Annotated in this window: 47 protein-coding genes and 2 pseudogenes (1 of these 49 running past the window's edge); 16 read left to right on the top strand and 33 right to left on the bottom strand. The window is 62.4% G+C overall.

The annotated features are described in order from the left end of the window. Window positions 1-23: 23 nt before the first annotated feature. The 5 genes from hslU to M2397_RS29165 all read right to left on the bottom strand — a co-directional run bounded on the left by hslU (window position 24) and on the right by M2397_RS29165 (window position 6956). Window positions 24-1361, bottom strand: coding sequence for an ATP-dependent protease ATPase subunit HslU (gene hslU, locus M2397_RS29145; protein ID WP_131696866.1), 1338 nt, complete (start codon window positions 1359-1361; stop codon window positions 24-26). A gap of 37 nt (window positions 1362-1398) precedes the next feature. Then, window positions 1399-1929 carry an ATP-dependent protease subunit HslV gene (hslV, locus tag M2397_RS29150; RefSeq protein WP_010563201.1) on the bottom strand — a complete coding sequence of 177 codons (531 nt, stop codon included), beginning with the start codon at window positions 1927-1929 and terminating at the stop codon, window positions 1399-1401. A gap of 257 nt (window positions 1930-2186) precedes the next feature. After that, window positions 2187-2888, bottom strand: a complete 702-nt coding sequence (locus tag M2397_RS29155) for an SPOR domain-containing protein (protein ID WP_027605014.1) — start codon at window positions 2886-2888, stop codon at window positions 2187-2189. A 1-nt stretch (window position 2889) separates the two neighbouring features. Beyond that, window positions 2890-4626 carry an arginine--tRNA ligase gene (argS, locus tag M2397_RS29160; protein ID WP_027605013.1) on the bottom strand — a complete coding sequence of 579 codons (1737 nt, stop codon included), beginning with the start codon at window positions 4624-4626 and terminating at the stop codon, window positions 2890-2892. Window positions 4627-4736: 110 nt separating this feature from the next. After that, on the bottom strand, window positions 4737-6956 hold the full coding sequence (locus M2397_RS29165; protein WP_259244929.1) for a primosomal protein N': 2220 nt from the start codon (window positions 6954-6956) through the stop codon (window positions 4737-4739). Window positions 6957-7184: 228 nt separating this feature from the next. Here M2397_RS29165 and rpmE point away from each other — a divergent pair, with 228 nt between their 5' ends. From rpmE to M2397_RS29180, 3 genes are all read left to right on the top strand, one after another. Next, complete coding sequence (gene rpmE, locus M2397_RS29170; protein ID WP_005784030.1) at window positions 7185-7418, top strand: 50S ribosomal protein L31; 234 nt, start codon at window positions 7185-7187, stop codon at window positions 7416-7418. Window positions 7419-7432: 14 nt separating this feature from the next. Continuing rightward, a complete protein-coding gene (locus M2397_RS29175) occupies window positions 7433-8239 on the top strand; it encodes a thermonuclease family protein (RefSeq protein ID WP_145335917.1) in 807 nt (268 codons plus the stop codon). A 180-nt stretch (window positions 8240-8419) separates the two neighbouring features. Next, a complete protein-coding gene (locus M2397_RS29180; protein WP_027605010.1) occupies window positions 8420-9688 on the top strand; it encodes a malic enzyme-like NAD(P)-binding protein in 1269 nt (422 codons plus the stop codon). Window positions 9689-9897: 209 nt separating this feature from the next. Here M2397_RS29180 and M2397_RS29185 read toward each other — a convergent pair whose 3' ends face one another. After that, complete coding sequence (locus M2397_RS29185) at window positions 9898-12357, bottom strand: penicillin-binding protein 1A (protein ID WP_405046502.1); 2460 nt, start codon at window positions 12355-12357, stop codon at window positions 9898-9900. Window positions 12358-12578: 221 nt separating this feature from the next. On the opposite strand from M2397_RS29185, the gene pilM reads away from it, so the two are divergent. The 10 genes and pseudogenes from pilM (at window position 12579) to hemE (ending at window position 27023) form a co-directional block, all read left to right on the top strand. Next, on the top strand, window positions 12579-13235 hold the full coding sequence (gene pilM / locus M2397_RS29190; protein WP_131697042.1) for a type IV pilus biogenesis protein PilM: 657 nt from the start codon (window positions 12579-12581) through the stop codon (window positions 13233-13235). Beyond that, on the top strand, window positions 13232-13783 hold the full coding sequence (locus M2397_RS29195; RefSeq protein ID WP_131696862.1) for a PilN domain-containing protein: 552 nt from the start codon (window positions 13232-13234) through the stop codon (window positions 13781-13783). The genes pilM and M2397_RS29195 overlap by 4 nt, the downstream gene beginning before the upstream one ends. Further along, entirely contained in the window at window positions 13780-14751 is a 972-nt protein-coding gene (locus M2397_RS29200; RefSeq protein ID WP_259244930.1) for a pilus assembly protein PilP, read from the top strand. The genes M2397_RS29195 and M2397_RS29200 overlap by 4 nt, the downstream gene beginning before the upstream one ends. Window positions 14752-14889: 138 nt before the next feature. Next, window positions 14890-16146: pseudogene (locus tag M2397_RS29205) on the top strand (type IV pilus secretin PilQ); the annotation flags it as partial. A 4-nt stretch (window positions 16147-16150) separates the two neighbouring features. Then, a complete protein-coding gene (gene aroK, locus M2397_RS29210) occupies window positions 16151-16669 on the top strand; it encodes a shikimate kinase AroK (RefSeq protein ID WP_003171222.1) in 519 nt (172 codons plus the stop codon). Window positions 16670-16794: 125 nt separating this feature from the next. Continuing rightward, the gene (gene aroB, locus M2397_RS29215; RefSeq protein ID WP_122673881.1) at window positions 16795-17895 is read left to right on the top strand and encodes a 3-dehydroquinate synthase; all 1101 of its coding nucleotides are present in this window, start codon (window positions 16795-16797) and stop codon (window positions 17893-17895) included. A 10-nt stretch (window positions 17896-17905) separates the two neighbouring features. After that, window positions 17906-19465 (top strand): SPOR domain-containing protein, encoded by a 1560-nt coding sequence (locus tag M2397_RS29220; protein WP_259244932.1) that lies wholly within the window; start codon window positions 17906-17908, stop codon window positions 19463-19465. A gap of 351 nt (window positions 19466-19816) precedes the next feature. Then, window positions 19817-24262: a glutamate synthase large subunit gene (gltB, locus tag M2397_RS29225; protein ID WP_145335923.1), complete on the top strand. Its 4446-nt coding sequence runs from the start codon at window positions 19817-19819 to the stop codon at window positions 24260-24262. Window positions 24263-24294: 32 nt separating this feature from the next. Next, window positions 24295-25713 (top strand): FAD-dependent oxidoreductase, encoded by a 1419-nt coding sequence (locus M2397_RS29230; protein WP_092489391.1) that lies wholly within the window; start codon window positions 24295-24297, stop codon window positions 25711-25713. A 242-nt stretch (window positions 25714-25955) separates the two neighbouring features. After that, a complete protein-coding gene (hemE, locus tag M2397_RS29235) occupies window positions 25956-27023 on the top strand; it encodes a uroporphyrinogen decarboxylase (protein WP_131696858.1) in 1068 nt (355 codons plus the stop codon). 115 nt (window positions 27024-27138) lie between these two features. On the opposite strand, the gene M2397_RS29240 is transcribed toward hemE, so the two are convergent. Beyond that, window positions 27139-28365, bottom strand: coding sequence for an MFS transporter (locus tag M2397_RS29240; protein WP_205885663.1), 1227 nt, complete (start codon window positions 28363-28365; stop codon window positions 27139-27141). A 172-nt stretch (window positions 28366-28537) separates the two neighbouring features. Here M2397_RS29240 and M2397_RS29245 point away from each other — a divergent pair, with 172 nt between their 5' ends. After that, window positions 28538-29461 (top strand): LysR family transcriptional regulator, encoded by a 924-nt coding sequence (locus tag M2397_RS29245; RefSeq protein ID WP_131696856.1) that lies wholly within the window; start codon window positions 28538-28540, stop codon window positions 29459-29461. 118 nt (window positions 29462-29579) lie between these two features. Here the strand turns inward: M2397_RS29245 and M2397_RS29250 are convergent, their stop codons facing one another. The 20 genes from M2397_RS29250 to M2397_RS29345 are packed head-to-tail and all read right to left on the bottom strand — an operon-like array spanning window position 29580 to window position 46833. Continuing rightward, window positions 29580-30026 (bottom strand): hypothetical protein, encoded by a 447-nt coding sequence (locus tag M2397_RS29250; protein WP_131696855.1) that lies wholly within the window; start codon window positions 30024-30026, stop codon window positions 29580-29582. A gap of 25 nt (window positions 30027-30051) precedes the next feature. Next, a complete protein-coding gene (locus M2397_RS29255) occupies window positions 30052-31278 on the bottom strand; it encodes a beta-ketoacyl-ACP synthase (protein WP_167655590.1) in 1227 nt (408 codons plus the stop codon). After that, entirely contained in the window at window positions 31278-32006 is a 729-nt protein-coding gene (gene fabG / locus M2397_RS29260; protein ID WP_145335929.1) for a 3-oxoacyl-ACP reductase FabG, read from the bottom strand. The genes M2397_RS29255 and fabG overlap by 1 nt, the downstream gene beginning before the upstream one ends. Then, a complete protein-coding gene (locus M2397_RS29265; protein ID WP_131696852.1) occupies window positions 32003-32464 on the bottom strand; it encodes a hotdog family protein in 462 nt (153 codons plus the stop codon). The genes fabG and M2397_RS29265 overlap by 4 nt, the downstream gene beginning before the upstream one ends. Next, on the bottom strand, window positions 32461-33627 hold the full coding sequence (locus M2397_RS29270; RefSeq protein WP_131696851.1) for a beta-ketoacyl-[acyl-carrier-protein] synthase family protein: 1167 nt from the start codon (window positions 33625-33627) through the stop codon (window positions 32461-32463). Before M2397_RS29270 ends, M2397_RS29265 begins: the two co-directional genes overlap by 4 nt. Beyond that, a complete protein-coding gene (locus tag M2397_RS29275) occupies window positions 33624-34106 on the bottom strand; it encodes a hypothetical protein (RefSeq protein ID WP_259244934.1) in 483 nt (160 codons plus the stop codon). Before M2397_RS29275 ends, M2397_RS29270 begins: the two co-directional genes overlap by 4 nt. Next, window positions 34103-34837, bottom strand: coding sequence for a class I SAM-dependent methyltransferase (locus M2397_RS29280; protein WP_259244935.1), 735 nt, complete (start codon window positions 34835-34837; stop codon window positions 34103-34105). The genes M2397_RS29275 and M2397_RS29280 overlap by 4 nt, the downstream gene beginning before the upstream one ends. After that, entirely contained in the window at window positions 34834-36081 is a 1248-nt protein-coding gene (locus M2397_RS29285) for an NAD(P)/FAD-dependent oxidoreductase (protein WP_256663414.1), read from the bottom strand. Before M2397_RS29285 ends, M2397_RS29280 begins: the two co-directional genes overlap by 4 nt. A gap of 33 nt (window positions 36082-36114) precedes the next feature. Then, the gene (locus M2397_RS29290; RefSeq protein ID WP_184745458.1) at window positions 36115-38427 is read right to left on the bottom strand and encodes an MMPL family transporter; all 2313 of its coding nucleotides are present in this window, start codon (window positions 38425-38427) and stop codon (window positions 36115-36117) included. Continuing rightward, complete coding sequence (locus M2397_RS29295) at window positions 38417-39007, bottom strand: outer membrane lipoprotein carrier protein LolA (protein WP_145335936.1); 591 nt, start codon at window positions 39005-39007, stop codon at window positions 38417-38419. The genes M2397_RS29290 and M2397_RS29295 overlap by 11 nt, the downstream gene beginning before the upstream one ends. Beyond that, complete coding sequence (locus M2397_RS29300) at window positions 39004-39429, bottom strand: thioesterase family protein (protein ID WP_131696846.1); 426 nt, start codon at window positions 39427-39429, stop codon at window positions 39004-39006. The genes M2397_RS29295 and M2397_RS29300 overlap by 4 nt, the downstream gene beginning before the upstream one ends. Further along, window positions 39422-40963: a histidine ammonia-lyase gene (hutH, locus tag M2397_RS29305; RefSeq protein ID WP_131696845.1), complete on the bottom strand. Its 1542-nt coding sequence runs from the start codon at window positions 40961-40963 to the stop codon at window positions 39422-39424. The genes M2397_RS29300 and hutH overlap by 8 nt, the downstream gene beginning before the upstream one ends. Beyond that, complete coding sequence (locus tag M2397_RS29310; protein ID WP_131696844.1) at window positions 40947-41882, bottom strand: glycosyl transferase; 936 nt, start codon at window positions 41880-41882, stop codon at window positions 40947-40949. The genes hutH and M2397_RS29310 overlap by 17 nt, the downstream gene beginning before the upstream one ends. Then, window positions 41879-42613, bottom strand: coding sequence for a glycosyltransferase family 2 protein (locus M2397_RS29315; protein WP_131696843.1), 735 nt, complete (start codon window positions 42611-42613; stop codon window positions 41879-41881). Before M2397_RS29315 ends, M2397_RS29310 begins: the two co-directional genes overlap by 4 nt. After that, window positions 42606-44276 carry an acyl-CoA synthetase family protein gene (locus tag M2397_RS29320; protein ID WP_259244936.1) on the bottom strand — a complete coding sequence of 557 codons (1671 nt, stop codon included), beginning with the start codon at window positions 44274-44276 and terminating at the stop codon, window positions 42606-42608. Before M2397_RS29320 ends, M2397_RS29315 begins: the two co-directional genes overlap by 8 nt. After that, the gene (locus tag M2397_RS29325; RefSeq protein ID WP_259244938.1) at window positions 44273-44818 is read right to left on the bottom strand and encodes a hypothetical protein; all 546 of its coding nucleotides are present in this window, start codon (window positions 44816-44818) and stop codon (window positions 44273-44275) included. Before M2397_RS29325 ends, M2397_RS29320 begins: the two co-directional genes overlap by 4 nt. Next, window positions 44815-45069, bottom strand: a complete 255-nt coding sequence (locus M2397_RS29330; RefSeq protein ID WP_003187949.1) for an acyl carrier protein — start codon at window positions 45067-45069, stop codon at window positions 44815-44817. The genes M2397_RS29325 and M2397_RS29330 overlap by 4 nt, the downstream gene beginning before the upstream one ends. Window positions 45070-45078: 9 nt before the next feature. After that, window positions 45079-45348, bottom strand: coding sequence for a phosphopantetheine-binding protein (locus M2397_RS29335; protein WP_145335942.1), 270 nt, complete (start codon window positions 45346-45348; stop codon window positions 45079-45081). Next, on the bottom strand, window positions 45326-46138 hold the full coding sequence (locus M2397_RS29340; protein ID WP_167655581.1) for a 1-acyl-sn-glycerol-3-phosphate acyltransferase: 813 nt from the start codon (window positions 46136-46138) through the stop codon (window positions 45326-45328). Before M2397_RS29340 ends, M2397_RS29335 begins: the two co-directional genes overlap by 23 nt. After that, the gene (locus tag M2397_RS29345; protein WP_131696838.1) at window positions 46114-46833 is read right to left on the bottom strand and encodes a beta-ketoacyl synthase chain length factor; all 720 of its coding nucleotides are present in this window, start codon (window positions 46831-46833) and stop codon (window positions 46114-46116) included. The genes M2397_RS29340 and M2397_RS29345 overlap by 25 nt, the downstream gene beginning before the upstream one ends. Before the next feature lie 336 nt (window positions 46834-47169). On the opposite strand from M2397_RS29345, the gene M2397_RS29350 reads away from it, so the two are divergent. After that, complete coding sequence (locus M2397_RS29350; protein ID WP_053139210.1) at window positions 47170-47940, top strand: ParA family protein; 771 nt, start codon at window positions 47170-47172, stop codon at window positions 47938-47940. Between the two features lie 470 nt (window positions 47941-48410). Further along, entirely contained in the window at window positions 48411-48626 is a 216-nt protein-coding gene (locus M2397_RS29355) for a DUF6124 family protein (RefSeq protein WP_145335944.1), read from the top strand. Between the two features lie 88 nt (window positions 48627-48714). Here M2397_RS29355 and trxC read toward each other — a convergent pair whose 3' ends face one another. From trxC to M2397_RS30645, 6 genes and pseudogenes are all read right to left on the bottom strand, one after another. Beyond that, window positions 48715-49149 carry a thioredoxin TrxC gene (gene trxC, locus M2397_RS29360; RefSeq protein WP_259244940.1) on the bottom strand — a complete coding sequence of 145 codons (435 nt, stop codon included), beginning with the start codon at window positions 49147-49149 and terminating at the stop codon, window positions 48715-48717. A gap of 152 nt (window positions 49150-49301) precedes the next feature. Continuing rightward, window positions 49302-50765 carry a protein adenylyltransferase SelO gene (selO, locus tag M2397_RS29365; protein ID WP_259244941.1) on the bottom strand — a complete coding sequence of 488 codons (1464 nt, stop codon included), beginning with the start codon at window positions 50763-50765 and terminating at the stop codon, window positions 49302-49304. 48 nt (window positions 50766-50813) lie between these two features. Further along, entirely contained in the window at window positions 50814-54197 is a 3384-nt protein-coding gene (mscK, locus tag M2397_RS29370) for a mechanosensitive channel MscK (protein WP_167655578.1), read from the bottom strand. A 52-nt stretch (window positions 54198-54249) separates the two neighbouring features. Beyond that, complete coding sequence (locus M2397_RS29375; protein WP_259244942.1) at window positions 54250-55992, bottom strand: potassium/proton antiporter; 1743 nt, start codon at window positions 55990-55992, stop codon at window positions 54250-54252. A 233-nt stretch (window positions 55993-56225) separates the two neighbouring features. Further along, a complete protein-coding gene (locus M2397_RS30640) occupies window positions 56226-57098 on the bottom strand; it encodes a methyl-accepting chemotaxis protein (protein ID WP_405046503.1) in 873 nt (290 codons plus the stop codon). Then, window positions 57081-57671: pseudogene (locus tag M2397_RS30645) on the bottom strand (MCP four helix bundle domain-containing protein); its annotated part runs 180 nt beyond the window's last position; the annotation flags it as partial. The gene M2397_RS30640 and the pseudogene M2397_RS30645, both read right to left, overlap by 18 nt.

Here is a 57671-nt window from a genome sequence, read left to right on the forward strand (position 1 = left end):
AGCAAAGCAGTTCTGTGTGAGGCTTACAGAATATACCGCGACAAGTCCTCGTTCTGCGCCAATTCGCCCAAGTGGCTGTTGACGTAGTCGGCATCGATCTTGATCGCTACGCCATTCTGCAAGCCTGCCATGTCGCCGGCGCTGAAGGACACTTCCTCGAGCAGGCGCTCAAGCAGCGTGTGCAGGCGACGCGCACCGATGTTCTCGGTCTTCTCGTTGACCTGCCAGGCAATCTCCGCCAGGCGCTTGATACCGTCCGGCAGGAACTCGATGCCCAGCCCTTCGGTTTTCAGCAGCTCGCGGTATTGCTCGGTGAGCGACGCATGCGGTTCGCTGAGGATGCGCTCGAAGTCGCCCGGGGTCAGCGCCTTGAGCTCTACGCGAATCGGCAGGCGGCCTTGCAGCTCGGGCACCAGGTCGCTTGGCTTGCTCAGGTGGAACGCCCCCGAAGCGATAAACAGGATGTGGTCGGTCTTGACCATGCCCAGCTTGGTATTGACGGTGCAGCCTTCGATCAGCGGCAGCAGGTCGCGCTGCACACCTTCGCGGGATACATCGACGCCGCCGGAGTTGCCGCGCTTGGCCACTTTGTCGATCTCGTCGATAAACACGATGCCGTGCTGTTCAACCGCTTCCAGGGCCTTGGCCTTGAGTTCTTCCTCATTCACCAGGCGCCCGGCTTCTTCGTCGCGCACCAGCTTCAGCGCTTCCTTCACCTTGAGCTTGCGGCTTTTCTTCTTGCCCTTGCCCATGTTGGCGAACAGGTTCTGCAGCTGGCTGGTCATCTCTTCCATGCCAGGCGGTGCGGAGATGTCGACGCCCGAGACTTCAGCGACTTCGATCTCGATTTCCTTGTCGTCCAGCTGGCCTTCACGCAGACGCTTGCGGAACAGCTGGCGGGTGTTGGAATCCGAGGCCGGTGCTGCGTCTTCGTTGAAGCCCATGCGCGCCGGTGGCAGCAGGGCGTCGAGGATGCGTTCTTCGGCTGCGTCTTCGGCGCGGTGGCTGACTTTGGTCATTTCCTGTTCGCGCAGCAGCTTGAGGGCAGCGTCGGCCAGGTCACGAATGATCGACTCGACATCGCGGCCCACATAGCCGACTTCGGTGAACTTGGTGGCTTCGACCTTGATGAACGGCGCGTTGGCCAGCTTGGCCAGGCGTCGCGCGATCTCGGTTTTACCGACGCCGGTCGGGCCGATCATCAGGATGTTCTTCGGCGTTACTTCAACGCGCAATTCTTCGGGCAGTTGCATCCGGCGCCAGCGGTTACGCAGCGCGATGGCAACGGCGCGCTTGGCATCGTCCTGGCCGATGATATGGCGATTGAGTTCATGGACGATTTCGCGGGGAGTCATGGACATAGTGTTTGGCGGCCTCAAGCGGGAATAAGCCTACGGCTTACTCGGCGAGGTCCTGCTCCTCAATGGTGAAGTTGTGGTTGGTGAACACGCAGATGTCGCCGGCGATGCCCAGGGCAGTCTCGACGATTTCGCGGGCCGACAGGTCGGTCTTCTTCAACAGTGCGCTGGCTGCGGCTTGTGCATAACCACCGCCGGAGCCCATGGCGATCAGGCCATGTTCAGGCTCAACCACATCGCCGTTACCGGTGATGATCAGGGACGCATCTTTGTTGGCGACGGCCAGCATGGCTTCCAGGCGGCTGAGGGAGCGGTCGGTGCGCCATTCTTTGGCGAGTTCGACAGCGGCGCGTACGAGGTGGCCCTGGTGTTTTTCCAGCTGGCCTTCGAAACGCTCGAAGAGGGTGAATGCGTCGGCGGTGGCACCGGCAAACCCGGCGAGGACCTGGCCGTGGTACAGGCGACGCACTTTTTTCGCGTTGCCTTTCATCACGGTATTGCCCAGGGAAACCTGGCCGTCGCCGCCCATGACGACTTTGCCGTGGCGACGTACTGAAACGATGGTGGTCAAGGGGAGAGTCTCCACGCAGCGGGGCGAAAATGCCCTGATGGAAACTCATATGGGGGTGGCGGGGGGGATTTCAACCATAGGGGTTTATGGCGGACGAGTGGTGTTTATCGGTCTGACACACATTTCAGAGCGCTGCAGAACCAAATGTGGGAGGGGCTTGCCCCCGATAGCGGAGTGGCAGTCAATGAATCTGGTGACTGATACACCGCCATCGGGGGCAAGCCCCCTCCCGCATTTTGATCGAAGTTGAGCCCGAATCAGCGGCTCTGGCGCTGTTGTAACAACAGGTTGCTAAACCCGGCCCCGGCCAATTGTTTCTGCGCCACGGTCAGCTGTTCGCGGTTGCTGAACGGCCCCACCAGTACGCGATACCAGGTCGCGTCCTTCACCGTGCCGGACTCCACCGTCACCGTCTGGCCCAGCAGAATGATTTGCGCACGCACGCGATCCGCGTCCGCCTGTTTCGGGAAGGAGCCCGCTTGCAGGAAGAACTTGGTCACAGGGGCGGCTTTGGTCTCCGCCACCGGTGGTGCTGGCGGCGGAGTAATCCCGGCCAGTGCTGCCTGGGCCCGCGCGGTGTCGATTTTCGCTGCTTCTGCCGGGGTTACCGGGGTGGTCGGCACTTGCGGCGTCGGCAGGGTTTTCTCCGGCACGGCGTCAGGTGGCACGATCACTTCCGATTCCGGCAGCAGCGTATAGAAGTCGTACTTCGGCTTTACGGGTGCCGTTGGGCTCGGCGCAGTCTTGTTGGCTTCAGCCATTTTCGTGGCCTTCTGCTGTTCCTGCTTGACGCGTTTGACGTCATCGCCTTGGCCTGGGTCCAGCTTCATCAGGAACACGATAAACGCGCCAACCGTGAGGCCGATGGCCATCCACAACCAGCCTGGAATAGGTTTCTTCGCCGGGGCCTGGTAGCGGCTGGCGCCGCGCTTGGGTGCAGGTTTTTTCTTGGCAGCCAACTTACATACGCTCCAGAGTTTCCAGGCCCAACAGTTCCAGGCCTTGCTTGAGGGTCCGTCCAGCCAGTGCGGCGAGGCGCAGGCGACTTTGCTTCTGGGCTTCGTCGTCGGCGGTGAGGATCGGGCAGTTCTCGTAGAAGCTGGAGAACAACCCGGCGACTTCGTACAGGTAGGTGCAGAGGATATGCGGCGTGCCTTTTTCGCCGACGCTGTTCAGCACTTCGCCGAATTGCGCCAGCTTGGCGGCCAGTTCCTGTTCATGGGGCGCGTCCAGCACGATCCGGCCTTCGACTTCGCTGAAGTCCTTGCCCAGCTTGCGGAACACACCGGCCACGCGGGTGTAGGCGTACAGCAGGTACGGCGCGGTGTTGCCCTCGAAGTTGAGCATCAGTTCGAAGTTGAAGCTGTAGTCGCTGGTGCGGTGCTTGGACAGGTCGGCGTATTTCACCGCGCCAATCCCCACCACGCGGGCGATGTTGCGCAGGTCGGCTTCGGCCAGCTCCGGGTTCTTTTCCTTCACCAGGTTGTAGGCACGGTCCTGGGCTTCGTTGAGCAGGTCGATCAGCTTCACGGTGCCGCCGTCGCGGGTCTTGAACGGGCGGCCGTCGGCGCCGTTCATGGTGCCGAAGCCCATGTGCTCCATGTGCATCGGGTGCGTGACGAAACCGGCGCGACGTGCCACTTCGAACACCTGCTGGAAGTGCAGGGCCTGGCGTTGGTCGACGAAATACAGCGCACGATCAGCCTTGAGTACACCACTGCGGTAGCGCACGGCCGCCAGGTCGGTGGTGGCATAGAGGTAGCCGCCATCGGCCTTGACGATGATCACCGGCAGCGGCTCGCCGTCGGCGGTCTTGAATTCTTCGAGGAACACGCACTGCGCGCCGTTGCTCTCGACCAGCAGGCCCTTGGCCTTGAGGTCGTTGACCACGTTGATCAGGTCGTCGTTGTAGGCGCTTTCGCCCATTACGTCGGCCATGGTCAGCTTGACGTTGAGCAGCTCGTAGATTTCCTGGCAGTGGGACAGCGAGATCTCGCGGAAGCGGCCCCACAGTTCCAGGCATTCCTTGTCGCCGGCCTGCAGCTTGACCACCAGGCCGCGCGCGCGATCGGCGAACTCTTCGGATTCGTCGAAACGCTTCTTGGCGGCGCGGTAGAAGTTCTCCAGGTCCGACAGCTCGTTGCTGGTGATCGGGTTTTCCTGCAGATAGGCCATCAGCATGCCGAACTGGGTGCCCCAGTCGCCCACGTGGTTCTGGCGGATCACGGTGTCGCCGAGGAATTCCAGCACCCGCGCCACGCCGTCGCCGATGATGGTTGAGCGCAGGTGGCCGACGTGCATCTCTTTGGCCAGGTTGGGCGCCGACAGGTCAATGGCCACGCGCTGAGCCGGACCGGCCTTGCGCACGCCGATCCTCGCGTCGGCCAGGGCTGCATCCAGGCGTGACGCCAGGGCCTGGGTGTTCTGGAAGAAGTTGATAAAGCCAGGGCCGGCGATTTCGGCCTTGGTAACACTCTCGTCGGCGGGCAGCGCGGCGATGATTTTCTCCGCCAGGTCGCGCGGCTTCATGCCGGCCGGCTTGGACAGCATCATCGCAATGTTGCTGGCGAAGTCGCCGTGGGTCTTGTCGCGGGTGTTTTCCACCTGGATCGCCGGCGTCAGGCCTTCAGGCAACACACCTTCGTTGACGAGTTGGGTGAGGGCTTGTTGGATCAGCTGGCGAATGGTGTCTTTCATGGTGTTCTCTTTCGACCGCAAGCGGCGGCGCGCGATGCGCAGGTGGAAAAGCTGGGCATTATCCGTGGCGAGGGCGGGCTTGCCAACCTTCGCAGGACCTGTGGCCAGGCTTAATACAAATCTACCGGGTCTACATCCAACGACCATCGCACCTGGCGGCCACTCGGCATTTGCTCCAGCGCAAGCAACCAGCTACTTAATAGCCGATGCAGTGGTGCACGGGATGTCGCTTGCAACAGTAGCTGAGCACGATAACGCCCGGCGCGACGTTCCATGGGCGCTGGCACCGGGCCAAGCAGCTCGATGCCGCTCAGCCCCAGCTCGCCGAGCAAGCGTTCGGCGGCGCTGCAGGCTTCATCCAGAAAGCCCTCGGCCTGCCCCGGTTTATGGGCTTCGGCGCGCAGCAGCGCCAAGTGTGCAAAGGGCGGCAGGCCGGCGGAGCGGCGTTCGCTCAGCGCCTGTTCGGCGAAGGCAAAGTAGCCTTGTTCTGTCAGTTGAATCAGCAGCGGATGGTCGGCCAGGTGGGTCTGGATAATCACCTTACCCGGCTCTTCAGCACGCCCGGCGCGGCCGGCGACCTGCACGATCAACTGCGCCATGCGCTCGCTGGCGCGGAAGTCGCCGGAGAACAGGCCGCCGTCGGCATCCAGGATCGACACCAGGGTCACCCGTGGGAAGTGGTGCCCTTTGGCGAGCATCTGCGTACCCACCAGGATGCACGGCTGGCCCTTCTGGATGGTGGCGAAGAGCTGGTTCATCGCGTCCTTGCGCGACGTGCTGTCGCGGTCGACCCGCAGCACCGGGTAGTCCGGGAACAGAATGCCCAGGCGCTCCTCGGCGCGCTCGGTGCCTGCGCCCACCGGGCGCAGGTCGACCTTGCCGCACTGCGGGCAGTGGCGCGGTACACGCTCCACATGGCCGCAATGGTGGCAACGCAGCTCGCCATGGCGCTGGTGCACGGTCATGCGCGCGTCGCAGCGTTCGCACTCGGACATCCAGCCGCAGTCATGGCACAGCAGCGTCGGTGCAAAGCCTCGGCGGTTGAGAAATACCAAGACCTGCTGGCCGGCCGCCAGTGTCTGGCCGATAGCTTGTTGCATCGGCCCGGAAATGCCGCTGTCCAGAGGCCGGCTTTTTACGTCCAGGCGCAGGAAGCGGGGTTGCTTGGCGCCGCCGGCCCGCTCGTTCAAGCGCAGGAGCCCGTAACGACCGGTGTAGGCGTTGTGCAGGCTTTCCAGGGACGGTGTAGCCGAGCCCAGTACAATCGGGATGTCTTCCTGGCGCGCGCGCACCAGTGCCAGGTCGCGGGCGTGGTAGCGCAGGCCTTCCTGTTGCTTATAGGAGCCGTCGTGCTCCTCGTCGATGATGATCAGCCCGGGGTTTTTCATCGGCGTGAACAGCGCCGAACGGGTGCCGATAATAATGTCGGCTTCGCCGTCCCGCGCCGCCAGCCACGACTCCAGGCGCTCGCGGTCATTGACCGCCGAGTGCACCAGGGCGATACGCGCGTTGAAGCGCTGTTCGAAGCGCGCCAGGGTTTGCGGGCCCAGGTTGATCTCGGGGATCAGCACCAGCGCTTGTTTACCGGCCTGCAGGGTTTCGCGGATCAACTGCAAATAGACTTCGGTCTTGCCGCTGCCGGTGACGCCGGCCAGCAGGAACGCATGGAAGCTGTCGAAACCTGCGCGAATCGCTTCATAGGCGGCGCGTTGTTCAGGGTTCAGCGGCAGTTCGGGCTGGGCCAGCCAGTGTTCGTGGCGCGGGTCGGGGGCGTGCTTGCGGATTTCCACCTGCACCAAACCCTTGGCCAACAACAGGTCGAGGCTGTCCTTGCTCAGCATCAGCTTGCTCAATAGCTGATGGGCGACGCCGTGGGGATGCTGGGCCAGGGTCGCCAGGGCTTCACGCTGGCGCGGGGCGCGGGCGATGCGCGGGTCGTCAAGGCGTGCACCGGGCACCGTCGACCAGAAGCGTTCCTGACGCGCTTCGGCCAGTTCGCCCTGGCGCAACAGCACCGGCAATGCCCAGCTCAACGTGTCACCGAGGCTGTGCTGGTAATACTGGGCGGTCCACAGGCACAGCTTGAACAGCGCGGGCGGCAGCGGTGGCGTGGCGTCGAGCATGGCGATGGCCGGCTTGAGCTTCTCGGCCGGCACTTCGCTGTGGTCGGCGACTTCCACCAGAATGCCGATCATCTCCCGGCGGCCAAACGGCACGCGCACGCGCATGCCTGGCTGCAACTGCGCCCGCAGCACACCGGCCGGAGCCCGGTAGTCGAACAGGCGGCGCAGGGGCGAGGGCAGGGCTAGGCGCAAAATGGCGTCGGGCACGCGGGGAGTCTCATATAAAGGCAGGCGGTGGCGCAGGGGCGGGAGCCTAGCAGACAGCGGGAGGCTTGGGGTAGCCGCCAGTTTTCTGATGAAAGGTGCTTTTATGTTGACACGCGACGGGTGTCGCCGCTTGCGCGTTTAAAAAGGTCTGGTAGAATCCGCGGCCTAATTACGTGCGGTATTCGACAATAGTGTCGAGTGGCGGCACGCTAGCCCGAGGAAGTCACCATGAAAGCCGATATCCATCCAGCGTACGAAACCATCGAAGTGACCTGCAGCTGCGGCAACAAGTTCGAAACTCGCTCGAACCTGTGCAAGCCACTGGGTACTGACGTATGCAACGAGTGCCACCCGTTCTACACCGGTAAGCAGAAAACTCTGGACACCGGCGGCCGTGTACAGCGCTTCGCAGATCGCTTTGGTGCTTTCGGCAAGAAGCCTGCTGCTACTCCAGCAGAGTAAGGCTCAAAAGCCTTATGGGCTTTTGCCAGCTGTTGAAAAAGGCGTCCCTTGTGGGCGCCTTTTTTGTGCCTGCGATTTGGTTGTCGGCGGCCCAGGCTCAGGTGTTTTGCCCGGCGCCAGCGGCCCTGGCCCGCGTGGAAGTGCAGCGGGTGGTGGATGGCGACACGGTGCGCCTCAAGGATGGCCGCAGTGTGCGGATGATCGGTATCAATGCCCCGGAAACCGGCAGGAAGGGGCGCGCCGACGAGCCTTTTGCGGTCGCGGCTCGTCAGCGTCTGCAGGCGTTGGTGCAGGCCAGCGGTGGTCGTGTCGGCGTGGTGCTGGGGCGTGAGGGCAAGGATCATTACGGCCGCACCCTGGCCCATCTCTATGGTGCCGACGGCAAGAACCTGGAGGCGCAACTGTTGGCCGAGGGCCTGGGATTCCAGGTGGGCGTGGCCCCCAATGTCGATCTCGTCGCCTGTCAGCAGGCGGCTGAGAACAGCGCCCGCAACGCGCGGCTGGGCCTGTGGCGCCAATCGCCGGTGCAATCCGCGGCGCACCTCAAGCGCTCCGGGTTTGCCGTGGTCAGCGGCCGGGTCAGTCAGGTAAAGCGCAATCGTGGTGGTATCTGGATTGAATTGCAGGGCTCACTGGTATTACGCATCGCCCCTGCTCTGGTCAGCCAATTCGATGCTGCCACGCTCAATGGTCTGCAAGGGCGCACTATCGAGGCGCGTGGGTGGGTGCAGGATCGCTCGCGACGTGGGGGCCTCAAAAATGGCCAGGCCCGCTGGCTCCTGCCGTTGACCGATCCGGGCATGTTCAAAACCTCGCCTTGAGAAAAACTGTAGACATTTTTTAATGCGATTGTGAACAGTTAAGCCCTTGTATACCGTGGCTCTTGGCCGAAAGTCTTACTGCAGGGCCCTTGACACCTGTGACTGCCCAGTCTTGTAGGGGCTTTACGACACGAGTATCCTCGGCGGTCCGTCGACCAACAGTAAAAGCGGAATGCCGATATGTCTGATTTGAAAACTGCCGCTCTCGAATATCATGCCCATCCTCGTCCAGGAAAGCTGAGTGTAGAGCTCACCAAAGCCACTGCCACCGCCCGCGACCTGTCGCTGGCCTACAGCCCTGGCGTGGCCGAGCCCGTACGTGAAATCGCCCGCGACCCTGAACTGGCGTACAAGTACACCGGCAAGGGCAACCTGGTTGCAGTGATTTCCGATGGCACCGCGATTCTGGGCCTGGGTAACCTCGGCCCACTGGCCTCCAAGCCAGTCATGGAAGGTAAAGGCGTGCTGTTCAAGCGCTTCGCCGGCATCGACGTTTTCGACATCGAAGTCGATTCCGAGAGCCCGCAGGCTTTCATCGACACCGTCAAGCGCATCTCTATCACCTTCGGTGGCATCAACCTGGAAGACATCAAGGCACCTGAGTGCTTCGAGATCGAAAAGGCCTTGATCGAGCAGTGCGACATTCCGGTATTCCACGATGACCAGCACGGCACCGCGATCGTCACCGCTGCCGGCATGATCAACGCCCTGGAAATCGCTGGCAAAACCCTGGCTGACGCCAAGATCGTCTGCCTGGGCGCCGGCGCTGCAGCCATCTCCTGCATGAAGCTGATCGTCAGCATGGGCGCCAAGCTGGAAAACATCTACATGGTCGACAGCAAGGGCGTGATCCAGTCCGAGCGTACCGACCTGAACCAATACAAGGCGATGTTTGCCCACCCGTCCTCCAAGCGTACCCTGGCTGACGCCCTGAACGGTGCCGACGTGTTCGTTGGTCTGTCCGGTCCGAACCTGCTGAGCGCTGAAGGCCTGAAGTCCATGGCGGCCAACCCGATCGTGTTCGCCTGCTCCAACCCTGATCCGGAAATCGCCCCGGAACTGGCCCACGCCACCCGTGACGACGTGATCATGGCCACCGGTCGTTCGGACTACCCGAACCAGGTCAACAACGTACTGGGCTTCCCGTTCATCTTCCGTGGCGCCCTGGACGTTCGCGCCAAGCGCATCAACGAAGAGATGAAAGTGGCTGCCGCCAACGCCCTGCGTGAACTGGCCAAGCTGCCGGTGCCTCAGGACGTGTGCGACGCCTACGGTGGCGCCAAGCTGGAATTCGGTCGTGAGTACATCATTCCGAAACCAATGGATAAGCGCCTGATCACCTTGATCTCCGATGCCGTGGCCAAAGCCGCGATCGAGACCGGTGTGGCCACACTGCCGTATCCGAAAAACTACCCGCTGCAAAGCGTGGATGATGTGTTCAACGGCTAAGCCGTTGTAGCGCACCAACAAAAAGCCCCGGCTCTCGCGAGTCGGGGCTTTTTGTTGGGGGGCGATTAACTTGTGTCTTGTGGAGATCAAATGTGGGAGGGGGCTTGCCCCCGATGGCGGTGTGTCAGTCACTCGATGAGTTGGCTGGTCCAGTGCTATCGGGGCAAGCGCCCTCCCACATTGGGTTCTGCGTAGGCTTAAGGTCCAGGTTAGAACAGATCGATCGGCGCCGCTTCATCCGCCGGCAACGGGCTGCCCGGTACGACGCCGTTGCCCAGTTCATTGACCGACGGCGGCGTGTCTTCGCTCTTGAACAGTTCAAAGTACGCATTCGGCGTGCTCGGCGAAGCCGCACGGCCACTGACCGGGTCGATCCGCAGGCTGAGGATGCCTTCCGGCTCCGGTTGGGTGTGCAGCGGCTTGTCCTTCAGGGCGGCGCCCATGTAGCTCATCCAGATCGGCAGCGCGACGGTGCCACCGAACTCGCGGCGGCCAAGGCTTTCCGGCTGGTCGTAGCCGGTCCACACGGTGGTCACGTAGTCGGCGTTATAGCCGGAGAACCAGGCGTCCTTGGATTCGTTGGTGGTACCGGTCTTGCCCGCGATGTCCGCGCGACCCAAGGCCAGGGCGCGCCGGCCGGTCCCCTTCTTGATGACGTCTTCGAGGATGCTGTTGAGTATGTAGGTGGTACGCCCATCCACAATGCGCTCGGCCACGGCAGGTGCTTGCGGTTCAGGTGCAGCAGCATTGGCGGCTGGCGCGGTACCTGGGGTCGGCTCGATGGTGATACCGCCATTGCTTGGCGCGGCCAGGCCGTCCGTTGCGGCTACGCCGTTGACCACGTCACCCGGCACTCGCGGTGGGTTGGCGGTGAACAGGGTGTCGCCGTTGCGGCTTTCAATCTTGTCGATCAGGTACGGTGCGATCTTGTAGCCGCCGTTGGCGAAAGTACTCCAGCCGGTGGCGATTTCCATCGGTGTGAGGGTCGCGGTGCCCAGGGCCAGGGACAGGTTCGGCGGCAGGTCCGACTTGTTGAAGCCAAAGCGCGTGATGTAGTCGATGGTCTTGCCTACACCCATCGCCTGAAGCAAGCGGATCGACACGAGGTTACGCGACTTGTACAGCGCCTCACGGATACGGATAGGGCCGAGGAAGGTGTTGGTGTCGTTCTTCGGACGCCATACTTTGTCCAGGTACTCGTCGACAAACACGATGGGCGCATCGTTGACCAGGCTGGCGGCGGTGTAGCCGTTATCCAGGGCGGCGCTGTAGATAAACGGCTTGAAGCTCGAGCCCGGCTGGCGCTTGGCCTGGGTGGCCCGGTTGTAGTTGCTCTGTTCGAAGGCGAAGCCACCCACCAGAGCGCGGATTGCACCGTTCTGCGGGTCCAGCGATACGAGTGCGCCCTGGGCCAGCGGCACCTGGCTGAACTTAAGGCTGTCGTCCTTCTGGCGTTGCACGCGGATCAGGTCACCCACTTGCGCGACATCCGACGGCTGCTTCGGCATCGGGCCCATGCTGTTGGTGTTCAGGAACGGGCGCGCCCATTTCATGCTGTCCCAGGCCACATGGGCTTCGCCGGTGCGAGTCAGCACCTGCACGCCATCTTTCGTCACCTGAGTGACGATGGCCGGTTCCAGGCCGCTGATCGCACGTTGTTTGCCCAGCTCGGCCGTCCAGGCGCTCAGGGTCTTGCCCGGCAGGCGCGACTCAGGGCCTCGGTAGCCGTGGCGTTGGTCGTAGGTGATCAGGCCGGAATGTACTGAGTCATTGGCGATGTCCTGCAAATCGCTCGGAACCGTCGTGGTCACGCGGAAGCCTTCGGTGTAGGCCTCGCTGCCATAACGGCCGACCATCTCGGCACGCGCCATTTCAGCGATATACGGGGCATTCACTTCCGGTGTCTGCACGTGGTAGCTGGCGTTCAATGGCTCGGCCACCGCACTTTCATAGGCGGCCTGGTCGATCTTGCCCAGCTTGTACATGCGCCCCAGGATCCAGTCGCGGCGTTCTTTGCTGCGCGCCGGGTTGGCCAGGGGGTTGAAACGCGAAGGGGCCTTGGGCAGGCCGGCAATCATGGCCATCTGCGCCAGGCTGGCGTCACGAATCGACTTGCCGTAGTAGACCTGGGAAGCGGCTTCGATGCCGTAGGCGCGGTTGCCCAGGTAGATCTTGTTGACGTACAGCTCAAGGATCTCGTCCTTGGTCAACTGACGCTCGATCTGCAATGCCAGCAGGATCTCAGTGGCCTTGCGCGAAAAACTGCGTTCGCTGGTAAGGAAGAAATTCTTCGCCACCTGCATGGTGATGGTGCTGCCACCGGATTGAATGTGGCCGCTTTTTACCAATTGCGTGGCGGCGCGCACCAGGCTGCTGGGGTCGACGCCATAGTGGTTGGCAAAATTATCGTCTTCGGCCGACAGCAACGCGCTGATGAAATTAGGTGGAATGTCGGCAAAACGGATCGGTGTGCGGCGCATTTCGCCGAACTCCGCGATCAGTTTTTCATCGCTGCTGTAGACCCGCAAAGGAATCTGCAACTGGATACTTCTGAGAGCCTCTACGGACGGTAAACCCGGACTAAGGTAGAGGTAGGCCCCGCTGAGTACGAGCAGCAGCCCGCAGACGATCGCGACAATGGAGTACCCGAAAAACTTCAGCAGACGGATCAAGGCTTTTGGATTTCCAGAGAAAAGAATGGGTTACGCGTCGGGGCATGCATGGCAAACGATGGATCGACCCGAGCTGCAGATAAAAAGCGGGGAAAAACGCTGGGCATTAAAGCATTTTTCGCCTTGGGGCGTCATTCGCGCCGGCTCAACAAGTCGACCGAATGCAGGGCGTTCAGCTGCAATCAGGCGTTAAGACAGGGAAAGCTTTGGGGAGTTTTATGGGAAAGGGATTTTTCAGGCGAAAAGTCGACACCGTCCTTGGCGTCGACATCAATGAGGCAGGGATCAGGCTGGTAGAGCTGAGCTGTTCAGCCAACCGTTACACCGTGCAGGGCTACGCCACACAGGCGCTGCCGGCCCAGGCGGTAGCCGACGGCGTCTGGCTGGACCTGGAAGGCATAGGCCATGCGCTGTACATGGCACTGTCCCGGCTGCGGACGTCAACCAGGCAGGCGGCAGTCGCCGTTTCCGGTCCATCGGTCATTACACAGGTAATTGAAATGCAGGCGGGGCTTGGCGACGACGAAATGGCCTGGAGGGTGCAGATGGAGGCAGATCAATATATTCCCTACCCGCTGGACGAGGTGGCGCTGGACTTTCAGGTTCAGGGGCCGTCGACACAGGATCCCGCGCGGGTCGAGGTGTTGCTGGCGGCGTGTCCCAAGGAACACGTCGAGGTCCGTGAAGCCGTTTTGGCCTTGGCGGGGCTGGTGCCCAGGGTGGTGGATGTCGAAGGGTTTGCATTGGCGCGCGCTTGCCGTCAGGATTTCTCCAGCTTTACGCCGGGCCATCGAGTCGATGGTGCACAGTGGATCGTGGACGCCCCTGGGATGGGAGTCGCTTGCGGGTTGGCCCTGAGGAGTTTCGCTGGATGACACGAATCAATCTTTTGCCTTGGCGCCAGGCGCTGGCTGAACGGCGGCGTAAATATTTCCTGATGCTGCTGGTGGCGTTTGCCTGCGTGGCGCTCGGGACGGTGTGGCTGGCAGATCAGGTGATCGACCAGGCGATCGACCGGCAGGTGACGCGAAACGATCATGTGCGTAAGGACGTCGGCGTCCTGGACTCGCGTATCAAGACCATTGACGACCTCCAGGTGCAAAGCCAGCAATTGGAGGAGCGTATGAAAGTCGTGCAAGACCTGCACGATAATCGCTCGGCCGGTGCACAACTGCTGGATCAGTTGGCCCGTGCGGTGCCTGACGGTGTGCATTTGCATGAGGTCGTGGCGAAAGGCGATACGGTGAGTATCAGCGGCAGTGCTGAATCCAGCCAGGATATTGCCCAGTTGATGCGTCGCCTGGAGGCATCCGAGGGTGCCCACGCCACTCGCCTGCAACACGTACGAACCGACGGCACTCGCGGCAATAATGAATTCCAGTTGATGGTGCGCCAGGGCGAATCGTCCGAGGCCCAGCCATGAGCCGGCCCTGGCTCGAATTTTCCGCGCTGACTCACACTGCTGCCAAATGGCCCTTACCCGGCAAGATCTTACTGGGCTGCGCGTTGGCCGGCGTGGTGCTGCTGGTGGGCGACCTCGTGTACCTCAGCCCGTCGCGGGAGCGCTTGCGTGAGGTCCAGGTGCAGGAAGTGAGCTTGCAGCAGCAACTCGCGGAAAAAGCCGTCTTGGCTGTCAATCTTGAAGGGCGGGCTCGCCAGGTCCAGCTTATGCAGGAGAAGGTCAGCGGGCTTTTGCAGCAAATGCCGGAAGAGTCCGAAATGCCCGGCTTTCTTGAAGACATCGCCAGGATGGCGCTGGCCAACGGTTTGTTGATTGAGAGCGTCACTCCGTTGGATAAGCTGTCTCGGCCGTTCTATCACGAACAGCCCGTTCGCATCGGCGCCACCGGTACCTATCACGACCTGGCGACGTTTGTGAGTGCCCTGGGTAGCCTTTCGCGAATCGCCACGGCGCACGATATTGCCATGCGACGTGACGGCAAACTGCTGCACCTTGATCTGCTGGCCAAGACTTATTGGCATGAGCGACAAGGCATCAAGCGGGACACGGCTGTCATGCAAGGGCAATCCTTTGTATACGGCGCCTCCGGTATTCGTGATCCGTTCCAACCCATTGCCCTGCAAGTCGACCGCGCGCCAGGGCGGACGGCCGCTGCGCCGGACCTCGCTCGACCGCGCGAAGCCTTGGAAGGCCACCCAGTGGATCAGTTCGAGATGGTCGGCACGTTGTCCCGTGGGGCGCAGACCTTCGCCTTGCTGCGCCAAGCCTCAACCGTGCATCGCCTGGCAGTCGGCGACTATGTGGGGCCGGATCATGGTCGAGTCACAGCGATTCATGACGGCCATATCGAACTGGTCGAGTTATTTCCCGATGAACAGGGCGCATGGCTGGAGCGCCCTCGAACCCTCGTGCTAAACGTCAACTCATAACGGAACCAAGCAATGAAAAGGACTTTCTCGTCCTTCGGTGTGGCGCTATGGATAGCGTTCACGGCACCGATGGCTGCAGCTGTGCCCAACCGCGTGGACCTGATCCAGCTACCGCCTCCCGGCAGCGCGGTGTCCGGTGCCTATAGCGGTGACAAATTGAACCTCAACTTCCAGGACATCGGGCTGCGCGCTGCCTTGCAGCAAATCGCCGACGTGGCAGGCCTCAATCTGGTGGTCGGCGATGACGTGCAGGGCTCTATCACCCTACGGCTCAAAGGCGTGCCCTGGGATCAAGCGCTGGACCTGGTGCTGCAAACCAAGGGCTTGGATAAGCGGATAAAGGCCGGCGTCCTGCTGGTGGCGCCTGCCGAGGAGCTGGCCGCTCGCGAGCTGCTGACGCTGGAATCGCGCAAGCAGATGGCCGACCTGGCGCCGCTGCGCCGTGAGCTACTGCAAGTCAACTACGCCAAGGCAGCAGACCTGGCCAAGCTGTTTCAGTCGGTGAGCGGCTTTGAAGGCACGACCGATGAGCGTGGTTCAGTGGCAGTGGATGACCGCACCAATAACATCATTGCCTACCAGACCGGCGAGCGCCTGGAAGAGTTGCGGCGGATCGTGGCGCAACTGGATGTGCCGGTGCGCCAGGTGATGATCGAAGCACGGATTGTCGAGGCCAACGTCGACTACGACAAAAACCTGGGCGCGCGTTGGGGTGGGCGGCTCAATCGAGGGAATTGGGCGGCTGGAGGTATCCAGAAACCTTTGCCGGACGGCGCCCAGGCGCCGGAAAACGTGCCCAGCTCGCCATTTGTCGACCTGGGTTCACTCACGGGTACATCAGGCCTGGGGATCGCCTTCATCACCGATAACCTCCTGCTGGACCTGGAACTGACCGCCATGGAGAAAACCGGCAATGGCGAAATCGTCTCGCAGCCCAAGGTGGTCACTTCCGACAAGGAAACCGCGCGCATTCTAAAGGGCACCGAAATTCCCTATCAGGAATCCACCTCCCAAGGGGCTACGTCGGTGTCGTTCAAGGAGGCTTCCCTGTCATTGGAGGTCACGCCGCAAATCACCCCCGATGACCATGTGATCATGGTGGTCAAGGTCACCAAGGATGAGCCCGACTATCTCAATAAACTCAACGACGTACCGCCGATCAAGAAAAACGAGGTGAATGCCAAGGTGCTGGTCAAGGATGGCGAGACCATCGTCATCGGCGGGGTTTTCTCCAATACTCAAAGCAAAGTGGTAGATAAAGTGCCATTTTTGGGCGATGTACCGTATCTTGGCCGCCTTTTCCGGCGCGATGTGCTGGCGGAGAAAAAATCCGAGCTGCTGGTATTCCTGACTCCGCGTATTATGAATAACCAGGCGATTGCTGTGAGTCGTTGATTCTGTGCGAAATTTGATTCTTGTAGGACCGATGGGGGCTGGAAAAAGCACCATCGGCCGATTGCTGGCCAAAGAGCTGCGCCTGCCATTCAAAGATTCCGACAAGGAAATTGAATTGCGCACGGGTGCCAATATCCCATGGATCTTCGATAAGGAAGGCGAGCTGGGCTTTCGCGACCGCGAGCAGGCGATGATTGCCGAGCTGTGTGGCTGTGACGGCGTGGTATTGGCCACTGGCGGCGGTGCGGTAATGCGCGATGAAAATCGGCGGGCGCTGCATGCCGGTGGTCGGGTGGTCTATCTGCATGCGTCGGTCGAGCAGCAGGTGGGTCGTACCGCCCGCGATCGCAATCGTCCTTTGCTGCGCACGGCGAACCCGGAAAAAACCTTGCGGGACCTGCTCGCGCTGCGCGATCCGCTGTATCGGGAAATCGCCGATCTGGTGGTGGAAACCGATGAACGGCCGCCTCGGATGGTGGTTCTCGATATTCTTGAGCGCCTGCAACGGCTGCCACCCCGTTAAAGCCAGGCCCGAAATGCGCTATTCTCGGCGGCGCGCTATCACCCTGCGGGGTGTGGCGTAGAGCCATCAGGCGGCGTCAGATATCGACGTTACCGGTCGTCAATACATCTTCAACGCGGGGACACATGCAGACACTTAAGGTCGATCTAGGCGAGCGCAGCTACCCGATCCATATTGGCGAAGGTCTGCTGGACCAGCCTGAATTGCTGGCACCGCATATTGCCGGGCGGCAAGTGGCAATCATCTCCAATGAAACGGTCGCGCCACTGTATCTTGAGCGTCTGAGCCGCAGCCTGGCGGCGTACTCAGTGATATCCGTGATATTGCCCGATGGCGAAGCCCACAAGAACTGGGAAACCCTGCAACTGATCTTTGATGGCCTGCTGACCGCGCGCCATGACCGCCGAACCACCGTGATTGCTCTGGGCGGCGGTGTGATCGGCGACATGGCCGGCTTTGCAGCGGCCTGTTACCAGCGCGGCGTGGACTTTATCCAGGTGCCGACCACCCTGTTGTCCCAGGTCGATTCGTCGGTGGGCGGCAAGACCGGCATCAACCACCCGCTGGGCAAGAACATGGTCGGCGCGTTCTACCAGCCTCAGGCCGTGCTGATCGACACCGCAACCCTCAACACCTTGCCACCGCGCGAACTCTCGGCGGGGCTGGCGGAAGTCATCAAGTACGGGTTGATCTGCGACGAACCCTTCCTGACCTGGCTGGAAGAGCATGTGGACGCCCTGCGCGCACTCGACCAGGTGGCGCTCACCGAGGCGATTTCCCGCTCCTGCGCCGCCAAGGCGTTGGTGGTGAATGCCGACGAACGGGAGTCCGGTGTACGGGCCACCTTGAACCTGGGCCACACCTTCGGCCATGCGATCGAAACGCACATGGGCTATGGTGTGTGGTTGCATGGGGAGGCCGTAGCGGCTGGCACAGTGATGGCGTTGGAAATGTCGCAACGTCTGGGTTGGATCAGCGCCCAGGAGCGGGATCGCGGTATCCGCCTGTTCCAGCGTGCCGGTTTGCCGGTTATCCCGCCGGAAGAGATGACCGAGGCGGACTTCCTCGAACATATGGCAATAGACAAGAAAGTGATCGACGGTCGACTGCGACTGGTGCTGTTGCGCCATATGGGCGAAGCGGTAGTGACCGACGATTATCCGAAAGAGATTTTACAGGCCACGCTGGGAGCGGATTACCGCGCCCTGGCTCAGCTGAAAGGTTAATAAGATCCCGATGACTAGTTTGCATGCCGACGAGGCGTTCCTCGGCCATTACCAGTTAAGCCACGACCCTTTTGCTCCACGGGTGCCTGGTTTCAAATTTTTCCCGGCCCAGCGCAAGCCGGTGCTGGGGCAACTGCACCATCTCGCGCGCTACAGCCAACTGCTGCTGGTCGTCACGGGCCCGCTGGGCAGCGGCAAGACCTTGCTGCGCCAGGCCCTGGTGGCCAGCACCAACAAACAGTCCGTACAGAGCGTGGTGGTGTCTGCCCGTGGTGCCGGTGATGCGGCGGGCGTGCTGCGCCAGGTAGCCCAGGCGCTGGATGTCGCCACTGCCGAGCCGAATGCGATCCTCAAGCAGGTGGTGCAACTGGGTCTGACCGGCCAGGAAGTCTACCTGCTGGTGGATGACGCCGAGCAGCTCGACGAATCCGCCCTGGAAGCGCTGCTGGCGCTGGCGGCGGGCACGCCGGAAGGTCGCCCCCATGTGTTCCTGTTCGGTGAATCGTCGTTGATCGCCGATCTGGAGCAGATCAGCGGTGATCAGGAGCTGTTCCACGTCATCGAACTGCAGCCGTACGAAGAGGAAGAAACTCGCGAATACCTGGCCCAGCGCCTGGAAGGCGCTGGGCAGGGCATCGAACTTTTCTCCGCTGCGCAGATCTCTGATATTCACGAAAGCTCCGACGGCTGGCCTGGCACCATCAACCAGGTCGCCCGCGATGCCATGATCGAAGCCATGATTGCCAGCCGCTCTGCGGTCAAGCGTCCAAAGATGGGGTTCACTATGCCTAAGAAGCACGTATTGGCAATTTCCGCCGTTGTCGTGGTCGCTGTAGCCGCTGCCTGGTTGATTCCGGGTCGCAGCAAGGCACCGACCACTGCGGGCGCGCCAACCGAACAGGCGCAGTTGCCACTGGGCAAGCCCACGCCAAACGTTGAATTCGCGAACTCCGGTCAACCGACCAATCTGCCGATGGTCGGCCAGCCAGTGATGCGCGGCCCGCTCGCCGAAGAAGCCGGTGGTATCTCCGAAGGCGACGACGGCGTGCCGGTGGAAGGCTCCAGTGCCACACCGCCGACCGTGACGACTACTGCGCCACCTGCCGGCGTCCCCGCAGGTACGCCAGCAACTCCTGTTGCGCCAGCCGCCAAGCCGACCCCGACCCCGGCGCCGACCGTTGCCACCGCCAAGCCTGCGGCGCCAGTGGCCAAGCCGGCTCCAGCGCCAGCCGCCAAGCCGGCTGAAAAACCAGTCGCCACCGTTGCCAAGGCTGGCGCTGCCGGCAGCAGCTGGTACAGCAGCCAGCCCACCGGCAACTTCGTCGTGCAGATCCTCGGCACCAGCTCCGAAGCCAACGCTCAGGCGTTCGTGAAAGAGCAGGGCGGCGAATACCGTTATTTCAAGAAAGTGCTCAACGGCAAGCCTCTCTACGTGATCACCTACGGCAGCTTCCCGAGCCGTGCCGCAGCTGATTCCGCCATCAAAGCCTTGCCAGCGAAGGTTCAGGCTGGTAAACCTTGGCCTCGCACTGTCGCCAGCGTTCAACAAGAACTGGCAGCAACTCGCTGAAGATCCGGCGGCCTTACCCAGGCCGCCCTCCCGGCACCTCAAAAAAGATCGCAAGGCGTGCAGCCCCTCCAGGCCGCGCGCTTTGTGGTGTCTGCGTTACAGTAGCTTTTGAGTCGTAGCGGTCAGAATTAAAAAAGTTTTGACTAGCACAGCATATCGCTTTAAACCTTTCATAAATGCGACATAGATTTGCGACATTTCGTCGCTAAATTTGTGAGCGTCTGTGTCGGTGTGTACAATGACCTCCCTTTTGCCCCCGCTAAGTCGGCGTACGTTCGGCGTGGAAGGTAACCGGTTGAATTGAAAAGAAATTTGCCTCGATATAAGAGGCAGCCTGGTGAGAAAGTGTCTATGAAAGCAGGTCTGTACCAACCCGATGAATTCAAGGATAACTGCGGTTTCGGCCTGATAGCCCATATGCAGGGCGAGCCCAGTCATACCCTTTTGCAAACGGCCATCGAGGCCCTGACCTGCATGACCCACCGCGGTGGGATCAACGCCGACGGCAAGACCGGTGACGGTTGCGGCTTGCTGATTCAAAAGCCCGACCAGTTCCTGCGCGCAGTCGCCAAAGAGCATTTCGCTGTCGACCTGCCCAAGCAGTACGCCGTGGGCATGGTGTTTTTCAACCAGGACCCGGTCAAAGCCGAAGCCGCTCGCGAGAACATGAACCGCGAGATCGTCGCTGCCGGCCTGCAACTGGTCGGCTGGCGCAAAGTGCCGATCGACACCAGCGTGCTCGGCCGCCTGGCCCTGGAGCGCCTGCCGCAGATCGAACAAGTGTTCATCGCAGGCGACGGCCTGAGCGACCAGGACATGGCGATCAAGCTGTTCACGTCCCGTCGTCGCTCGTCCGTGTCCAACGCGGCGGATGCCGACCACTACATCTGCAGCTTTTCCCACAAGACCATCATTTATAAAGGCCTGATGATGCCGGCGGACTTGACCGCCTTCTATCCAGACCTGAGCGATGAGCGCCTGCAAACCGCCATTTGCGTGTTCCACCAGCGCTTCTCCACCAACACCTTGCCGAAATGGCCGCTGGCCCAGCCATTCCGCTTCCTCGCCCACAACGGCGAGATCAACACCATCACCGGCAACCGCAACTGGGCCGTGGCCCGTCGCACCAAGTTCGCCAACGATTTGATGGACCTGGAAGAGCTCGGCCCGTTGGTCAACCGCGTGGGTTCCGACTCCTCCAGCATGGACAACATGCTCGAACTGATGGTCACCGGCGGCATCGACCTGTTCCGTGGCGTGCGCATGATCATTCCGCCTGCGTGGCAGAACGTCGAGACCATGGACCCCGATCTGCGGGCGTTCTATGAGTACAACTCGATGCATATGGAACCGTGGGACGGCCCGGCCGGCGTGGTCATGACCGACGGTCGCTACGCGGTGTGCCTGCTCGACCGTAACGGTCTGCGCCCGGCACGTTGGGTCACCACCACCAACGGTTTCATTACCCTGGCGTCGGAAATCGGCGTGTGGGACTACAAGCCTGAAGACGTGATTGCCAAGGGCCGTGTAGGCCCTGGCCAGATCCTCGCCGTGGACACCGAAACCGGGCAGATCCTCGACACCGACGCCATCGACAACCGCTTGAAGTCCCGTCACCCGTACAAGCAATGGCTGCGCAAGAACGCCCTGCGCATCCAGGCGACCATGGAAGACAACGACCACGGTTCGGCTTTCTACGACATCGACCAACTCAAGCAGTACATGAAGATGTACCAGGTCACGTTCGAAGAGCGCGACCAGGTGCTGCGCCCGCTCGGCGAGCAAGGCTACGAGGCCGTCGGCTCCATGGGCGACGACACGCCGATGGCCGTGCTGTCCCAGCGCGTGCGTACGCCGTACGACTATTTCCGCCAGCAGTTCGCCCAGGTGACCAACCCACCGATCGACCCGCTGCGCGAAGCCATCGTGATGTCCCTGGAAGTCTGCCTCGGTGCCGAGCGCAACATCTTCCAGGAGTCGCCTGAGCATGCCTCCCGCGTGATCCTCAGCTCGCCGGTCGTGTCTCCGGCCAAGTGGCGTTCGCTGATGACCCTGGAGCGCCCGGGTTTCGACCGCCAGATCATCGACCTGAACTACGACGAGAGCCTCGGCCTTGAAGCCGCTGTGCGCAACGTCGCCGACCAGGCCGAAGAAGCCGTGCGCGCCGGTCGTACCCAGATCGTGCTGACCGACCGTCATATCGCTCCAGGCAAGTTGCCGATCCACGCTTCGCTGGCCACCGGCGCGGTGCATCACCGCCTGACCGAAAAAGGCCTGCGCTGCGATTCCAACATCCTCGTGGAAACGGCCACCGCCCGCGACCCGCACCACTTTGCGGTGTTGATCGGCTTCGGCGCCTCGGCGGTGTACCCGTTCCTCGCCTATGAAGTGCTGGGTGACCTGATCCGTACCGGTGAAGTACTGGGCGACCTCTACGAGGTGTTCAAGAACTACCGCAAGGGCATCACCAAAGGCCTGCTGAAGATCCTGTCGAAGATGGGCATCTCCACCGTCACCTCGTACCGTGGCGCGCAGCTGTTCGAAGCCATCGGCCTGTCGGAAGAAGTTTGCGAGCTGAGCTTCCGTGGCGTGCCGAGCCGCATCAAGGGTGCGCGTTTCGTCGACATCGAAGCCGAACAGAAAGCCCTGGCCGCCGAAGCCTGGAGCGCGCGCAAGCCGATCCAGCAAGGTGGCCTGCTCAAGTTCGTGCACGGTGGCGAATATCACGCCTACAACCCGGACGTGGTGAGCACCCTGCAAGCCGCCGTGCAGCAGGGCGACTACGCCAAGTTCAAGGAATACACCGCGCTGGTGGATAACCGCCCGGTGTCGATGATCCGTGACCTGCTCAAGGTGAAGACCCTGGACACGCCGTTGGCCATCAGCGAAATCGAACCGCTGGAATCGATCCTCAAGCGCTTCGACTCTGCCGGTATTTCCCTGGGCGCCTTGTCGCCTGAGGCCCACGAAGCCCTGGCCGAAGCCATGAACCGCCTGGGTGCGCGTTCCAACTCCGGCGAAGGCGGTGAAGACCCGGCGCGCTACGGCACCATCAAGAGCTCGAAAATCAAGCAGGTTGCCACTGGCCGTTTCGGCGTGACCCCGGAATACCTGGTCAACGCCGAAGTGTTGCAGATCAAGGTTGCCCAGGGCGCCAAGCCCGGTGAGGGCGGCCAGCTGCCGGGCGGCAAGGTCAACGGCCTGATCGCCAAGCTGCGTTATGCGGTACCCGGCGTGACCCTGATTTCGCCACCGCCGCACCACGACATCTACTCGATTGAAGATTTGTCGCAGCTGATTTTCGACCTGAAACAAGTCAACCCGCAGGCCCTGGTCTCGGTGAAACTGGTAGCAGAAGCGGGCGTGGGCACCATCGCCGCCGGCGTGGCCAAGGCCTATGCCGACCTGATCACCATCTCCGGTTACGACGGCGGCACTGGCGCATCGCCGCTGACCTCGATCAAGTACGCCGGCGCGCCGTGGGAACTGGGCCTGGCGGAAACGCACCAGACTTTGCGCGGCAACGACCTGCGCGGCAAAGTGCGGGTGCAGACCGACGGCGGCCTGAAAACCGGCCTCGACGTGATCAAGGCCGCCATCCTCGGCGCCGAGAGCTTCGGTTTCGGCACCGCGCCGATGATCGCCCTGGGCTGCAAATACCTGCGCATCTGCCACCTGAACAACTGCGCTACCGGCGTCGCGACTCAGAACGAGAAGCTGCGCAAGGATCACTACATCGGCACCGTCGACATGGTGGTGAATTTCTTCACCTACGTCGCCGAAGAAACCCGTGAGTGGCTGGCCAAGCTGGGCGTGCGTTCGTTGGAAGAGCTGATCGGTCGCACCGATCTGCTGGACATCCTCGAAGGCCAGACCGCCAAGCAACAGCACCTGGACCTGACGCCGTTGTTGGGCAGCGATCACATCCCGGCAGACAAACCACAATTCTGCCAGGTGGATCGCAACCCGCCGTTCGACAAAGGCCTGCTGGCCGAGAAAATGGTCGAAATGGCCGGTTCCTCGATCAACGACGCCAGCGGTGGCGAATTCGCCCTGGATATCTGCAACTGCGACCGTTCCATCGGCGCACGCATCTCCGGCGAAATCGCACGCAAGCACGGCAACCAGGGCATGGCGAAGGCGCCAATCACCTTCCGCTTCAAAGGCACTGCGGGCCAGAGCTTCGGCGTCTGGAACGCCGGCGGCCTGCACATGTACCTGGAAGGCGACGCCAACGACTACGTAGGCAAGGGCATGACCGGCGGCAAGCTGGTCATCGTTCCGCCCAAGGGCAGCGTCTACAAGACCCAGGACAGTGCCATCATCGGTAACACCTGCTTGTACGGCGCCACCGGTGGCAAGCTGTTCGCCGCGGGTACGGCCGGTGAGCGTTTCGCCGTGCGTAACTCCGGTGCCCACACCGTGGTGGAAGGCACTGGCGATCACTGCTGCGAGTACATGACCGGGGGCTTTGTCGCGGTATTGGGCAAGACCGGTTACAACTTCGGTTCGGGCATGACCGGCGGTTTCGCCTACGTGCTCGACCAGGACAACACCTTCGTCGACCGGGTCAACCACGAGTTGGTCGAGATCCAGCGGATCAGCGGCGAAGCCATGGAGTCCTACCGGAACCACTTGCAGCACGTGCTGGACGAGTACGTCGAGGAGACCGGCAGCGAATGGGGTCGTAACCTCGCCGAAAACCTCGATGATTACCTGCGTCGTTTCTGGCTGGTCAAGCCCAAGGCTGCCAACCTGAAATCGTTGCTTTCCAGCATCCGTGCCAACCCGCAGTGATATGCGCCTGAAGAGTTTGATGAGGTTTTAACATGGCTGAACGTCTGAATAACGACTTCCAGTTCATCGATGTCGGGCGCAAAGATCCGAAGAAGAAACTGTTGCGTCAACGCAAGAAAGAGTTCGTGGAAATCTACGAGCCCTTCAAACCCCAGCATTCGGCCGATCAGGCCCACCGCTGCCTGGGTTGCGGTAACCCGTATTGCGAATGGAAGTGCCCGGTGCACAACTTCATTCCCAACTGGCTCAAGCTGGTGGCCGAGGGCAACATCCTCGCCGCCGCCGAGCTGTCGCACCAGACCAACACCCTGCCGGAAGTCTGCGGCCGGGTGTGTCCGCAGGACCGTCTGTGCGAGGGCGCGTGCACCCTTAACGACGGCTTCGGCGCGGTGACCATCGGTTCGGTGGAGAAGTACATCACCGACACCGCGTTTGCCATGGGCTGGCGTCCGGACATGTCCAAGGTCAAGCCGACCGGCAAGCGTGTGGCGATCATCGGTGCGGGCCCGGCGGGCCTGGGCTGTGCCGACGTGCTGGTGCGTGGTGGCGTGACCCCGGTGGTGTTCGACAAGAACCCGGAAATCGGCGGCCTGCTGACCTTCGGCATCCCCGAGTTCAAGCTGGAAAAAACCGTACTGAGCAACCGTCGTGAAGTGTTCACCGGCATGGGCATCGAGTTCCGCCTGAACACCGAAATCGGCAAAGACGTGACCATGGAGCAACTGCTCGCCGAATACGATGCCGTGTTCATGGGCATGGGCACCTACACCTACATGAAGGGTGGCTTTGCCGGTGAAGACCTGCCGGGCGTATATGACGCGCTGGATTTCCTGATTGCCAACGTCAACCGCAACCTGGGCTTTGAAAAGTCGCCGGAAGATTTCGTCGACATGAAAGGCAAGAAGGTCGTAGTACTCGGCGGTGGCGACACCGCGATGGACTGCAACCGTACCTCGATCCGCCAGGGCGCCAAGTCGGTGACCTGTGCGTATCGTCGTGACGAAGCCAACATGCCCGGTTCGCGCAAAGAGGTGAAGAACGCCAAGGAAGAAGGCGTGAAGTTCCTCTACAACCGCCAGCCGATCGCCATCGTTGGCGAAGACCGCGTCGAAGGCGTGAAGGTGGTCGAGACCCGTCTCGGCGAACCGGACGCCCGTGGCCGTCGCAGCCCCGAGCCGATCCCGGGCTCCGAAGAGATCATCCCGGCCGACGCCGTGGTCATCGCCTTCGGTTTCCGTCCAAGCCCGGCGCCGTGGTTCGAGCAGTTCGAGATCCAGACCGACAGCCAGGGCCGTGTCGTGGCCCCGGAACAAGGCCAGTACAAGCACCAGACCAGCAACCCGAAAATCTTCGCCGGTGGCGACATGGTGCGCGGGTCTGACCTGGTGGTGACGGCGATCTTCGAAGGCCGCAATGCCGCCGAAGGGATCCTGGACTACCTGAACGTCTAACCCTGATCCCAGGTTGAAATGGGCTCAAAATGTGGGAGGGGGCTTGCCCCCGATAGCGGTGGTTCAGTGACAGATTCTGAGACTGACACACTGCAATCGGGGGCAAGCCCCCTCCCACATTTGATTTGCGAAGGTTCAAGATATTGTCGTAAATCAACCCGATAGACAAAAGGCACCGCTCTTGCCGTGCCTTTTGCGTCGCGCTCTGAGAAAATGCCCGCACTTTTTTTGCGGATGCCGACATGACTGCCCTCAAGAACGACCGTTTCCTTCGTGCCCTGCTCAAGCAACCCGTGGACGTCACCCCCGTGTGGATGATGCGTCAAGCCGGTCGCTACCTGCCGGAATACCGCGCCAGTCGCGCCCACGCCGGCGACTTCATGAGCCTGTGCATGAACCCGGAGTTCGCCTGCGAAGTCACGATGCAGCCACTGGACCGCTACCCTCAACTGGACGCGGCCATCCTCTTCTCCGACATCCTCACCATCCCTGACGCCATGGGGCAAGGCCTGTACTTCGAGACCGGCGAAGGCCCGCGTTTCAAGAAAGTCGTCAGCACCCTGGCCGATATCGAAGCCCTGCCGATCCCCGATCCACACAAAGACCTCGGCTACGTGATGGACGCCGTGAGCACCATCCGCCGCGAGCTGAACGGCCGCGTGCCGCTGATCGGCTTCTCCGGCAGCCCATGGACCCTGGCCACCTACATGGTCGAAGGCGGCTCGTCGAAAGACTTCCGCAAGACCAAGGCCATGCTCTACGACAACCCGCAGGCCATGCACCTGTTGCTGGACAAGCTGGCCCAGTCGGTCACGTCCTACCTCAACGGGCAGATCATGGCCGGTGCGCAAGCCGTACAGATCTTCGATACCTGGGGCGGCAACCTGTCGGCGGCGGCGTACCAGGAGTTCTCCCTGGCCTACATGCGCAAAATCGTCAGCGGCCTGATCCGTGAACACGAAGGCCGTAAAGTGCCGGTCATCATGTTCACCAAGGGCGGTGGCCTGTGGCTGGAAAGCATCGCCGATGCTGGCGCAGATGCATTGGGCCTGGACTGGACCTGTGACATTGGCGACGCCCGTCGTCGTGTCGGTGACAAGGTCGCGCTGCAAGGCAACATGGATCCGACCGTGTTGTACGCAAAGCCGGAAGCGATCCGCACCGAAGTCGGTCGCATCCTGGCCAGCTACGGCAAAGGCAGCGGCCACGTGTTCAACCTCGGCCATGGCATCACTCCGGAAGTGAACCCGGAGCATGCCGGCGCGTTCCTGCGTGCGGTGCATGAGTTGTCGGCGCAGTATCACGAGTAATTGCAGCCCAATAAAAAACGCCCGGCTTATGCCGGGCGTTTTTGTTTGAGGTCAACGGATGAAGCGCAAGCCTGTTGCGAAAAAACCGCTGTGAAGCGGTTTTTCCAGCAGTACTTCAAGCTGCTGTTCGCCCCAACGGTGGCAACTTCGCCAGCTTCAACGCCACCAGCAACGCACCTATCAACAGCGCCACGATAAAAGCGCCGATGCCATTCCATCCACCGAAGTGCCAGAAGAACCCGCCCGCGGTGCCGGCGATGCTCGATCCCACGTAATAGCAAAACAGATACAGCGACGACGCCTGCCCCTTGGCTTTCACTGCGCGGCGCCCGATCCAGCTGCTGGCCACCGAGTGGGCGCCAAAGAAGCCGAAGGTGAAGATCAGCATGCCCGGCACCACCAGCCACAGCGGGGTGAACAGAGTCAGGGCCATGCCGGCGAGCATCAGCACAATGGTGGCCCACAGCACGCGGCGGCGGCCGAGGCGGTCGGCCAGGGAGCCGACTTTCGCCGAGCTGTAGATGCCCGAGAGGTACACCAGTGACAGCAGGCCCACCACGGCCTGGCTCAGATCGTACGGGTCCGCCAGCAGGCGATAGCCGATGTAGTTGAACATCGTCACGAACGCGCCCATTAGCAGGAAGGCTTCAAGGAACAGCCACGGCAGGCCGGCGTCCTTGAAGTGCATGACGAAGCCATCTACCAGGCTGCGCGGCTTGAGGCTGCTGGCGCGGAAGTTGCGCGATTCGGGGAGGATCTTCCAGAACACCGTGGCGGCAATCAGCGCCAGGGCGCCGATGATCAGCATTGCGGTGTGCCAGCTGACGAAGTCGATCAGTACGCCGATGATCAGGCGCCCGCTCATGCCCCCGATGGCGTTGCCGCCGATGTACAGGCCCATGGCCAGGCCGATGTGCTGGGGGTGGATCTCTTCGCTCAGGTAAGTCATCGCCACGGCAGCCAGGCCGCTCAAGGACAGGCCCACCAGCGCACGCATCAGCAGGATCCCTTCCCAGGACGGCATCAAGCCACTGGCAATGGTCGCCAGCGCGGCGCAGAACAACGCGGCGACCATCACCGGCTTGCGCCCCAGGGTGTCGGAAATCGGCCCGGTAATCAGTAGACCCAGCGCCAGCATCGCCGTGGACACCGACAGGATCAGACTGCTCTGCGCCGCATTGATCGAGAACTCGTGGGACAGTGCCGGCATCATCGGTTGCACGCAATACAGCAGGGCGAACGTGGCGAAACCGCCTGAGAACAATGCCAGCACCGTGCGCATGAACATCGGCGTGCCTTTTTCGATATACGCGTCGTTGAGCTGCGCCACTACCTCATCCAGTGCGGTGGGTGGGACTTCTTGAGCGTATGGAGCGACAGCAGATTTCACGGGGACCTCGGGGAGGAAGGGCGTGCCAGGACCGGCAATGTGAAAAAGAATATAGCTGGCTAATGATTCTTTCCAATATATTGTTCGACCTGTTTGATAGCTTTTACGACCTAATGAGGCTGGTATGGAATTGCGTCACCTGCGGTACTTCATCGCCGTCGCCGAAGAGCTGCACTTCGGCCGCGCCGCGCAGGTGCTGGGCATCTCGCAACCGCCGCTGAGCCAGCAGATCCAGGCGCTGGAGCAGGAGGTGGGCGCTCGGTTATTCGAGCGTACCAATCGTCGGGTCGAGCTGAGCGAGGCCGGGCGCCTGTTCCTGCACGAGGCGCGGCTGGTACTGGCCCAGGTCGACAAGGCGGCGGATGTGGCCCGCCGTGCACAGTTGGGTGAACTGGGCGAGTTGAAGATCGGCTTCACCTCGTCGGCGCCGTTCAACTCCAGCATCCCGCAGGCGATCTTTGCGTTTCGCCAGGCCTTCCCGGCCGTGCACCTGAACCTGCAGGAAATGAGCAGCACCGAAGTGGCCGAATCGCTGGTGGATGAGTCGATTCAGGTTGGGCTGATGCGGCCGCTGCCGTTGCCGGACTCATTGACCGTCATCGAGCTGATGCGTGAACCGCTGGTCGCTGTCCTGAATGCCGGCCACCCATTGGTGCAAGGCACTGAGCGCGGGCTGCCCCTGGCGCAGCTGGCGCAAGAGCCATTCGTATTTTTCCCGCGCACTTACGGCAGTGGTCTTTATGCGCAGTTGCTCAGTCTGTGTCGTGACGCCGGCTTCAGCCCGCACTTCGCCCAGGAAGCGGGGGAGGCGATGACCATTATCGGTTTGGTGGCGGCGGGCTTGGGCGTGTCGGTGTTGCCGGCGTCCTATCAACGGATACGGATCGATGGTGTGGTCTATCGCACGTTGCTGGATCAGGAGGCGGTGACGGCGGTATGGCTGGTGCAGCGCAAAGGCGCACAAACGCCGATGGCGAAGGCGTTTGTGGAGTTGTTGGTGGCGAGCGGGCTTGCCCCGCGTTGGGCTGCGCAGCAGCCCCAAATCTGACGCTGTGATCTGCCTGAAAAAACGCGGTGATCTTAATGGGGCTGCTACGCAGCCCAACGCGGGCGGTGCGACGATTCGACAAGCCCGCTCGCCACAGAGGTTATGCCTGGCTTTGGTTTTACTTTGAGGTGCCCGTCTGCTCGAACAACTGCGCCGCCGACCCTGCCTCACCACTCACGCCATTGCTGCGCAATCCCGCCATGATGTCGCTGTCCAGATTGTTCACCCAACGGTTGTAGTTGCGATGGATCTTGCCGTCCTTGTAGCCCAACTGGCGGCTGTCGCGGTAGGTGATGGCGTAGCTGTTGCGGGTGTAGCGGATGTCGATGGCCGCGTAGTACTGGTTGCGCACGGTGATCTCGGCCTGAACCAGCTGCGGACTCAGGCGTTGCACCGTCCACTCGCGTTTTTGCAGGGCGTTGACGATCACCGTTTTCATTTTCTCTTCACTGACCTGGGCATCGGCCGGCAGGTCGTGCTGGGTGTTGAGGATCGGTTTGCTGGTACAGCCGGCGGTGGTCAGCAGGGCCAGGGTGATCAGCGTAGCGCGTAGTAAGGAAGACATTCCGTATTCTCCAATCATTAAAAATTCAGGACCAGCGGCGGAAGATCAGCGACGTATTGACGCCGCCAAAGGCAAAGTTGTTGTTCATCACGTAGTCGTGGTGCATCTCGCGAAATTCACCCTGCAGGTAATCCAGCGCGCCGCATTGCGGGTCGACGGAATCCAGGTTGAAGGTGTGCACGTACTGGTCGCGGTTCATCATCTCGATGCTGAACCATGACTCCAGCGCCCCGCAGGCGCCCAAGGTGTGGCCGAGGAAGCTTTTCTGCGAGCTGATGGGCATACGGCTGCCGAACAGGCTGCTGGTGGCCTGGGTTTCGGCGATGTCGCCCTGGTCGGTGGCGGTGCCGTGGCCGTTGACGTAGCCGATGGCGACAGGCTCCAGGCCCGCATCTTCCAGGGCCAGTTCCATGGCGCGGCGCATGGTTTTCTGTTCCGGGCGGGTGGTGTGCTGGCCGTCGGCATTGCTGCCAAAGCCGACGATCTCGGCATGGATATGCGCACCCCGCGCCAGTGCGTGGTCCAGCTCTTCGAGCACCAGCATGCCGCCGCCTTCGCCGATCACCAGGCCATCGCGGCCGCTGTCGTAGGGGCGCGGGCTGGTCTGCGGCGCATCGTTCTTCAGGCTGGTGGCGTAGAGCGCATCAAACACCATGGCTTCGGTGGGGCACAGCTCCTCGGCGCCGCCGGCGAGCATCAACGGCAGGCGACCGAACTTGATCGCCTCATAGGCGTAGCCGATGCCCTGGCTGCCACTGGTGCACGCGCTGGACGTGGGGATCAGCCGCCCAGTGAGGCCAAAGAAAATGCTGATATTCGCCGCCGTGGTGTGCGGCATCATGCGCACGTAGGAATTGGCATTGAGCCCCTCGGCCACCGAGTTCAGCAGCATATTGCCGAACGCCTTGATCTCGTCGGTGCTGCCGGTGGATGAGCCGCAAGCGACGCCCATGCGCCCGTCCTTGATCGACTCGTCACCGAGTAAACCCGCGTCCTGCAACGCCTGCTCCGCGGCCCACACCGCCAGGCGCGAGACGCGGCCCATGCTGCGCAGCTGCTTGCGCGTCCAGTGGGCGGGCACGACGAAATCATCGATCGGCCCGGCCAGGCGCGTGTTCAATTCGGTAAAGCGATCCCACTCGTCCATGCGCCGGATGCCGCTGCGGTTGGCGCGAAAGTTGGCGGCGATGGTGTCCCAGTCGCTGCCCAGGGAGGTCACGCCGGCCATGCCGGTGACGACGACGCGCTTCATCAGCACAGGCCTCCATTCACGGCCAGGACCTGGCGCGTGATATAGCCGGCTTCGGCCGACATCAGGAAATTCACCGCACTGGCGACTTCTTCCGGGGTGCCCATGCGTTGCGCCGGGATCATCTTCATCAGTTCTTCCACCGGTACGTTTTCATCCAGCATGGCGGTGTCGATCAAGCCGGGCGCAACGCAGTTGACGGTGATCTTGCGCTTGCCCAGCTCGATGGCCAACGCTTTGGCCGCACCGATCAGGCCGGCCTTGGAGGCGCTGTAGTTGACTTGGCCACGGTTGCCGATCAGTCCCGAGACCGAAGTGATGCAGACGATACGCCCGGCCGCGCGACGCCGAATCATCGGCATCATCACCGGGTGCAGCACGTTGTAGAAACCATCGAGGTTGGTGCGCATCACCACGTCCCAATCGTCTTCCGACAAGGCCGGGAAGGCGCCGTCGCGGGTCAGGCCGGCGTTGAGCACCACGCCGTAATAAGCGCCGTGTTGCTCCACGTCGGCTTCAAGGATTTCCTTGCACGCGGCGCGGTCGGCCACATCGAATTGCAGCACCCGCGCCTGGCGGCCCAAGGCTTGAATCTCGAGCTGTACCGCGCAGGCTTCGGCCCGCCCGCTGCGGCAATGCAGCACGATGTCATGCCCGGCCTGGGCCAGGCGCAGGGCAATGGCGCGGCCGATGCCACGGCTGGAGCCGGTGACCAGTACGGATTCAGTCATGGCGTTTCGTCCTTCGAGTCATCTAAATAGTTGGCCGCCTGGGGCGGTCGAAATACGTTCAGGCGCGCGCTGGCCTGGATACCGTCACCGCTCAAGTGGCATTCGAACACACCCATGCCGTTGTCGTCTTCCAGGGAGCGCAGGCCGTGGATGTTCAACTCGGCGCCGGCCGGGAAGTGTTCCACGTTGCACTCGAACTTGCGTGTGCCGAGCAGGAAGCCCAGTTCCACCTCTTCACCCTTTTGACGGGCGCGACAGCCGGCGTAGGCGGCGACGCTTTGTGCCATCAGCTCGATACCGACCCAGGCCGGCAGGCTGCCGTCAGGGCGATTGAACAGGCCGACCGGCTTGACGGTGAGGCGGGTGTGGATCTGCTCTTCATCGAACGACAGCACCTGGTCGATCAGGATCATGTCGCCCGCGTGGGGCAACAGTTCGGCGAGTGGCCAATCGGTCATGGGGCGGCTCCGATTATCAGGCTGACGTTGTTACCGCCGAAGGCAAACGAGTTGCTCATCAGGCAGGGTTTATCCAAGGTTTCGCCGTTGAGAGCCCATTGCAAGGCGGGCAGCGTGGGGTCGGCCTGGCCGTCCCACACATGGGGCGGCACCCGGCCGTGGGCCAGGCTCAGCCAACAGAACGCGGCTTCCAGCGCACCGGCCGCGCCCAGGGTGTGGCCGCTCATGGGTTTGGTCGACGAGCAGGCCACGCCTTTGGGGAACAGGCTGGCGACGGCCAGGCTTTCCATGGCGTCGTTGTGTTGGGTGGCGGTGCCGTGCAGGTTCAGGTAGCCGATCTGCTCGGGTGCAAGCTTCGCGCTGGCCAGCGCCTTGCGCATCGCTTGCAACGCGCCTTTGCCGGTGGGTTCCGGCGCGGAGATATGGTGCGCATCGCTACTTGCACCGCAGCCCAGCAGGGCAATGGGCCCAGGGGCTTTGCTCATCACAAACAGCACCGCCGCTTCACCGATATTGATGCCGTTGCGGTTCACCGAAAATGGATTGCAGCGCTCGTTGGACACTGCTTCCAACGCGCTGAAGCCGTTGAGGGTCAGCTTGCACAGGCTGTCCACGCCGCCGCAGATCACCGCATCGCATACCCCCAGGTCGAGCAGGCGCTGGGCGCTCATCAGCGCGCGGGCGCTGGACGTACAGGCGGTGGAGATCACATAGGCCGGGCCGCTCAGTTGCAGCCAGTCGGCGAGGAAATTCGCCGGCGCGCTGAGTTCCTGTTGCTGGTAGTCATAGTCGCCGGGGAAGTGCTTGTCGCGTAAATACTGGGCGATGCCGCGGCTGGCTTCATCGATGCCCGAGGTGCTGGTGCCCAGCACAATGCCGACCCGTGAGGCGCCGTAGGTGTGGATGGCTTGGCGAATCTCGCTTTCGATCTGCAACGCCGCTTCCAGCAGCAACTGATTGTTGCGGCTGCTCTGCTGGCCGAGCTCCACCGGGATAATCGCCAGCTCGCCGTGCACACCCGCCACCGGCAATACGCGCTCCGGCACCCAGCCACTTTCAGCGCGCATGCCTGAGCAATCACCGGCAAACAGGCTGCGGCTGACTTCAGCCGGGTTCCGACCGAGGGCGCAGATCACGCCGAGGGCGTTGAGGTAGGCGGTCATCGGGCGGCACCGAGTGGCGTAATACGGTAGCTCAGGGGCTGGCCTGCCATGTTCACGCTGAACACCTCTGAGGATTGATAGACGATTTGCCAATGGCCCGGCAGGGTGCGCGTGAGGCCCATCGCCCGGGCGCCGGGATAGAGTGCGCGGACCTCATCCGCCGAGCTCAAGGCAAACAACAGGGCGGCAAACAGCTCACGCGCCTGAGGATTGGGCGGCAGCAGACCATCGGCCTGCCACTGGCCATCGATCAGTTTTTGCCGAGCCTGGGGGATGCCCAGCGGGTCCATCATCGACCAGCGAATGCCAGCGCCTTCGCGTTGGATCACCAGCAGCCAGTCCTGGCTCTGGCCGCCTTCCAGGCGCTGCACATGCAATTGCAGCGGCAGGGTCAGGGCCGGGGTTTTTTCAGGCAGCGGCGGCTGGCTGGCGCAGGCACTCAGCAGCAACAGGCAACCCATCAACAGCAGGCGGATCATGGTGTGGTGCTCGCCAGGGGTTTGCGCGCCACGCAGTTGACCAGGGTTTCTTCGCGTTGGCCCACCGGCGGCGCCTTGCGCAACCCCCAGCGTTCCAACAGGCCGAAGTCGCTGGAGCGGCTCCACCACAGGTACGGGTACGAGATGTTCTGCGGGCCGAAGGTGAAGCCTTGCTCGCGGAGCATCTCCAGGTATTCTTCGGCGCTTTTTTGCACATGCATCGGGTGGCGGAACAGCCAGCGGATCACCCAGGTGTCGATATAGGCTTCGGTGGATTCGGCAAACAACAGGTAACCGCCAGGCTTGAGCACCCGATAGAACTCGCTCAACGCACGTTGCTGTTCGACCAGATGATGGAAGGTCTGGTGACAGAACAGGATGTCGACACTGGCATCCGGCACGTCGAGGGTGGCGCAGTCACTGCCGATCAGCTCGACGTCCAGGCCTTGGCGAGCGGCTTCCTGGCGGCTCAGTTCCAGGCTGTGCGGGTCGGCATCCAGGCCGATCAGGCGGGAAGGCGCAAACACCTGCTGCAGCAACTTGAAGGATTTGCCCTGGCCGCAACCGGCGTCCAGCAACACCGGGGCCTCGGGCAGGGGTTCGCTGAAGCGGCTGCGCAAGTCATTGATCGCCACGCGCAACACATGGTGCTGCCACGTGTGGCTGCGTAGGAACCAGAAGCCGAACTTGGTTTCCTCAACATAGTTCTTGCTTAAGTACCGACTGCTCACGCGGGATCCCCTGCACAAATTTCCGACAACATCCGCAACCGCCGCTTGGGCTCACTGACGAACGGGTTGCGCTCGTCCCACGCATAGCCAGCGAGGATCGAGCTGATCATCCGGCGAATTTCCGGTGAGCTGCCGGCGTGGAAAATCACATCCTGGAACGTACCGGCGTACCAGCCTTCAACGTAGCAGCGGAAGGTGTCGACACCGCGCTTGAGCGGCTCGGCAAACTCGGTTTGCCAGTCTACGGTCTCGCCTTTGAGCTGACGATGCAGTACGCCAGCGGCCATGCTCGCCGAACGCATGGCGATGGTCACGCCGGAGGAGAACACCGGGTCGAGGAATTCCGCCGCATTGCCCAGCAGCGCAAAGCCCGGGCCGTGCAGGGTTTTGACGTTGGCCGAGTAGCCGCCGATGGTGCGCGCTGGCGTGTCCCATACGGCGTTATGCAGCACGCCGGACAAGCTCGGGGTTTCGTCGATAAAGCCGCGCAGGCAGGCGTCGAGGTCAGCGTCGCGACCGTCGAAATGCTCCTTGGCCGCAACCACGCCCACCGAGCAGCGACCGTTGCTGAACGGGATGGTCCAGAACCAGATGTCGCGCTTCGTAGGGTGTGTGGTTATCAGGATCTTGGTGCGGTCGAAGCCTGGGTGTTCGATGCGGTCTTCAACGTGGGTGAACACCGCCTGGCGCAGCGGGAAATTCGACGGTGCCTCCAGGTCGAGCAGGCGCGGCAGCACACGGCCGTAGCCGCTGGCATCGAGCACGAACTTGGCCTTGATGTGGTACTCGCTGCCGTTCTCGCGGCGCACATGCAGGTAGCGGCACTCACCGGAGAAATCCACGCCGACGATGGTTTCGCCGTAGCGGATGTCGACGCCTTGCTGGGCTGCCTGATCGGCCAGCAACTTGTCGAACTCGCCGCGCTGCACCTGGAAGGTGGTCGGCTTGCCGTTGCTGAAGGTGTCACCGAAATCAAATGCGCTGTAACGCTCGCCCCAGGCAAACGCGGCACCGGTTTTTACCTGGAAACCCGCGGCCTGCACGGCGTCGAGCATGCCGGCCTCCTCGATAAAATCGATGCAGTGCGACAGCAGGCTTTCACCGATCGAGAAGCGCGGAAAATGCTGGCGCTCGATGATCAATACATCATGCCCTTTGCGCTTCAACAGCGCGGCGGCAATCGCGCCGGATGGCCCGGCACCAATCACCACCACCTGGCGACGTTCCATTTCAACTATGGGCACGAGGGCTCCTTGCCGCTTTGGCGATAACTACATTCATGAGGCATGTTTCCGTTGGCCGGCCCAGGGCGCCAGCATAAAGCTGAATGCCAGGCCCAGGCTGACCGACAGGCCGAAATTACTCACTGCGGGGGTGCTGGACACCGCCAGCAGGCCGAATGACAACCAGGTTGTCAGTGCCGCCAGCAGTGTGCCTAAAAGGCTGACAGCAGGGCCGCCGATCTGTTCGCGCATCAAAATCGCATAGTCGACACTGATGGCCGTGACCAGCAGCAACCCGAACAGGCTGAACAGGGTCAACGGCTGGCCCAGCCAACCCAGGCTGGCCAGGCTGCACAGCGCCGCCAGCAACGGCAGGGCGACGATGCGCAAGGCACCGCCAACGCCGAACGGCAGGATCAGTAACAGCACGATCAGCACGCACGACATCAACTTCAATTCGGCGGCGCTGATCTGCGTGTCGGCGAATACACGGTTCAAATCACCGAGGCGATCCACCAACTGCACGCCGGGCAGATCCACGGCCTGCACCCGCAGCAGCGCCGGGTTGTTCAAGCCCTGCAGGCTGACCATGGCCGCCACACCGCCGTCCACCGGGCCGAGCCACAGCGTGCGCCAGGGTTCGGCCAACGGCCCCACCAGCGCAGCGTCGATGTCTTCGGTAGGTAGCGCTTGCAGTTGCGCGACTTCGGCTTGCAGGGCGCTGGCGGGCACGCCGAGGTCCAACAGTGGCTGCCAATGGTGTGGAAGTGCGCTCAGGGCATCGCGCAGCTGCTGTTGTTCGGCGGGCAGGCTGACCAGTTGGTTGAGCGCCAGGTAACCCTGGAGCTTGTCCATATTCACCAGTTGGTCCAGGCGTTGGCCCAGGGCGGCTTGCCGCTCCAGCAACTGCGGCTGGTTATCCGCACGTATCAGGAAAAACTGGCTGGTGGGCTGGAAACCGGTAATGCGTGCCACCGCCTGCGCCTCTTGCAACAACTGCGGCGGCGCGCCGATCCACTGGCGAATATCGTTTTTGCTGTTCAACTGCCACAGGCCACCGGCGCAGAACAACAGTACCCACGCCAGCAAAAATGGGCTCGGCACGCGCTTGAGCAAGGAAGCCCGCACCAGCCACAGGCACTCGGCGATGCGCAGCGGCCACTGCGCCGGGCGCAGTTCGACACCCTTGAGCAGTGCCGGCAGCAGGCACACCGCTGACAGGTAAGCGCCGATCAGGCCCGCGGCGGAGAACACCGCGATTTGCGTCAAGGCCGGAAACGGCGTCCAGGCCAACGCCAGGTAGCCAATGCAACTGGTGGCCAGGCTCAGGCTCAGCCCTGGCAGCGTCAGGCGCAATGCCGGCCAACTGCGCCAGGGGTTCATGCTCCAGCTTTTCGACAGGTAGTGCAGCGGGTAATCCACCGCGACGCCGATCAGGCTGGAGCCGAGCACCAGGGTCATCACATGCATATGGCCGAACAGCGCCACGCAAGCGACGGCACCAAACAGCATGCCCACCAGCACCGGCACAAACGCCAGCAGCACTCGCCAGCGGCGGAACGCCAGCAACAGCAACAGCAGGATGCCGACGGTGGCGCCACCGCCAACCCAGGTGATTTCCCGCGTGGCCTGTTGCTGCCCATTGGCGGCGTAGAGCAAACCGCTGGCGGCGAGCAATTGCGCGCCGTGTTCGCTGGCCTGCGTGCGGCTGGCCTGGAGCAAATCCGCTACTTGCAGCGGCAGTTTCATGTCGAAGGCATTGCCGGTGGTGCGTGCGCGCAGCAGCACCCAGCTCTTGCCGTCGGCATCGGCGATCAAGGCGCCGCTGCCGATGTCCAGTTGCACCGAGCCGTGTTGCGGCTGGCTGTTCTGGATGCGCCCGGTCAGGCCGAGCCAGTCGTCCTGGCTCGGCACCAGGCTGAAGCCGGTAAAGGGGTCGAACAGCGACTGCACCCGTTGCTGGATGAACGCGTCGGGGTGGTCGATCAGTTGTTCGCGGTCCTTGGCCGAGAGCATCGCCAGCCGCCCGCGTAGCAACTGCTCACGCAGCGCCGGCAGGTCGGCTTGCAGGTTCCATTGGACCTTCTCGAACAAGCCGCTCGCCTGCCAGCGTTCGCCCAATTGCTGCGCCACGGCCACCGCTTGCTGGCGATCGGCGTGCCCCACCAATACCAGTATTTCGCGGTTGAGCGGCTCCTGCATGCGCTGTTCGGCTTGCAACTCCAAGGCGTCCGGCGTGCTGCCCGGCACCAGCTCCATCAGGTTGGCCGACAGCGGTGCACCGTGGCGCCACTGCCAACCGGCCAGGGCCAGCACGGCCACCAGCAGGATCAGGAACAGGCGCGGCAATAGACGCTCACTGGGCAAAGTCGTGTTGCTCCGCGTCGCTCAATGGCTGGCCGGCGGTGCTGTCCTGCATGCGCAGTACGGTGCTGTCGCCTTGGGTTTCCAGCAGTTCGATGGTGTGTACCAGCTCACCGCCGTCGATATTGATCTGGGTGAATACCTGCTTGAGCAGCAGTGAACGCGGGATCAGCGTGAGCTTCCATTGCCGGGCTTCGCCTTGCAGTTGCAGCTCGAAGTCACGCTGCAAGCCGCTGCTGTCGCCCTGGAGCACGGCGAGGAACAGACGGTTCTGTTCGGCACCGGCGCTCTTGTTCGGCAGCAGTTGCCAGCCGTTGGCGTCACGGCGGGCGATGCCCTGGGCGCTGATGCGGTAGTCCTGTTGCAGCGGGGTTTTCAGCAGCCACAGGAGGCCGTGGTCCTTGGCCAGGACGAAGGTGCCCTTGCTGACCAACGGTTGCGGCAGCGCACGCAGGTGTTTTTCCTGGGTGAAGCTGCCGTGGATCACTGAGGGTTTGGCCAACTGGTCGCTGAGTTGTTGCAGGTCGAAGGCCTGGGCTTGAAGCGACAGCAGCAACGCGCCGAGGAAGGTGATCAGTTTCATGACAAGGCCCTGTCGACGGCGTCGGTGAATACTTTGGGGGACGCCAGCTGCATCTCGCGACTGGCGATTTCCACCGCTACCTGCACAGTGCTGGCGCGGGTCAGGCGCTCGCCGCTGGCCAGGTCGGTGATCAGGTAGTTGACCTTCAAACGGTTCTCCCACTCCACCAGGCTAGCGCGAACGTTGATCGTCTGGCCGAACACCGCACCGCGCACATAGCGCAGTTGCATGTCGATCACCGGCCAGGCGTAGCCGGCTTCGAGCATCGCCGTGTAGTTGTGGCCGATCTTGTCCAGCAGCGCGCAGCGTGCGACTTCCAGGTACTTCACGTAATGCCCGTGCCAGACGACGTTCATGGTGTCGACGTCAAAAAACGGCACGAGGATTTCGGTGTCGCTGTGCAATACGCCAGGGCTACGCATGCAGCCTCCAGTGTTGCTCGGCGATGCGTTGCAGGCACAGGCGCAATTCGCCTTCGAGGGCACGGTCTTCGATGACCGGCGGGAAGTCCTGGGCCAGTTCCGCATGCATGGCCGCCAGAGCCGGCGGCAACGGGCGGGCGTCGTCGGCCTGGGCGCGCAGCCACACGCCCTGGTTGGCGGCGAGCAGAGTGGCGGCGGCGACCTGTTCGGTCAGTTCCAGCACGCGGATCGCATCGCGGGCGGCGATGGTGCCCATGCTCACCTTGTCCTGGTTGTGGCACTCGGTGGAGCGCGAGAACACGCTGGCCGGCATGGTGTTTTTCAGCGCTTCGGCGGTCCAGGCGCTGGTGCCGATCTGCACGGCCTTGAAGCCATGGTTGATCATCGCGCGGTCAGCCGGCGCGCCGGACAGGTTGCTCGGCAGACCGTGGTTGTAGCGCACATCCACCAGCAGCGCGAGCTGGCGGTCGAGCAGGTCGGCGACGTTGGCCACCAGGGTCTTGAGGCTGTCCATGGCAAAGGCGATATGCCCACCGTAGAAGTGCCCGCCATGCAGCACGCGCTCTTCCTCAGCGTCGATGATCGGGTTGTCGTTGGCGCTGTTCAGCTCGATCTCGATAAACGAGCGCAGCCAGTTCAGGCTGTCCGCCAGCACGCCGAGGACGTGGGGCGCGCAGCGCAGCGAGTAGCGATCCTGCAGGCGATGCAGCGGCGCGGTCGGCGCGTCGATCGCCAGGTCCTTGCGCAGCCAGGCGGCGACTTGCATCTGCCCCGGATGTGGCTTGGCGGCGAACAGACGCTCGTCGAAGTGTTCCGGATTGCCTTGCAGCGCCACCACGTTCAGCGCGGTGATGCGTGTGGCCAGTTGCAGCAGGTAGTCGGCACGGGCAAAGGCCAGGCAAGCGATGCCGGTCATCACCGCGGTGCCGTTCATCAGCGCCAGGGCTTCCTTGGGACGCAGTACCAGCGGCTCCCAGCCGAGTTCGCGGTGCACGTCGGCGGCCAGGCGACGCTCTCCCCGGAACAGCACTTCGCGCTCGCCGGACAGGGTCGCGGCCACGTAGGACAACGGCGTCAGGTCACCGCTGGCGCCCACCGAGCCTTCTTCCGGGATCAGCGGCAGCACGTCGTGTTCGAGGAACCCATGCAGGCGCTCCAGCAGTTCCACGCGCACCCCGGAGACACCGTGGCACAACGACTGCAAGCGCGCCGCCAGCACCGCACGGGTGGCTTGGGCGTCGAGCAACTTGCCCAGGCCGCAACCGTGGAAGGTGTACAGGTGACGGGGCAGGGCCTCGACATGTTGCAACGGCACCGCGACCACGCAGGAGTCACCGTAGCCGGTGGTTACGCCGTAGATCACGCCTTCCTTGTCCAGCAGCGAGTCGAGGAACTGCGCGCCCTTGGCAATGCGTTGGCGATACGCGGCATCGCTTTGCAGCTGGGTAGGCACCTGACGGTTGGCCAGGGCCAGCACGTCTTCGATGCGCAGGGGGCGTTCGCCAAAGGTTACCGGCTCAAGATGCGTCGTCATCGGTCTTCCAGAAAGGGTAAAAGTTGAACCATTGTTGGGGCGCTTCCAGGCAGAACTGGCCCAGGCGTGCGGCGTAGCGCGCGGTCCACAGGGCGATGACCTGCTCGCGGGTGCTGCGTTTCCATTCGATCAGTTGCGCGAAGGGCTCGATGGTCAGGCGATAGCGGCCCTGGTGTTTCAGGCACATCAGCAGGTTGACCGGGCACTTCAGCAGGCCCGCCAGCAGCCACGGGCCTTGGGGGAAGGCCGCGTCATGGCCGAGGAAATCCACGCGCACCGTGCGCCCGCCATGCAAGGGCACGCGGTCGCCGGCAATCGCCAGCCACTCGCCGTCGTCCAGGCGCTGGCTGAGCAGCAGCATGGTGGCAGGGTCCAGCTCACTGACCTGGATCAGGCGCAAGTGGGTGGCACCGGCTTCGCCCAGCAGGCGGTTGAAACGTTCGGCGTGCTTGGTGTGCACCAGCACGTTCATGGTGACCTTTTCGCCGATTTCCGCCAGCGCGCGGCACACTTCGAGGTTGCCCAAATGTGCGCCGACCAGCATCTGGCCGCGCTCGCCGCGCAATTGCCCGCGCAGTTTCGCCGGGTCGTTGATCTCGATTTGTTCCAGGCGCAGCTTGCCGTTCCACACGTCGAGTTTGTCGAGCAGGGCGTCGGCGAAGGCCATGAACTGGGCGAAGACTTTGCGCTGGCTGGGGCGCAGTTCGTCGCGCCCGCTCCAGTCGGCCAGGCGCTGCTGGTATTGCCAGGCGCTCTGGCGCGCGGTGCGGCCGAACAGGAAGAAGTACAACACGATGCCGTACAGCACCGGGCTCAGCAGGCGGCGGCCGAGGACCTTGGCGGCGAGGGCGGTGAATTTCATCAGCCAGTAGCTGCCGCGCTCTTCGCGGTCGGCCCAGTGCTTGGTGCTGTCACTCATGCCTGCCACCGTCGCCACAGGATCAGCGGTGCACGCACCAGCATGCCGAAGAACAGCCGGGTGTGCATGGCGCTGATGCGTACGTTGTCGCGGAACAGGCGGAAGTGCGACAGGCCGTCGGCAGGGTAATGCACCTGGGTCGGCAGCCAGCGCATCGGCTGGTTACGCCAGGCCAGGCGCACCAGGATGTCGGAGTCGAAGTCCATGTGCGTGCCGATGTAGGCGGAGTCCATCAGGGCCAGCACCGGGGCCAGCGGATACACACGAAAGCCGCACATCGAGTCGCGGATCTGCAGCGACAGGGTGTTGATCCACACCCACACGTGGGTCAGGTAACGCGCGTACAAACGGCCTTTGGGCACGCTTTCGTCGTATTCGGGGTAGCCGCAGATGATTGCGTTGGGCTGCCTGCGGGACGCGTCGATAAACGTCTCGACTTCGCGCAGGTCGTGCTGGCCGTCGGCGTCGACCTGCAAGGCGTGGCTGAAGCCCAGGCGTGCCGCTTCGCGAAACCCGGCCATCACCGCGCCGCCTTTGCCTTGATTGTTCGGCAGGGTCAGCAGGGTGACGTTATCCAGGTCCGCCAATTGCGCCAGTACCGCTGCGCAGGCTGGACTGCTGCCGTCGTCGACCAACAGGCACGGCAGGCCGCTGCTCAACAGGCTGTGGACCACGGCGGGCACGGCGGCCTCGTGGTTGTAGACCGGGATCAGGGCGCAGGGGTTATGCATGGGCGGGTTCCAATTGGATCCGGCCACTGGAGCAGGCCGCGACGCCGTTGCGATAGGCGAAATACAACTTGCTGCGTTCCTGGTCGAAGCGCAGGTGCAGTTCGATGCGGTCGCCGGGGCGTACCAGTTGCTGGAACTTGAGCACTTCCATGCCGGCAAAGGTCGCGGGCAGGTCGAGCAGTTGCTGGCCCAGGTTGAATGCCCATTCCACTTGCACCACGCCGGGCAGCACAGGTGTGACCGGAAAGTGCCCGCTGAAGTAGGCCAGGTCCGGCGGGACTATGATCTGCACGGTCCATTCGCCATCGACTTCGACTTGCTCCAGCACTTCCGGTGCTTTTGGCCGGGGCGCCAGCAGCAACGCGGCCACATCGGCCTGGGGCAGTTTGCCCTGGGCATTCAGTGGCAGCTGGCGCAGCAGCCGCCAGCGGCGCGGCAGCGCCAGGGCTTCGCAATGCTGGCTTAAATGTTGGCGCAGGGTCTGGGTGACGGTGCGTCGGCCCTGGTTGCGCAGGGCGTGCAGGCCGTCGGCACTGAGCACCACCAGCGCGCCGAGTGAGGCGCGGTTTTCCTGCACCACGCCCAGGCGCGTTTCGGCGACCCACGGGTGGGCCATCAGCGCCTGTTCGAGCATGGGCAGGGAGATGCGTTTTTCTTCCAGCTTGACGATACGGTCCAGGCGCCCGAGCAGCTCGAAGCGACCATCGGCATGGATGCGCGCCGCGTCAGCGGTTTGCTCTATATGCCCGACGGGCAAGTAAGGCGAAGCGATGCGCAGTGCACCGTCGGCATCCTGGCTCAGGTGTATATCGGCGAACGGCTGCCAGGGTTGCGCGCCCTGGCGCCAGGCGATGCCACCGGTTTCCGAGCTGCCGAGAATCTCTGTCGGCCATTGCTGCAAGCGCTCGTAAAGACTGCTGGCCGCCTCGATGGGCAAGGCACCGCCCGACGAGAACACCCGCGATACCTGGCTAAGCGCTGGCCAATCGAGGTTGTCGCCCATGCGCTTGAGCAGCGCCGGGCTGGCGACCCAGGCGAATTGCGGGTGTTCGCGGCTGGCGCGTTGCATGTCTTCCGGAAAAGCCAACTGGCGGCGCACAAAGCTGCGCCCGGCGCACAGCGGCCACAGCACGCGGAACAGCAAACCGTAGATGTGCTGGGTGGCGACGCTGCCGATGATGCAGGCGTCTTTAAGGTCTGCACCCCACAACGCTTCCAGGGCCTTGACCTCATTGGCCAGTTGGCGCAGGGTCTTGTCGATACGCTTGGGTTCGCCGCTGGAACCGGAGGTGCACAGGCTCAGTTGGCAGGTGTCCAGGTCGAGGGCGGCCGGGCTCAACGGCGCTTGATACAACGCGTCCAGGTCTGGCGCTTCAGTCAGCCAGGCGTCGACAACCGCGTCCCAGCGTTGGCGGGTCTGGGGTTGCAGATCGCCGGGCAGCAGCACGCTGGCCCCGGCGCGCCAGGCGCCCAGCAGTGCAATTGCCAGCAGGCCTGCGTCTTCCAGGTGCAGGGCCAGGCGCTGGATGCCACGCGCTTGCAACCCGGCCGCCAGGCTCAGGGAGTGTTCCCACAGCTGGGCGTGATTCATCGCAGGTTCGGTGGTCACCAAACGCTGTTCCAGCGGCTCGAGCAACAGGTGCTCAAGATTCAACCCATTCATACGCGGCCTCGAACCCTTTGTCGTACCAGCCATTCCACGGCAAACAACAGCCCCATCAGCCCGTAGGCGATCAAGCCGTTGTACAACGTCCACCAGCTCAACGGCGCCCATAGGGTGAGGGCAGCGGCGAGCAGGCCATTACACAGAAAAAACACGCACCACACCACGGTGACCTGGCGCGTATACACAATCGCGTTTGGCGGCAGTACCGGGTCGGTCATGCGTGCCAGGCGCTCTACCATCGGCGGGCCGTATTTCAGGCTCAGGCCGAACAGCGCCAACATGAACGCACTGACCAGGCTCGGGTACCAGCGCAACAGGTGCGGGTTATCGAACCAGGCCAGGGCCAGGCAAAACACGATCACCGCCAACGCCATCCAGCGGCTGCCGGGGCGCGAAGCGCCAGTGACCGCGCGCAGCAGCCACAGGCTGCCCAGCAGCAACCCGAACTGCCACGGCGCAAAGTGCTCGGTGCCGTAATACACCGCAAAGGGGTACAGCAGCCCCGCCAACAACAGGCCAAGGCCGATCAGCCGGCTCATGCGGCGGGTTGGACCAGACGGTACACCGCCTCAACCACGTCGTTCACGGTGCGCACGGCCTTGAACTCTTCGGCAGCGATCTTCTTGCCGGTCTGGCGCTTGATATGGTCGATCAGGTCCACCGCATCGATGCTGTCGATTTCCAGGTCCTGGTACAGGTTGGCGTCGAGGGTGACGCGTTCCGGCGGCAGTTCAAACAGTTCCACCAAGGCATCGCGCAGGGTGTTGAAAATATCGTCACGAGTTTGCATGGTCCGGTCTCAAGCTGCCTGTCTGGCCGTGACGAACGCCGCAAGGCTGGCCACGTTGGTGAAGTGATCGCGTGTGTCCTTGGCGTCGGCATCGATCTTGATGCCGTACGTTTTCTGGATCGCCAGGCCCAATTCCAGGGCGTCTACCGAATCCAGGCCCAGGCCTTCGCCGAACAGGGTCTGGTCGCTGCCGATGTCGTCGGCGCTGATGTCTTCCAGGCCCAGGGCCTCGATGATCAGTATCTTTATGTCGTGCTCAAGGCGTTGTTGGTCGCTCATCTTCGGCGAGCTCCTTAATGAAATAGTGGTGCAGGTAATCGTTGAGCTTGCGTGAGGCCTGGGGCGCGGGCCCCAGTGTTGCGAACGCCTGTGGTTCTATATCGGCACCCACCCGCAAACTGAAGTGAAAACGGCGTTTCGGGATGCGATACCAGGGTTCGGCCTTGGTCAGGGTGGTGGGGCTGACCTTGATCACCACCGGGGTGATGATTGTCGCACCACGCAGCGCAATGGCAGCGGCCCCGCGATGAAAGGCGGGCGCTACGCCGGGTGTGGTGCGGGTGCCCTCGGGAAAGATGATCAGCGTCTGGCCTTCGCGCAGGGCGTCGGCGGCGGCGTCGAGCATGTCCGCGCTGCCGTCGTTGCTTATATAGCCCGCGTCGCGCACCGGGCCACGGGTGAACGGGTTTTGAAACAGGCTCTGCTTGATCACGCAATTGGTCTGGCGCATCAGGCCGATCAGGAACACCACGTCAATCAGCGACGGGTGGTTGGCGATGATCATCTGGCCCGGCTGGCCGAGCCTTTCGGCGCCTTCTACGCTGTAGGTCAGCACCCCGGCGCGCTGCATCATGCGGATAAAGAACCAGAACAGCTTGCTGATGGTATGACGGGCGCGGCGCTGGTGTCTTTCGACGTTGCCCGGCAGGCAACTGAGCAAGGGAAACACCAGCAAACGCAGGCACAACCCGCCGACGCCAAACACGAAGAAGCTGGCGGCAGTGGCGAACAGGCGCCAGTAGTAGGCATCCCGTGGCTTTTCGTTCACGGCTTGCGTTGCCAGTTCCATACACGGTTCTTCCAGGCATGTTGGCAGGCGCCCTGTTCGGTGAGCAGGGTGCGTAGCAGGTTCAGGGCGTGGGGCCACTGGGTTTGAGTGAGTTGGACAGTGCTCGCGGTGAGTTCCAGTTGCCACTCGTCGCCTGGTGTCAGCAGCAGGCCGAGGGCGTAGGGGAAGGGCACGTCAACGATCCAACTGGCGTAGGCCTCGGGCGGCTGTTCTTCGGTGATCACGAGCAATACTGCCGGGGCGCCTTCATTGAGCAGCGCGGCGGCTTCGAGCATGCCGTGCTCCAGGCCATCGCCGGCAGCGGCGAGGGCCGTCATCTCGCTGGTTTCATTGCGCAGGATCGACCATAGGCCAATCACCGCGTTATGCACCGACAGGCTGAATTGGGTCGGCGACAGCGGCTGGTCGTTGGCCAGGTCACTGAGGATGTCCAGGGTGCGCGGGGTTTCGCCATGCCGGGAAATAAACACCAGCGGCAGGTCTTGCAGGCCTTCGGCCAACGGCCAGCCCACGCTGAATGCCATGCGTGCCAGGCGGCTCAGGCGGCGGCGCTGCATGGCCGGCAGGAATGACACGTCGGGGGACGCATCGCTGGCAGGCAGCAACACCGGGGCCTGGCACCAGGCGTGCCAGTCGTCCGTGCTTTCCAGGCCAGGAGCCCAGGCACGCCATTGGGCGATGTTGAAGTTGATCACTGAGAAGTTATCCCGCCCCTGCGGGCTTCCATGTGCGGCTTTTGGCCCCGAATACCGGGACAGGGAGCAATCGCCGAATGGCGCGCATTATCCCGGTGCCGTGGGGTTCTAGCAAACTTTGGTAAAGAAATGTGCACGGCCGATTACAAATAGTGGGGAAGATTTACAGATTGTCCTTCAATGGGGGGCAAGTTGGATCGTCGGACACTTCCTTTTCACTTGTCCGCGACGTATGACAGGGCAGATGCGATGCAGCAATGCATCGATGAACGAGGTAGCTAACAGGCGCTTTTGCCCTCTACACTCGGACATTCATTGATACACGGAGGTTTTTCCATGCGGCGCGTGGTTTTCAATCAAAAAGGCGGCGTTGGTAAGTCCAGCATTGCCTGCAACCTGGCGGCGGTCAGCGCCAGCGAAGGCTATCGAACCCTGTTGGTGGACCTCGATGCACAAGCCAACTCGACCCAATACCTCACCGGGCTGACCGGCGATGACATCCCTATGGGGATCGCGGACTTTTTCAAGCAAACCCTGTCTTCCGGGCCGTTTTCGAAGAAGAACAAGGTGGATATCTACGAAACACCCTTCGACAACCTGCACGTCATCACCGCGACCGCCGAACTCGCGGACTTGCAGCCCAAGCTTGAAGCCAAGCACAAGATCAACAAGCTGCGAAAGCTGCTGGATGAGCTGAGCGAGGATTACGACCGGATCTACCTGGATACCCCGCCAGCCCTGAACTTTTATGCGGTTTCGGCGCTGATTGCCGCTGATCGTGTGCTGATCCCCTTCGATTGTGACAGCTTCTCGCGTCAGGCCCTGTATGGCCTGCTGGCCGAAATCGAAGAATTGAAGGAAGACCACAACGAAGGCCTGGAAGTCGAAGGTATCGTGGTCAACCAGTTCCAGGCGCGGGCGAGCCTGCCGCAGCAAATGCTCGATGAGTTGATTGCCGAAGGCTTGCCGGTGCTGCCGGTGTACCTGGCCAGCTCGGTGCGCATGCGCGAGTCGCACCAGGAGAACAAGCCGCTGATCCACCTGGACCCACGGCACAAGCTCACTCTGCAATTTGTGGAGTTGCATAACCTGCTGGAAAACGCCTGATTTTGCTGGCGACACAAAACCTCTGTGGGAGGGGGCTTGCTCCCGATGGCGGTGTATCAGTCACGAGTACTTTGACTGACTCACCGCCATCGGGAGCAAGCCCCCTCCCACATTTGAATTGCATTTCAGTCGGGGATTGGATTTTTCCCACAGAGGCTGTAGGAAGGGTCTGGCTAGAGGGGGTGTGGCTTGTATCGTTGCCTACAGGTACGCCAGAATCCGCCGGCTTGTGCGTCTGGATGGGCATCTCTAAGGTTCTGCGGTCACTGAATGTTCAGTGATCGGGTTTAGTAGCCCGAGGTGAGACGTACGGCAATTCGTCGATCAGGAGCTTCCTGAATTTGATGGTGGCTGTACGGAGGGCGCTTTCGAGCGCGCCGGTTGCGTCTCCCCGGTCTACTAACCTGCGTACAGCTGCCACCCTCCGTTTAGTAGCGGCCGGTTGCGGCTCCACTACTCGGAGACGATCCATGGTTAACCTCTATACCGTTACAGCCAACCTCCCCACCGAAACCCTCATCCTCAACAGCTACGAAACCTTCTCCTCCGTCCGCACCCTGTTACTCAACCTGTCCAACGACCTCACCGGCGAACACCGCGACGTGGCCCTGGCTATCCACCAATTGAGCGAACTTGGCGTAATGCTGGTCGGCCAGATAATGGACCGCGAAGCCCCCGTGGCCTGAAGATAACACTCGGTCAAATGTGGGAGGGGCGGTGCGACGATTCGACTTGCCCCCTCCCACACTGTCCAGCCTTGTTCTCAAGGCCCGGTTACACCCCCTGGCTACGCAACCAGCTCATCAACTGCGGCAACGGAAACGCCCCGCTCTGGCGCGCCACTTCGCGGCCGTTCTTGAACAGAATCAGACTGGGGATCGACCGGATCCCCAGTTGCGCCGACAGCTGCTGGTTGGCCTCGCTGTCCAGCTTGGCCAACCGGCACTTGCCTTCCAACTGCCCGGCCGCCTGCTCAAACACCGGCGCAAACGACTTGCACGGCCCACACCAATCGGCCCACACGTCCACCAGCAACGGCAAATCGCCCTTGATCTGACTGGCGTAGTCGCCTTGCTTCAGCTCGAAAGGCTTGCTCAGTAGAACCGCTTGCTTGCAACGCCCGCACTTGGGCGTATCACCCAGGCGTTCGCCGGGGATGCGGTTGAGGCCGTTGCAATGGGGGCAGGGGATAACGAGAGGGTCGGACATGGTGGGCTCCTGAGTATGGCCATTAGTCTCTATTTGGAGTCAGCGCCGATAGTTATCAAGATAGATACATGACTGTGGCGAGCGGGCTTGCCCCGCGTTGGGCTGCGCAGCAGCCCTGCGGGAGTAAGCTCTCTCGCCACAGCCTCTCTGTCTTACGACGAACAACTGATCTCCAAATGCTTGCCCCAATCCGGCGGTCGTTGCGCGTACTGCTCCATCCCCGCCTGCTCCTCGAACGGTTTGGAAAGCACCTCATGCAACCGTCGCACTTCGCTGTAATCGCCTGATTCGGCGGCAGCGATAGCGTTCTGTGCGAGGTAGTTACGCAGGATGTACAGCGGGTTCACTGCGTGCATCCGCACACGGCGCTGTTCCTCGCTGTAATCCCCATCCCGCTCAATACGAGCCTTGTACAGTCCTGCCCAGGCATCAAAGCCGGCGAGGTCGACAAAATCATCGCGCAGCTTCGCCACCGCCAGCGCTGCCGGTTCATCCCCCAGCCGCCGGAAGAACAGCGTGTAATCCACACCGCTGTTCTGCATCAGCTTCAGCAACTGCTCGACCAGCTTCTGGTCCTCGTCTTCGGCAGTGGTCAGCCCCAATCGGCGGCGCATCAGGTCCAGGTAGTGGGCCTGGTACAGCGGCAGATACAGGCCAAGGGCTTCTTTCAAGGCGTCGACGCTGATAAATGGCGTGAGCGCCTGGGCCAGCGCGCTGAGATTCCACTGGCCGATGGGCACTTGGTTACTGAAGGAATAGCGCCCTTCATGGTCCGAGTGGTTGCAGATGAAGTGCGCGTCAAAGTCGTCGAGAAACGCAAACGGCCCGAAGTCGAAGGTGATGCCGAGGATCGACATGTTGTCGGTGTTCATCACCCCGTGGCAGAAACCATAGGCCTGCCATTTGGCGATCATCTCGGCGTTGCGTTCGACGATTTCGCGGAACATCGCCAGGTAGGGCTCGGGCTGTTCCCTGCACTCGGGGTAGTGCAGGTTCAGCACGTGTTCGGCCAGCTCGGCCTGCTGTTCGGGCTTCTTGGTGTAGTAGAAATATTCGAAATGACCAAAGCGGACATGGCTGGGCGCCAAGCGCAGCACCATCGCCCCACGTTCCTGCTTCTCCCGCCAGACCGGGGTGCTGGAGCCGATCACGCACAACGCGCGGCTGCTGGGGATGCCCAGTGCATGCAGCGCTTCGGAGGCCAAAAACTCCCGGATTGACGAGCGCAGCACCGCGCGGCCATCGCCCATGCGCGAGTAGGGCGTCATCCCCGCGCCTTTCAGGTGCAGATCCCAATGTTCGCCGGCCTCGTTGTACACCTCGCCCAGCAGCAACCCTCGGCCATCGCCCAGTTGTGGGGTGTAGCCGCCAAACTGATGCCCGGAATAGACCATCGCCCGCGGCTCGGCTTCGGCCCACAGCTTGTGGCCGCTGAACAGCTCGGCAAACACCGGCGTTTCGGCCACTGCAGGGTCGAGGTCGAGCAGGGCCATGGCGGCATTGCTTGCCACCACTAGGCGCGGTTCGTCGAGGGGCTCGGGCAATACGTGGGTTGAGAACGCGTCGCCCAGGCGTGCGAAGCGGTTGTCGAAGGTCAGTTCGTCGAGGGCTTTCACCGGCCATCTCCAGCAGAATGTCCGAGCATTCTGCTGGGGATAGGGCATTTAGTCGAGTTTGCTCGGCGGTGGCTCGGGTGCATCCGCCACTTTGCCCGCCGGCGGCTCTGGCACATCTTGCGCCTCGGCCGGCCCGACGATGGTTCTCTTCTCGTCTTCCACCGGCACCAGCTTGTATTCCTGGCCGTGGAGGTTTTTGAGGTACACCTCCATCTGCCGGAAGGAGATGTTGATGTGGTGGTTCTTGAACTCGCGGTTGATAAAGCGGTTCACTTCGTCGATCACCGGGTTGCGGTCGCCGAGGTCGCGCACGTGCATGCGCAGTTCGTGGTCCAGTGTACTTTCGCCGAAGTTGAGGAAGTACACGTGGGGTTCCGGTTCCTTCAACACCCTCGGGTTTTCTCGCGCGGCCTTGAGCAACAATTCCTTCACTAGGTCCAGGTCGGAGCCGTAGTCCACGCCCAGCTTGAGGGTGACGCGGGTGATGGTGTCGGTCAGCGACCAGTTGATCAGTTGCCCGGTAATGAACGTCTTGTTGGGGACAATGATGTCCTTGCGGTCGAAGTCGGTGATGGTGGTGGCGCGGATGCGGATCTTGCTCACCGTGCCCGACAGGTTACCGATGGTGATGGTGTCGCCGATCCGCACCGGGCGTTCGAACAGGATCATGATGCCGGAGATGAAGTTGGCGAAGATCTCCTGCATCCCGAAGCCCAGGCCCACCGACAGCGCGGCGACCAGCCACTGCAACTTGTCCCAGCTGACGCCGAGGGTGGACAGTGTGGACACGAAGCCCACGCCGGCGATCACGTAAGACAGCAATGTGGTGGTGGCGTAGGCGCTGCCCTGGGCCAGGTCGAGCTTGGACAGTACGAGTACTTCCAGCAAACCCGGCAGGTTACGCGCCAGTGCGAAGGTGATGCCGATGATGATCAGCGCGCCAAGCAAGTCGCCGATGCTGATCGGCACCATGCTGATATTGGCACCGGTGCCGCTGGTGTATTCGTACAGGGTGACGTTATCCAGGTACGAAAACACTGAGATCAGGTCCGACCACACCCAGTACAGCGCGGCGATAAAACCGCCGAGCAGGGCCAGGCGAATCAGGCGCATGGACTGTTCGTTGACCTGCTCGATGTCCAGTGTCGGTTCTTCGATCACCGCTTCGCCGTCACCCGCTTCCTTGGCCGCCTGGCGTTTGGCCAGGGCGCGGGAATAGGCCAGGCGCCGGGCGGCAACGCCGAGGCCGCGGACGAAGGTGGCTTCGATCACCAGCCAGAACATCAGCAGGTACAGGGTGTTGATCAACCGGTCGCTGAGCTTGAGCGCGGTGTAGTAGTAGCCAAAGCACACGGCGATAAACAGCGCGATAGGCAGCGCGGTGAACACCAGGCCCATGGCTTTGCGGAACAGCGAGGCTTTTTCGTGGGTCGGGCTGTGGAGCAGCAGGCGCCCCAGCAACCAGGCCATCAGGGCGTAGCAGGTCAGGACCACGGCGATGCCCAGCACGTCGTCGGCCAGTGCTGCCGGTTGGTGCTCGGCGATGGCCACCACGGCCACCAGGGCCAGCACCACCAGCCCGAGTTTGCGCACCCAGCCTTGGAGGAATTCGACTTGGGGCTTTTCCCAGCGGAAGTGCAACTCGGCCACGCCACCCGGCGCCAGGATGCGGTAGGCGGTGTAGAACACCAGCCACGCCTGGGCCAGTTGCAGCAGGGCTGAACCCAGGTTGGCGTTTTGCCCACGGGCGTCGATCTGCAGCGCGTAGCCGCACAGCGCCAGCCCCAACGATACGGGCATGGCCAGCAGGATATTGATCAAGATCGCTTGCGGTGTGTGCCACTGGCTGTCGCGCTTGAAGTGACCGATGTCCAGGTGGACCTTGTTCAGGCGTTGGTACAGGGCCTTGCGTCGCCACAGCAGCGCGCCGATCAACAGCAGCAACGGCAGGAACAGCAGCGGGCGCTGGGTCAGGCCGTCGTACAACTCGCTGACGCTGGAAGCCCAGGGCAGGGTGGCAACCTGCTTGCTCAGGTGCGCCGGCACGGTTTCCAGCCACTCGGTGTCCAGCGGCTTGTTGCTGGGGATCCAGAACATCTGTTCATCGAGCGTCGCGCGCAGGGTGGTGGCGGTGCTGAGCAGTTGTTTCTGGTTCAGTTGAAGGGTGATGGATTCGTTAAGCAGCGCGCTCAACTCTCGGCTCAGGCGCTCCAGCAGGTCACTGCGGGTAATCGCCAGTTCCAGCAGGGTGCGCCGCAGTTGCGGGGTGACGTCGGCCGGCGGCTGGTTGGCCAGCAGGTTGTCCACATAAGTGCTGGGAGAGCTGATCAGCTCGCGCTGTTGGTTGACCTCAAACTGGTACAGGCGAATGTTGGCGATGTCGTCCGCCAGGTCGCGGTCCACGGTCAGGCGGGGCAGCGCTTGTTTCTGCTTATACAGAATCTTCGACAGCAGCAGGCTGCCCTTGAGCACGTTGATTTGCTCGTCCAGGGCCGAATCGCTCTGGGTCACTGTGTCCAGTTGCTGTTTGGTCTGCAGGTTCTTCTGGGTCAGGTCGTTGAGGCGGTCGGTGCTCTTGAGCAGGTAGTCGGACAGCTTCAGGTTGGCCGCGCTTTCCGTGGCCAACAGGCTGCTGCCGCCGGCCTTTTGCGCTTCGATGGACTGCTGGGTAACGGTCTGTTGGGACTGGGCCAGGCGTTTCTGGTTGATCAGGGTTTGCAGGTCCTGGATCTCTTGTTCCAGGCGCGCGGTCTTTTCCACCACCAGGTCGTGCTGGCTGTTGCCCAGGTCTTGCAGTTGGCTGTTGCCGGCCAGTTCCTGGCGGCGCAGGGGAATCAGGGCATTCAGTGCGGCAAGTTCGGCATTCAGCTGGTTGCGCTGGTCGCTGCTGAGGGCCTTGCCATTGTCCTTGCCGGCCTTGAGGGTCGAATTGATCTGCTGGATGCGCGTCTGGCTGCTGCTGATTTCGGTCTGGGCGCGCTCGGGGCGGGTCTGGGCCGCGATGGTCAGGCTGTTGGCTTCGGCCAGGTCTTTTTGCAGGTCGCCTTGCTGGGTGGTGCGCTGCACCAGCAGTTGCTCGAGCTGCGGTACCGGCAGGGTGGCGTAGCGCTGGGCGACCGGAATGATCTTGGTGGCCTTGAGCCGGGTCAGTTCGCGCTGGTTCTCGCTGGTCTGGCGCGGGGCGTCTTCCAACTGGCGCTTGAGGTCGACCAGGCGCTGTTCGTAATCCTGCTTGTTGCCCAGGTAGGTCAGGGTCTGTTGCAGGATAGACTGCAGCGCCTTCATGTCGGCGTCGGGCAGTTTGCGATCAGGCAGCTTGTCCAGGGTTTGCTGGATGGCGTCGGCGCTGGGCGGGTCGGCGGCGTAGACGCTGCCGACACAAAGGGTCAGGCCCAGCAGGGCAGTGGCGAGAAAAGTGCGCAGGGTTGGCATAGAGACCGATCGAGCAAGGTGAAGAATCGGGGGCGTGCTGTCGCCCCGCAGTTTAGAGGAAGAGTCCGGGGGCCGGGCGACTTCCTTCGGGGAATCTGACGCCGACTTTGCCAATCTTGTTCCCGTCCATGACCGCGACGGTCCAGATGGTGTTGTTCCACTCCACCTGGTCGCCCACCACCGGCGCGCCGCCGACTTTCTGGGTGATGAAGCGGCTCAGCGGCATGTCCGGGTCGATCCCTTCGAGCTTGAGGCCATACAGGGCGGAAACCGCGCCCAGCTGGGCGTCGCCTTCGAGCACGAAGTCGCCGAAGAAGCGCAAATCGAGGCCGCGCTGCGGTGCCTGGCTGAACAGTTTGCCCAGGGCCGGCAGGTTGTGTTCGTGGCCGATCACGCAGAGCAAATCGCCGACTTCCAACACCGTACTACCCGACGGATGGAGCAGTTGCTGGCCACGGAACAGGGCAGCGATGCGCGTGCCTTCGGGCATTTTCAGCTCGCGCAGGGCCGCGCCGATGCACCATTTTTCTGCGCCCAGGCGGTAGACGAACAGCTCCCACTCGCTGGTGACGTGCACTTCCAGGGCGGCGCGGGAGATCGGCGCCGGGTCCGGCGGGACGGTCACTTTCAGCAGCTTGGCCACCCACGGCAGGCTTGTGCCCTGTACCAGCAGCGACACCAGCACGATAAAGAACGCCAGGTTGAAGTACAACTGCGCGTGGGGCAGACCCGCCATCAACGGGAACACCGCCAGGATGATGGGGACCGCGCCACGCAGGCCGACCCAGGCAATAAAGGCCTTTTCGCGGCCATGGAACGCCTTGAACGGCAGCAGACCGACCATCACCGACAGCGGCCGCGCGAACAGGATCATCCACAGCGCCAGGCCCAGGGCCGGCAGGGCAATCGGCAGCAAGTCATGGGGCGTGACCAGCAGGCCCAGCACCAGGAACATACCGATCTGGGCCAGCCAGGCCATACCGTCGAGCATATGCAAAATGCCATGACGGCTACGCACCGGGCGATTGCCGATCACCAGGCCGCACAGGTACACGGCGAGGAAGCCGCTGCCATGCAGGGCGTTGGTCAGGGCGAACACGAACAGGCCACCGGCGATTACCAGGATCGGGTACAGGCCGGTGGCCAGGTTGATGCGGTTGACCATCTGCAGCATCAAGCAGCCGCCGCCGAGGCCGACGATGCCGCCGATGCCGAACTCGCGCACCAGATGGGTCAGCAGGCTCCAGTGCAGGCCGGTCTGGCCGCTGGCGAGCATGTCGATCAAGGTGACGGTGAGGAACACCGCCATCGGGTCGTTGCTGCCGGATTCGATCTCAAGGCTGGCGGTCACCCGTTCGTTCAAGCCCTTGCCGCCCAGCAGCGAGAATACGGCTGCGGCGTCGGTTGAGCCGACAATCGCACCGATCAGCAGGCCTTGAATAATATTGAGGTCAAACAGCCAGGCCGCCGCCATGCCGGTGAGGCCGGTGGTAATCAACACCCCCACCGTGGCCAGGGACAATGCCGGCCAGAGTGCCACGCGGAAACTCGCCACCCGCGTGCGCAAGCCGCCGTCGAGCAGGATCACTGCCAGCGCGAGGTTGCCCACCAGGTAGGCAGTCGGGTAATTGTCGAAGATGATGCCGCCGCCATCGACGCCGGCGACCATGCCCACGGCCAGGATGATCACCAGGATCGGGATGCCCAGGCGCGAGGAAAGAGAACTCACCAGAATGCTCGCACTCACCAGCAACGCGCCGATCAAGAACAGGCTGTTGATGGTTGTCGCATTCAAAGGCAGTACTCCATGAGCAAATAAGGCGAGGCGCAAACTGACCATGCAGTCTGCGTGCCAGGGATTCTAACCTGTTGAATTGCTGTGCTGTCAAAAAGCTTTTTCTGATTGGCGCATAACTAAATGTGGGAGGGGGCTTGCCCCCGATGGCGGTATGTCAGTCAGCTTATCTGTAACTGACCCACCGCTATCGGGGGCAAGCCCCCTCCCACATTTCAAGCCAGTGCAGGCAGTTAGAGGCGGAAGCGGCCAACCATCCCATTCAAATCCACCGCCAGGCGCGACAGCTCATTGCTCGCCGCACTGGTCTGGCTGGCACCGGTCGCCGACTGCACCGACAGGTCACGGATATTTACCAGGTTGCGGTCCACTTCCCGCGCTACCTGCGCCTGTTCTTCCGCTGCGCTGGCGATGACCAGGTTGCGCTCGTTGATCTCGACAATCGCCGTATTGATGGTATCCAACGACATACCCGCGCCTTTGGCGATGTTCAGCGTCGATTCCGCCCGCTCGGTGCTGTTGCGCATCGAGTCCACCGCGTGCTCGGTGCCGGCCTGGATACTGCCGATCATCCGCTCGATCTCGCTGGTGGACTGCTGGGTGCGATGGGCCAACGCCCGCACTTCATCGGCAACCACCGCGAACCCACGCCCTGCTTCGCCGGCGCGCGCGGCTTCAATCGCCGCGTTCAGGGCCAGCAGGTTGGTCTGGTCGGCCAGGCCGCGAATCACGTCCAGTACTTTGCCGATATCGCGCGACTCATTGGCCAGTTCGCCAATCAGTGTGGCGGTCGCTTGCACATCGCCGCTCATGCGCTCGATGGCGCTGACGGTCTCTTGCACCAGGTCACGGCCGTCACCGGCTGAGGTGGTGGCGTTGCGCGAGGCTTCAGAGGTGCTCACCGCATTGCGCGCGACTTCTTCGACGGCGCTGGTCATCTCGTTAACGGCGGTGGCCGCTTGTTCGATTTCGTTGTTCTGCCGGGTCAGGCCACGGGCGCTTTCGTCGGTGACGGCGTTCAGCTCCTCGGCGGCGGAGGCCAGATGGGTGGCGGAGCCGGCGATGCGTTGCAACGTGTCGCGCAGCTTTTCCTGCATCTTGGCCATGGCGGCCAGCAGGCGTCCGGCTTCGTCGTTGCCGTCGACCTTGATCGGCCGCGTCAGGTTGCCTTCGGCGACTTCTTCCGCCGCTTCGAGCGCTTGGGAAATCGGCAGGGTGATGCTGCGGGTCAGCAGCCAGGCGAACAACATCGTCAGCGCCGTGGCGATCACCAGCAGGCCAATCACCCAGTCAAAGGCCATGTTGTACTGGTCTTCGGCCTGTTGATTGGTGGCCAGGGCGGCCTTGTTGTTGTAGTCCAGCAGGCGGTTGAGCACCATGTTGACCTGCTCGGAGTTGTTCAACAGTTCTGTGTTGAGAAGGTTGCGTAGCTCATCGATCTGGTTGGCGCTCGACAGGCTCTTCATACGCGCTTCAATCTGCTGGTACTGGGTAAGCAGGCGCATATATTCGTCGTAGATCGAGCGTTCTTCGCCGCTGTCGATCAGTTTCTCGTAGACGCCCTGGGCCGTGCGGATCTGCTGGTTGCGCAGCTCGAAGGCTTCCAGGGTCTTTTGCTGCACGTCCGGCTCGCGGTTGGTCAGCAAGCGGTACGACAGCACGCGCAGGCGCAGGGTCAG

Origin of the sequence: Pseudomonas sp. BIGb0381 (assembly GCF_024809815.1) — a bacterium.
Lineage (GTDB): Bacteria > Pseudomonadota > Gammaproteobacteria > Pseudomonadales > Pseudomonadaceae > Aquipseudomonas.

Coding starts and splice junctions, on each gene's coding strand:
- hslU (WP_131696866.1), bottom strand. CDS start 1,361: ATGTCCATGACTCCCCGCGAAATCGTCCATGAACTCAATCGCCATATC.
- argS (WP_027605013.1), bottom strand. CDS start 4,626: ATGAAAGACACCATTCGCCAGCTGATCCAACAAGCCCTCACCCAACTC.
- rpmE (WP_005784030.1), top strand. CDS start 7,185: ATGAAAGCCGATATCCATCCAGCGTACGAAACCATCGAAGTGACCTGC.
- M2397_RS29175 (WP_145335917.1), top strand. CDS start 7,433: ATGGGCTTTTGCCAGCTGTTGAAAAAGGCGTCCCTTGTGGGCGCCTTT.
- M2397_RS29180 (WP_027605010.1), top strand. CDS start 8,420: ATGTCTGATTTGAAAACTGCCGCTCTCGAATATCATGCCCATCCTCGT.
- pilM (WP_131697042.1), top strand. CDS start 12,579: ATGGGAAAGGGATTTTTCAGGCGAAAAGTCGACACCGTCCTTGGCGTC.
- M2397_RS29195 (WP_131696862.1), top strand. CDS start 13,232: ATGACACGAATCAATCTTTTGCCTTGGCGCCAGGCGCTGGCTGAACGG.
- M2397_RS29200 (WP_259244930.1), top strand. CDS start 13,780: ATGAGCCGGCCCTGGCTCGAATTTTCCGCGCTGACTCACACTGCTGCC.
- aroB (WP_122673881.1), top strand. CDS start 16,795: ATGCAGACACTTAAGGTCGATCTAGGCGAGCGCAGCTACCCGATCCAT.
- M2397_RS29220 (WP_259244932.1), top strand. CDS start 17,906: ATGACTAGTTTGCATGCCGACGAGGCGTTCCTCGGCCATTACCAGTTA.
- gltB (WP_145335923.1), top strand. CDS start 19,817: ATGAAAGCAGGTCTGTACCAACCCGATGAATTCAAGGATAACTGCGGT.
- M2397_RS29230 (WP_092489391.1), top strand. CDS start 24,295: ATGGCTGAACGTCTGAATAACGACTTCCAGTTCATCGATGTCGGGCGC.
- hemE (WP_131696858.1), top strand. CDS start 25,956: ATGACTGCCCTCAAGAACGACCGTTTCCTTCGTGCCCTGCTCAAGCAA.
- M2397_RS29245 (WP_131696856.1), top strand. CDS start 28,538: ATGGAATTGCGTCACCTGCGGTACTTCATCGCCGTCGCCGAAGAGCTG.
- M2397_RS29250 (WP_131696855.1), bottom strand. CDS start 30,026: ATGTCTTCCTTACTACGCGCTACGCTGATCACCCTGGCCCTGCTGACC.
- M2397_RS29255 (WP_167655590.1), bottom strand. CDS start 31,278: ATGAAGCGCGTCGTCGTCACCGGCATGGCCGGCGTGACCTCCCTGGGC.
- fabG (WP_145335929.1), bottom strand. CDS start 32,006: ATGACTGAATCCGTACTGGTCACCGGCTCCAGCCGTGGCATCGGCCGC.
- M2397_RS29265 (WP_131696852.1), bottom strand. CDS start 32,464: ATGACCGATTGGCCACTCGCCGAACTGTTGCCCCACGCGGGCGACATG.
- M2397_RS29270 (WP_131696851.1), bottom strand. CDS start 33,627: ATGACCGCCTACCTCAACGCCCTCGGCGTGATCTGCGCCCTCGGTCGG.
- M2397_RS29275 (WP_259244934.1), bottom strand. CDS start 34,106: ATGATCCGCCTGCTGTTGATGGGTTGCCTGTTGCTGCTGAGTGCCTGC.
- M2397_RS29295 (WP_145335936.1), bottom strand. CDS start 39,007: ATGAAACTGATCACCTTCCTCGGCGCGTTGCTGCTGTCGCTTCAAGCC.
- M2397_RS29300 (WP_131696846.1), bottom strand. CDS start 39,429: ATGCGTAGCCCTGGCGTATTGCACAGCGACACCGAAATCCTCGTGCCG.
- hutH (WP_131696845.1), bottom strand. CDS start 40,963: ATGACGACGCATCTTGAGCCGGTAACCTTTGGCGAACGCCCCCTGCGC.
- M2397_RS29310 (WP_131696844.1), bottom strand. CDS start 41,882: ATGAGTGACAGCACCAAGCACTGGGCCGACCGCGAAGAGCGCGGCAGC.
- M2397_RS29315 (WP_131696843.1), bottom strand. CDS start 42,613: ATGCATAACCCCTGCGCCCTGATCCCGGTCTACAACCACGAGGCCGCC.
- M2397_RS29320 (WP_259244936.1), bottom strand. CDS start 44,276: ATGAATGGGTTGAATCTTGAGCACCTGTTGCTCGAGCCGCTGGAACAG.
- M2397_RS29325 (WP_259244938.1), bottom strand. CDS start 44,818: ATGAGCCGGCTGATCGGCCTTGGCCTGTTGTTGGCGGGGCTGCTGTAC.
- M2397_RS29330 (WP_003187949.1), bottom strand. CDS start 45,069: ATGCAAACTCGTGACGATATTTTCAACACCCTGCGCGATGCCTTGGTG.
- M2397_RS29335 (WP_145335942.1), bottom strand. CDS start 45,348: ATGAGCGACCAACAACGCCTTGAGCACGACATAAAGATACTGATCATC.
- M2397_RS29340 (WP_167655581.1), bottom strand. CDS start 46,138: ATGGAACTGGCAACGCAAGCCGTGAACGAAAAGCCACGGGATGCCTAC.
- M2397_RS29350 (WP_053139210.1), top strand. CDS start 47,170: ATGCGGCGCGTGGTTTTCAATCAAAAAGGCGGCGTTGGTAAGTCCAGC.
- M2397_RS29355 (WP_145335944.1), top strand. CDS start 48,411: ATGGTTAACCTCTATACCGTTACAGCCAACCTCCCCACCGAAACCCTC.
- trxC (WP_259244940.1), bottom strand. CDS start 49,149: ATGTCCGACCCTCTCGTTATCCCCTGCCCCCATTGCAACGGCCTCAAC.
- mscK (WP_167655578.1), bottom strand. CDS start 54,197: ATGCCAACCCTGCGCACTTTTCTCGCCACTGCCCTGCTGGGCCTGACC.
- M2397_RS30640 (WP_405046503.1), bottom strand. CDS start 57,098: ATGGCCAAGATGCAGGAAAAGCTGCGCGACACGTTGCAACGCATCGCC.